Here is a 57,671-nt window from a genome sequence, read left to right on the forward strand (position 1 = left end):
ACCTTTTTTCTTTTGTTATCTTATATGTCAATGAACTCTTTTCTTTTCTCAATGTGCCTACCAGAAAGACTTACACTTTGATTTTTAACCCTGTCCGTTTCCGAATGGGAGTGCAAAGATAAATACTTTTATTTTTTATAAACAAGCTTTTTTTTAAATATTTATTCGACAGATAGGCAATATACTGTATATCTGTAAGTTAAAGGAGCGTTTTATTTTTTTAAACTATGAAATTTCAATTTTTGATTAGTAAATGTGAATATTATTCAATAAGTTTGCTTGTAACCATAAATTAAAAAATATGAAAAAATTAATTGCAGAATTTTTAGGCACCTTCTGGCTTGTGCTCGGAGGTTGTGGCAGTGCAGTATTAGCTGCAAAATTTGTGACTCCAGAAGGTGTGCAGCTCGGGATCGGCTTCTTAGGTGTATCCTTGGCCTTTGGGTTAACAGTAGTAACAGGTGCTTATGCCTTTGGACCTATTTCAGGTGGACACTTTAATCCTGCCGTCAGCATTGGAGCATGGGTAGCAAATCGCCTAAACATCAAAGATTTATTCTCTTATATAGCATTTCAAATTACAGGAGCAATAGTTGCCGCAATCGTTTTGTATATTATAGCTACAGGAAATGGAGGTAGTATAGGAGGATTTGCAACTAATGGATACGGTGCGGCATCTCCAGGTGGCTACTCCATGATGGCGGCCATTGTTTGTGAATTTGTGATGACCTTTATCTTCTTAATAGTTATATTGTTTTCCACAGATGAGAAAGCGAATGGAAGTTTTGCAGGATTGACAATAGGTCTCACACTTACTTTAATCCACCTAATTAGTATTCCTGTTACTAACACGTCTGTCAATCCTGCGAGAAGCATCAGTCAAGCGGTTTTTGTAGGGGGAGAAGCACTGAATCAACTTTGGCTATTTATTTTGGTACCTATCATTGGCGCAGCTTGTGCCGGATTTGTATATAAGTTGTTACGGGATAAATAATACTGTAAGAATTTTGATAATGATACTTAAGGCTCTATTGATAAAATAGAGCCTTTTAATTTTAATCAAGCTAATTTTATTACTTTTGCATAAAAGAAATTTCAAATTCTTTTATAAACCAATCTATGCGGAAAGTAAGCAGTTTTTCTAAACTATCAAAATATGAGAAAATATCTTGGCTTGCCAAGAATTTTTTATATGAGAGTCCAGTTGATGTCATAAATAACTTTGCTGGCTTTTGGTATGATAATGTAGAAATACAGAAACAATTTGATGGATTTAGCGAAAACACGATTTCCAATTTTCATTTACCGTTCGGTGTAGCACCAAACTTTCTCATAGATGGTAAGGACTATGTCATACCGATGGTTACTGAGGAGAGTTCTGTAGTGGCCGCTGTATCGAATGCTGCCAAATTTTGGATGGAACGGGGAGGGATAACAGCAAAAGTTATAGACACTCAGAAACTGGGTCAAGTACATTTTTTCTTTGGAGGCTCTTCTGCTAAGTTGAAGACCTTTTTTGAAGCTCAAAAGAAGGATTTAATCCTATCTGTTGCGGACCTCACTGCTAACATGGAAAAACGAGGAGGAGGCTTATTGAACTTAGATCTTTTGGATATGACATCTCTTGAGCCAAACTATTATCAGTTTAAAGTGGCTTTTGAAACTTGTGATAGTATGGGAGCGAATTTTATTAACTCTGTATTGGAACGACTAGGTAGTGAGTTTAGAAAAATGGTGGCTGCCAGTGATAAATTCACTCCTGACGAGACCATAGAAATCAATATGTGTATTCTCTCAAACTATACCCCAGACTGTCTAGTGGAGGCCAGTGTGAGTTGTAAAATCGAAGATTTAGGAATCGTTAATGGATTTGCACCACAGCATTTCGCTGATAAATTTACCAAGGCTGTGCGGATAGCAGAAATTGATGTTCATAGAGCTACGACACATAACAAGGGAATATTAAATGGAATAGATTCACTCGTTATAGCCACAGGTAATGATTTTCGTGCGGTAGAGAGTTGTATTCATACCTATGCTGCTAGAGATGGACAATATCGCAGTTTATCGAAAGCTTGGATAGATAAAGATATGTTTCATTTTAGTTTAAGATTCCCAATAGCCTTGGGGACAGTAGGAGGTTTAACATCGCTGCATCCATTAGCAAAAACATCCCTTCAAATTTTAGGGAATCCCAGTGCAAAAGAACTTATGAAAATAGCAGCGGCAGTTGGCTTGATGCAGAATTTCGCAGCAGTGCGAAGCCTGACCACTACGGGAATACAACTGGGACATATGAAAATGCATCTCACGAATATTATAGCTGAATTGAAAGCGAATTTGGATGAAGCAAAACAAATAGAAACCTACTTTGCTGATAAGGTAATTTCCGTGAGTGAAGTCAGAAACTATTTACAAAAATTAAGAGAATCTATTTCTCCTAAAACAGTTTAATGATTCAGGAATTGCTTTATCAAAAAAAAGCAAATGGTAAGCTCCTTATTACGGGAGAATATTTTGTTTTAGATGGAGCCACCTCATTAGCTATTCCCTCGAGATATGGTCAAACCTTAACAGTAAAGTCTTCGCCAGATTTTTCTTGGAAGTCTTACGATTCTTTAGGCAATTTATGGATAAAATTAACTGATGAAAGAGCTAATTCTGATAGCGGAAAGAAGTTAATGGAGATTTTACATTCCATTGATGGATTTGAGTTGAAAAATTCCTTCGAAATGGAGATGGATTTTCCACGTGATTGGGGATTGGGTTCTAGCTCGACTCTCATTGCATTGTTAGCTGATTTTTTCAAGGTGAATCCTTACGAACTTAATGAGAGGATGTTTAAAGGGTCGGGATATGATATCGCTTGTGCATTTTCTCAAACGCCAATTTTATATTCTAATCAAAGTAAATTTAATCCACAAATTCACTCTATCCAAATTTCTGATACAATTAAACAACACTGCTATTTTGTATATTTAAATAAAAAACAAGACTCAAGAGAGGGCATTCAATTGTATAGAAAATTAGGTAAAGAAAAGTCTACTTTTATCCATGAAATTTCTTCAATTACTAAAGAACTAATAGAGAAACAAAATTTGCAAGATTGGGTTTATTTGCTAGGGAAACATGAAGAAATAGTTTCAAGGACACTGTCTTTGCCAAGAGCTGCAGATATTGTTTTAAAAGGTCTCCCATTTTTTTCTAAATCGCTAGGAGCATGGGGGGGTGATTTTGCTATGATATTGACGGAGGATAGTATAGAAAATGTAAAAAAGGAGTTATTTAATAATAAAATAGATATGGTGTTTAACTATCAAGAATTATTTTTAAAATAGTGAATTGTATAAAAATATTAATTGCTGTTTTAATTATTATAGGTAGTTTTCAGATTTCTGCACAAGAGAATACAAAAAGCAATTTGAATAATAACCTTGGGATAAAGTTGTTTAATACAAATGAAATTGGTAAAGGATTTGGAGTTCAATATGAAAGAAGACTTCATGGAACATCAGTTGTTTCATTTGTATTTCCTATAGATTTGGCATTGAATTTTAACAATGAAGGAGTTTTTGGTAAAATTTCTGGTTGGGATATTAATCCGGGAATAAGAATTAATTTAGGAAAACCAGTAAGCAATTATTTTTATTTTAGTTCTAATTTATTAGTTGGTTCAAGCAATAATGTCATACAAGGATATGATTTTAATCAAATGAAAGAAGTTAAAATCAATTTAAATAGGTTTCAATTCATTCCTAATTTGAATATCGGAGTGAAGGGTCATTTCTCAAAAAGAGTCAATTTTAACCTTGAATTGGGACTTGGATATAGAATTATTGATAAAATCACATTGGATAATAAACCAAATGCGATATATAGTGAGTTAGACATTCCTGTAGATGCTAAATATTCACCTAGTTTGTTTTTTGGTCTTGGCTATAACTTCTAATTAAAAGTTAGTTTCTTACTATCTTTGTCCAAACTATTATATTTTGGAATTAATACATTTTTTATTAGAATTTTTAAAGGATCCATTGACCGTATTGCAGATGTTTATTGCACAGTATGGTACTTTAGTTTATGCCATATTGTTTTTAATCATTTTTGTGGAAACGGGAGTTGTAGTCATGCCTTTGCTACCGGGCGATTCATTATTGTTTTCTGTAGGGCTTATAGCTGCTACTACAGGAGAAATAAATATTTATTTCATAATCCCACTTCTCATTTTAGCTGCCTTAATTGGAGATAATGTCAATTATTTTATAGGTAAAAAATTTGGTGATTTTATTCAGGAGAAGGAAAAGATACTCTTTCTAAAGAAGGAGCATATCGAAGAAACAGAAAAATATTTTGAAAAATACGGCACGAAAACCGTCATTCTCGCGCGTTATATACCTATCGTGCGCACTATAGCTCCTTTTGTAGCAGGTGCTGGTGAGATGAAATATAGAACCTATTTAACCTATTGTTTTATTGGTGCTTGCCTTTGGGTATGTTCTATTACGCTCTTAGGTTATTTTCTTGGCAATATTCCTTTCATTAAATATAATTTCGAAAAAGTAGTATTAGGTATTGTTTTTGTCTCTGTTTTACCTATAGTGATTAAGGTATTTCAAGCAAAATTTAGTAAATCAAAGTAGTATTTTTTCATGCGCATTATAGGAATTACAGGTACAATAGGCGCAGGGAAAGGAACTGTGGTGGAGTACTTGGTCGCTAAATATAAATTTAAACATTACTCTGTGCGAAATTATTTAACCCGAATATTGGAAGCGCAAGGTTTAGAACCAAATAGAGATCACCTCACAGAACTAGCGAATGCATTGCGAGCTAAGAATAATTCTCCGAGCTTTATCATTGAAGAATTGTACAAGGAAGCTACTCTAGATGGAGGCAATGCTATTATTGAAAGCATACGAACGACGGGGGAGATTGAAAAATTAAAGTCGTTCGGTAATTTCATTTTATTAGCAGTAGATGCGGATCAGGATGTGCGTTATCAAAGAGCATTTGCCAGAAAAAGCCCAACCGATAAAATTAGTTTCGAAAAATTTCAGGCAGATGAAGCCCGTGAAATGACCTCGAATAATCCTAATAATCAAAATCTATCGAGTTGTATTCAAATGGCAGATTGTATTATATTGAATAATAAAGGATTGGTGGAATTACACGAAAATGTGGATAAGCTTATGTTACAGCTAACCAATTCATGCTGATACTAAATAGGTTATATTGTTTTCTAACATAAATAAAAAATAACTTGTTAATTTTATGTGAAAAACTTAAAGATTTAAGAAATCTGTATTAAATTTGCCCAACCAAGTTTAGAGGAATAAATTTATGAATATAAAAAGGCTAAATAATTCGGTAGAAATGCTCAAAGAATATCTAGGTGATTCTTTGGTGGCATGTGATATATGGATGACTAATACTGGTCAGTCTATAGCAGGGTATAACACACAGCCTAAAGCAACTGCTCTATTTGAACAGGTGACTTCTTTCTTAAAAAAGGCATTGATGGGTGCGGGTTTTCCTCCATTGGAGAAGTACTATATGCTAGACTGTGAAGGGGATAGTATGATATTAGTACTTCAGTTTGAAAAGTATCAATGGGGTATGCTTGTAGCTAAAAGTAAAATACAGCTTGGTTTACTACTCAATGTAATAATTCCAAATGTATCTGAGGAGTTCCTCGAGGCTATAAAAAGTTAGAGCTAGATTTATTTTTTATATTTTCACCTATCCCACTTTTTTGGTGGTGGGTGTATATGAAATGATAATCATGAGTTGGAAGATTTAATAGAAATAGCCTAGTCCCTTTGATAACCAGTTTTTTTAAGAATTTAGTATATCAATCAAGAAAAGATCCTTCTGCGTTTTTTAAAGACGCACAGTTAGGTATGATACTAGACAAACTCAAGAGTGAAATGCAGGAAGGACTCATATCCTGTTTGATTATCAAGAGAAGCAATAAAGAGTTATTAGCTAGCTATAATTCGCAGGAAAATATGATACCATTGTTTCATAATATTACAAGTTTCTTGGAACATGCACTTATTGCAGCTTCTTTTCCCAGACTATCTAATTCTTATAAAATATATCTTAAAAACAACATAGTTCTCATTAACTTTTTAATTAAGGATATTCAAATCAGTTTAGTAGCTAATGGAGATATCGCAAATCTGGGTCTTATAGAGCAAATCACCCTACCAGAAATTCGAGAAGTATTATTAGAATCGTAAAATATTGGGGCCTAATAAAATTCTTCGATTTTCTTAAGCAGCCATTCCTTTTCGACTACTGTGGAAGAGTTTACTTTTTGATATAGCTTTTTGAAAAATGGCTTATTGTTTTCTAACCTGTGCTTTTGAAGCATTTTTACATATTTAATAAAATGTACATTGTTTTCAACTCTTTGTTTTGTGAACTCTTTGTTACGATTTAAAAATTGATTTAAACTCAAACAGCAACTAATAAGCGGCATTTCGTCATTGAGCTCATAATAACATTTTATAAGGAGTATCCGACCTGTTGATGCATAAAAAGAGTCTTCATAAGTCACTTTCAGTAGTTGCCTCATAGCACTTTTATAGTCTCCTTTTTCAAAGAAAATTCTTGCATAATTAAAATTAAATGTATTCTCTTGGTCACTTGTTTTGACAAATTTTGAAAAGTTTGAAACAAAATTCTCCGCCCAGTCTATTTGATTAAGCTGGAGTGCGGTGTAAACAATATTCCTGAAGTTCACAGATTCTATGTCGCCTTCTAATTTAAAAAAAATAATTTCACATTTATAGATCTCAAATAGATGCTCTAAAAATTCAGTTTTTCCGCTATTTATAAAACCTATACAAAGGGTTTCACTAAATGATAAGAGAGCTTTATAATTAATTTCAAAAGGAATGTTTGAGTTTAATAATAATTGTTTCAAATCATAAAAAGCTTGAATATTATTGTCACGAGAAATGAGATATACTAGTAAATATGCTTTCATTACATCATCTTGATCATCAAACGTTTCCAGCATTTCATTTACGATACGTACTTCATGAGAATTATTTATCTCGTTCTTAAACTTTTGGGTGAAAGTAAGATAACGACACTGCATATCTAGTGTTTGAAAGGAGTTTAACTTCCTCTGAGCCTTAAATACTAGTTCATAATATTTCTTTTTTTGATTGAGATCTTGATTTTGTTCAAGATAAATATAGTTTAATTTTTTTAAGGTAAAACAATAATCATACTCTAGATATTCCTCATAAGATCTAAATTTAAAATCAGGCTCTGAATGAAAGAAAATGGAGTGATTTTTTGCTAATTTTAATTCTGAATAATAACGAGTTAGTACATTTAAATTGAGCAACGGTAAATTATCAATTTCCTTTATCACTAGATATTTTTCTATTAGTTTGACTAATTTAGTGAAAAACACACGAAGCTTGACATCGGAATACTTTTCTCTTTGTCCGAAAACCGTTCGATAAACTACATTTTTATCCAAACCTTTCTCAAATGGATATAATTCGGATAAACATAAATGTGTAGCTAAAACAATCTCACTTTGGTTAAATATAGTACAAGAAAGAAATGAGGTAATATTTTCTAAGTCTTTTTTACTTAGGCTTAGGTAAAGTTCTTCTATTTTGCTAGATTTTCCACTCATGATAATAAAATTAAAATTCTGATTACAAAAAAAATAAATTCTAAAGAATCATAATTATTAAGATCAAAACTAAATGAAATATTTCATTAACATAATAAATTGTCAAAGTGTTGTATATCAATGTGTAAAATTACATTGAATTGCAACTTAATCTTAACAAGTCGCTATTTTTGTATTAGATTTTGAGTGATAATATACCGATATTTGTATCAGAAAAAGAAAATAACACAAATTGACTCATTTCCTAAACCAGAAAAACTCAGGCGTATGAAACAAAAATTACTCTTATCCGCTTTCTTTTATTCCAGTGTTATTGCACTGCTAGGTCAGAATGGCACACGTCCAGACGCAGCTAAGGTTATTATAGGTTCAGAAGTTGTTCGAACTATTAATGTCTTAGTCAATGATAATGCAGTAACAAGTAAAATATATCAATTAGATACAGTTTATAAAACGTCTACTAAAAACTTTATCGTTAATAAAGTAGGACAAAATGCAACATACCAGGATAAAGACCATGGCTCTCAAAATGATACTTTTTATTATATTGCTAAGGATATTAATTCTGGGTTGTTCGATACAAACTCGGTAGTCATTACAAAGGATTTTCAAAGTCAGGATCTTTTTCCAGGAGACGCTAATAAAGATAATATATGCAATAATGTTGATGTGCTAAATATAGGAATAGCCTATGGCATCAATGAGATGCCACGTGAAGGTAAATATTTGACGGATTCTTGGATTAAAGTAGCAGCCTATGATTGGACACTAACCAATATGAAGAGTAATTATCGCTTCTCGGATGCAAATGGTGATGGCACTGTAGATAGTCTGGGAGATATTGGTACTATTTATAAAAACTATCACCAAAGAAATGGATTTTATAATGTACACTATAGTCCTTTAGGTGGCGAGAGTTTTCAAATTATTGCACCAGATACCGTGAAGTTTGATTCTAGCAAAGTTAGTTTCACTATCAAAATAAATCTTGGAAGTGTGACTAAAGCTATTGAAAGTGCATATGGAATTGCATTTACAGTGAAGTATGATCCAACACATTTAAGTGCTAATAATCTTAATTTTAGTGCCAGTAATTGGTTTAAAGATAATGCGAAAACATTGAACTTTAATAGAATCAATGCTGGTGAGGGGGAGATTGACATTACGATAGTGCGAAAATCAGGAGTGGGTAGTGTAGGAGCCGGAGAGCTTGGCGTTATCGATATTATTGATATGGATGTTCTTGGCGGTATTTTCGATAGAATCACTACTAGTTTTGAAATTACCAAACCAGTTTTAATCGATTCAGTCTATAACGTTCTGCCCGTTACTTTGCCTGCGCCGAAGCCTGTGCATGTGATCAAAAAATCGTCTAGTCAAATTAGCAATTCGCAAAAAGGATCAGGTCTCAGGTATTTCCTACAAGATCAAAGATTGACTATGAGAAATGAAAATATAAAACCAATAGAAGTAAGTATTTTCAATATTCTAGGAAAAGAAATATCAAAGAAAATAATAGCACCTAGTCAAACTATAGAGGCAGATACTGAACTATGGTCTTCGGGAATATACTTCCTGAGAACTGCGAATGAAGCTTATAAAATTTCTGTGAAATAGACGTAAACGTTGAGCTCCAAAACTAGAAATCTTTACTATACATAATCGAAAACCTACTGATTCATTGGTTAAAGTTCGCCCTCTTCGGAGGGCGTTCTATTAATCGGATAAATTAGTATTAAATTAAAAAATTGTCAGTATATTTGTGCTGTATGAAACGAGTTATATCAGCTTTTTTGCTCTTCATGATTCTCTTGCCAGGGATAGCAAAACTAGTCTATATAGCCTACTGGAATATAGAGCAGGATTGGATAGAAAAAACCTATTGTGAAAACATCGATAAGCCCGAAATGGAATGTCATGGGAAATGTCATTTAGCGAAGGCATTAGAAATAATAGAGAAAAACAGCCAAGATAATTCAGAGAAAAGTCTTCCCTTTTGGGATAAACTAGCGGAGATATTTATTTACACAGAGGACCTTATTTCGACATTTTCTTTTTTTAATCATTTGACCGAAAACTCTTTGCTAGCTAGTGATAATTTTTATTTTTACGATAATTATCATCATACTAGACTGAATCGTATTTTTCACCCTCCTTGTTAAGTTGAATTTTATAATGTCATCAATAGGTTAAAGCTTGTTATGCTGCAACCTATCATTGTTTCAACTTAAATCAAATAAATGTCATATAAAATTTTATGGCTTTTGTTTATCATTGGATTCCAAGAATTGAATGCCTGTGATATATGCGGCAATAATCCCAACTCGATGTATATCGGATTATTACCTAATTATTCCAGTCATTTCATAGGTATCAAGCATAGATATGTCAGATTTGATACAGAACATAATGATAAACAAGAGTTCGGCAAAGATGCACTCAATGAATGGAATCTTTGGGGTAGATATCAATTGTCTAGAAAGATACAAATTTATGCTACTGTTCCTTATCTGGTTACAGACCGTGTGGACAATCATAATGATTATACTATACACGGTTTGGGCGATATCTCCATTCTAGCAAACTATACTCTGATTGATAATTCTGATAGCATGAATACCAAGACTTATCATCTTTTGCAATCAGGATTAGGTGTAAAATTACCAACTGGTCAGAGCGATATCATAGCCAATAGCAATACGGTTATTCCTATGCTACAGCTCGGCACAGGTTCTGCAGATTTGCTCGCCAATATATTTTATATGATGCGTTCTAAAAAATTGGGTTGGAGTATTGATGGCAATTATAAATGGAATACTACAGGCACCAATGCATACCGAATGGGAAATAGTTTAAATATGAACCTACGAGGTTTTTATTGGTATCAAACACCAAAAATGGCTTGGGTGCCAAATCTCGGTCTCAGCTGGGAACATAACGAATCCAATATAGACCGAGGAGTGAAAAATGAACTCACAGGAGGTAATAGTATCCTCGGAGCAATTGGTGTCAACTGGTTTAAAGGTAAAATTTCTATCGGTGGCCAAGTATTCATTCCCATGTATCAAAATATAAACTCTGGTTTTACTCAAGGTAGCATTCGAGTATCGAGTCAAATAAACTATTTCTTTTAATTATTAAATTATAAACAAATGAAAAAATCAATTTTAATTCCAATAATATTTACAATCATATACACCATTAATTCTTGTACAAAAGATTCTCCTAGTAATGACGGTGGTACAATTAAGTTAGAGTTTGACCATCAAGTGAATGGTACAGCCATGCAGTATAACAAAGACTATGTGAACGCTGCTGGCGAAACTATGAAATTCACTTTATTCAAATACTATATAAGTAATGTTTCTCTGGTAAGAGCAGACGGGTCTGTTTATACTTTACCTAAAGATGAATGCTATTTTTTAATCGAAGAACCAACGACTGGTGCTAATCCATTAATTACCTTAAAGAATATACCTACTGGAGAGTACAAAGAAGTCCGATTCATAGTAGGCGTAGATAGTCTTAAAAATTGTGCGCCATTAAGCGAGCGGACGGGTGCTTTGGATCCTGCAAGTTCAGGAATGTACTGGGCATGGAATAGTGGATATATATTTCTAAAAGTAGAGGGCAAATCACCTGCGGTAGCAGGTAATCCAGGAGCCACAAGTGATAATTTTATTTATCATATAGGGTTATTTGGTGGCTACTCTTCTCCTACAGTTAATAATATCAAATCCATTTCATTGAGTAAGACTGGAGAAACGGCCAAAGTCTCTTCTAGCATTTCACCACAAGTACATATTGTCGTAGAAGTAATGGAAATATTTAAAAATCCTACTGCATTTAGCATAGCTGCAAAACCTACCATTCATGTCGATCCAGCGTCCAAAACACTCGCTGACAATTATATGGATATGTTCTCAATAGATCATATACATAACTAGTTTTAAATATGACTACTAGGAGATTTCGAGTTTCTTTCTTTCAATCCAAATCTCCTAGTTTTCCTTTCAGTTATTTAATATTAATGTTTTATAGAGTAATATTTTTTGTTGTCATATTTTTAATATTTGCCTGCAATCAAGGTAGTAATTGGTATTATGACCTACCCAAACATTTCCCTAGACCCAACTATGCCCTCAAGCTAGACCCAGATAAATTCGAACTTGGAAAGCAGTTGTTTTTCGACCCTATATTTTCAAAAGACAGTACGATTTCATGCGCTAGTTGCCATAGACAAGATTTCGCATTTTCAGATTCTAGACCATTCAGTCAAGGAGTTCGCGGACAGCTAGGCAAGCGCAATGCCCCTGCCTTGCAAAATTTGATGTGGTCTAAAAGTTTTTTCTGGGATGGAGGCGTAGGAAATATAGATCTCATTCCACTCAATCCTATCACGAATGTTAAAGAATTGGATGAATCTATGCCAAACATAGTTTATAAGATAAACCGTGCTAAAACGTATAGCGTACTTGCCAAAAAAATGTTTCAATCCGATACCCTGAACTCTTATCAACTATTAGAAGCACTTACCCATTTTCAGGCAGCCTTGATTTCTGATAGGAGTAAATTTGATTATTATATACAGGGAAAAGTAAAATTGAATGCAGATGAAATGCAAGGTTATCAAATCTTTCAAACAAAGTGTGGACAATGCCATGAAGGTCATTTACAATCTAATTATAGCTTCCGAAATAATGGTATATATAAACCCAGCGATACCGATCTAGGGCGCTATGAAATATCATTGATTGAGAGCGATAAAGGAAAATTTAAAGTGCCTAGTCTCCGTAATGTAGAGTTGACAGCGCCTTACATGCATAATAGTACGCTAGCAAGCTTGGAAGAAGTTCTAAATCATTATGAAAAGGGTATCAATTTCTCTCCTAGTTTGGACTCTAGCTTGAAAAATGGGATATCCTTTCAGGTAGGGGAAAAAGAAAAAATCATAGTCTTTCTTAAAACCCTCACAGATAGAGAGTTTTTGAAAAATGAAATGTATAAACGATGATACTAATACCAATAGCGGTTTATAAATGGTCCAACCCATTTTAAAACCTTGCTATGGTAAATGCCGTAGCTGTATTTGTTAAGTACAATGAGCCGCGACATTGGACTATTACTAATACGCTTACGGTATAAAATCTCTATTAGCAAGCAATAGATATGAAGTTCTTTACATTAAACTAAAAATATGCTGCCCTTAAACTTTTTTTTATAGTTTTACGTTTCTTCACTGCGTTTTAGTTCCTATTTGAGGATAGGAGAGAGAACTATAGTGTAAAGATTATGCAATCAATGAGTTATAATGTAAGTCAATATTGGGAAGAAGTAGCCCAAAGAATAAAATCGAGAGAAGCTGGAAATGTCATCGCAGGTGATGATGAGCCCTATTATGTATATAAGCGAAAGCTTTCACAGGACATCCTTCGAACCTTTGATATCAAAGACAAAACGATATTAGAACTTGGTTTTGGTGCCGGAGGAAACTTGATAGAATTTGCTAAAATGCATCCTGCAAAAATATATGGTGCAGATCGCTCCAAGACCATGTATGATTTATCTAGTGGTTTGATGGGAGATATCCCTAATTTGGAGCTTCATTTGATTCAAAATGAAACCCTGCCCTTTGCAGATAGATCTATAGATATGGTTTTTACCATAACGGTACTTCAGCATAATACAGATGAAAAATCTCTTCAAAAAATTATTCATGAACTATGTAGAGTAGCTAAAGAAAAAGTTGTTATTTCAGAGCGTATTGAAACACCAATGCGTGGCGATGAACTTTGTATGGGTCGTCCTATAGCTTATTATCAAAATATATTTGAGGCTAATGGCTTCTACCTCAGTAAAGTTGAGTTTTTAAAATTACAAGCGAGCTATTATGTTTGTGGAGCTATACGAAAACTATTGAATCCGCGAACGAGAAGGGAAGGAGAGCCATTGACTTCGTTCTCACTGATGCTGCAATCATTAACACTTCCTTTCACAAAGATTTTAGATAAAATCATACCTTCTCATAGAGACCTAGCCTATCTTGAGTTTGAATGGAAAAAGTAGTAAAAAGAGAGTAAATTCTATTTCTTTTACTTTTCCTTTTTTGTTCATATGAATGGGTTTTACATTTATTTTCATTTCTATTTTGACATTTCAATTATCTTAGCCACATATAAATTTTTTCAATCATGATAAACAAAGTAATATTATTAGGAAACGTGGGCAAAGACCCTGAAGTAAAGCAATTTGATAATGGATCTGTTGCTAATTTTAGCTTGGCTACAAGCGAATCGTACAAAGATAAAAGTGGGGAACGGGTAAAAAGAACGGAATGGCATAATATTACCGTGGGCACTCCCGCACTAGTCGATATTGTGAGCAAATATGTCAAAAAAGGAGATTTACTTTATCTGGAAGGTAAAATTAGAACGCGCGAATATGAAAAAGAAGGGCAAAAAAGATATATCACGGAAATACGCGTAGACACCATACAGCTGATGCCAAAGGGTCAAAATAGTGGTGCAAGCAGTCCTGCAGGAGACGCTATACCTGAGCAAAAAAATGCTGCTAGTTCACCAACACCAGATTTCGTCTCCGATGCAGTAAGTATGGATGATGATTTACCTTTCTAAAAATTAATTTTAATATAAATAACTAGCCTTAGAGGCGGAATACATGATTCCTATTCAAAAAATCAGAGCACATAAAGAAGATATCGCTGTTAAACTAAAGAAAAAGCATTTCTCTCAACTCCATTTACTAGACGAGGTCCTTCGGTTAGATGATAACCGTAAATCCGCACAGCGTGAACTGGATCAGCTCCTAGCCCAATCAAATCAGTTTTCTAAACATATTCCAATTCTAATGAAAGAAGGGAAAAAAGAAGAAGCTGAAAAATTAAAAATGGAATCAGCAAATCTCAAATCGGCTACACAGGCATATAGCGATGAAATGCGCAGACTAGAGCAAGATATTCAGGATGTGCTAGCGCAAATACCGAATATTCCGCATGAAAAGGTAGGCTATGGTAGCTCAGCAGATGACAATGTTACAGTTCGAACTGGAGGCCAAATTCCTACTCTGATAGATGGGGCGGTTCCTCATTGGGAACTGACAAAAAAGTATGATATCATCGATTTTGATTTAGGAGTAAAACTAACTGGCGCTGGTTTCCCAGTCTTTAAAGGAAAAGGGGCTAAGTTAGAGCGCGCATTGATTCAGTATTTTCTCGATAAGGCTACCGAAGCAGGATATCTAGAAATTATTCCTCCATTGATGGTCAATGAAGACTCTGCCTTTGCCACTGGGCAATTACCAGATAAAGAAGGGCAGATGTATCAGAATCATGATGGATTCTATATGATACCTACTTCGGAGGTTCCAGTAACCAATATTTATCGCGATGTGGTCATACCAGAAACGGATTTACCTATAAAATTAACGGCTTATTCGCAATGTTTTAGACGCGAAGCAGGTTCTTACGGTAAGGATGTGAGAGGACTCAATCGATTACATCAATTTGATAAGGTAGAAATAGTTCAACTAGTAAAACCCGAAACATCCTATGCAACTCTTGAGAATATGACTTCGCATGTGGAGAATATATTAATAGAATTAGGATTGCCATATCGAATTTTACTACTATGTGGTGGAGATATGAGTTTTGCATCTGCCTTCACATATGATTTAGAAGTGTATTCCGCAGCTCAAGAAAAATGGCTAGAGGTGAGTTCTGTTTCAAATTTTGAAGACTTCCAAGCCAATAGACTTAAAGCGCGATTTAAAAATACTGAAGGTAAAATAGAGCTTTGTCATACGCTGAATGGATCGGCATTGGCATTGCCTAGAATTGTCGCAGCTATTCTCGAAAATAATCAGACCGAAAAGGGAATTCAAATACCTAAAGTTTTAGTTCCTTATACTAAATTTGAATATATAGATTAATTCTAAATCACTAATTTTACATAAACTTTAAATTTAAAAATCATGAATCAATATTCTGAAATCGTATCACAAGCCTCACAATCTGAGCGAGCAGACTTCTATAAAAGAACCTATTTACACGTAGCATTAGCTGTATTAGCGTTTATGGTCGTAGAGAGTTTTTTACTTCGTTTTATTCCTGGAGAACTCATCGCTATGATGTTTGGCGGTAGTTATGTTTGGCTTTTTATTATTGGATTATTTTGGTTAGGATCTTTTATCGCTAATAAATTTGCCTTCTCATTGAGCAGAAGTGCTCAGTACTTTGGACTAGGATTATATATCCTGCTTGAGGCAATCATTTTTTTACCTATGATTTATTTTGCTTTAGGATTTGAAGGTGCTGAAAATGTAGTAATGCAAGCGACTGTATTGACTCTATCTATGTTTGGAGGTTTGACTGCATTGGTGTTTATGTCAGGCTACGATTTTTCTTTTTTACGCACGGGAATTGTTATCGGTGGTTTTGTAGCATTGGGTTTAATAGTTGTAGCTTCTTTTTATGGTGGATTAAATTTAGGAGCGTGGTTCTCGCTTGCCATGGTTGTTTTGGCATCTGCAAGTATTTTATATCAGACTAGTCAAATTAAAGACCATTATACCACGAATCAGTATGTAGGAGCCTCTTTACAGATATTTGCTTCAATCATGCTACTATTTTGGTATTTGTTGAGGTTACTTTCTTCTAGAGACTAATCTTAAATTGAATTATATCAATACAAGCTCCTATGATTTCATAGGAGCTTTTTTTTGTATGAACACTTATAAAATCTATAATTTTGGACTTTTAAACCTATTTTATGTATAAAATTACCTTACTGATTTCTTTTAATGTCGTCTTCTTTCTGGGACATGCTCAGTTAAAATATCCAGTGACTAAAAAGGTAAATCAAGTAGACACCTACTTCCAAAGGACGGTATCTGATCCTTATAGATGGTTAGAAGACGATAATAGCGAGGAGACGAAACAATGGGTTGCAGATCAAAATTTGGTAACTAATTATTATTTTAATAGTATACCTTTCAGAAAACAATTTTATAAGAGAATACAAGAGGTGTATGACTATCCGAAGTACGGCACTCCATTTCAAAAAAAGGAATGGATATATTGGTACTTCAATGATGGTCTTCAAAATCAGTTTAGCTTATATCGCAAAAACAAAATTACTGGTCAGGAAGAATTGGTCATAGACCCCAATAAACTTAGTGATGATGGGACAGTAGCTATCAAACTTTTTAAACTAAATAAGGAAGGAACTTTAGCAGCTGTATCCATTTCAGAATCTGGAAGTGATTGGCAAAAAATTAAAATATTAGATCTTCAAACCAAACATTTTTTAAATGATGAAATTCAATGGGTAAAGTTTAGTGGTGTAGCATGGGTAGGTGACGGATTCTATTATAGTCGTTTCCCAGAGCTAGATCCAAATGCTAGTAAACTCACAGCCGAGAATAAAAACAATCAAGTCTATTTTCATAAAGTAGGAAATCCTCAATCTAAAGATAAACTCATTTATCAGGATCCAACGAATCCGAATAAGAACTTTTACACCTATACTTCAGAAGACGAAAACTACTTATTCCTATCCATTAGCGAACGTGGTAGTAGTAAAAGAGGAAATGCACTTTATGTTAAAGAAGCCAATAACCCTTTTGATGATTTTAAACCAATTAAAGACAGTATATCGGATTATCAATATTGGGTAGTAGAAGCCTTAGAACATGAGCTCATACTAGGTACCAATGAAAATGCACCAAACAATAAGATTATATCTATACCTATTGCGAACTTTAACTTGAAAGAAGCAATAACCATCGTGCCTGAAAAGAAACATGTTCTATCGGATGTAGTTTCTTCAGGCAATCGGTTATTCGTGCAATACCTCGAAGATGTAACGAGTAAATGTTATATCTATAAACACAATGGAGAAGGTTTAGGAGAATTAGTTTATCCAGATTTAGGAAGTGCCTCTAATGTCAATAAAACTCAGAAAGATAGTATCGTATACTACAGTTTTAATTCTTTCGGCATAGCACCGACTATCTATCAATACAACCTCAATACAGGTGAGAGTTCAGTATTTAAAAAATCAGAATTTAAAGGGGAGTTGAATTTTGTAACAGAACGAATATTCTATCCTTCAAAAGATGGTACAAAAATTCCTCTGTTTATAGTTTATAAAAAAGGAATCAAACTTGATGGCAAGAATCCAACCTTACTCTATGGCTATGGTGGCTTCAATATTTCCTTGCAGCCAAATTTTAACCCAACCCTTATTCCATTTCTAGAAGCTGGTGGCGTCTATGCACAGGCTTGTCTGCGTGGCGGTGGAGAGTATGGTGAAAACTGGCATCAGGCAGGAACCAAACTAAAAAAACAAAATGTGTTTAATGATTTTATAGCTGCAGCGGAATATCTCATACAGAAAAAATATACCTCGAAAAATTACCTTGCTATACGAGGCGGTAGTAATGGTGGGTTATTAGTAGGTGCGGTGACTAATCAAAGACCAGATTTATTCCGTGTAGCCATACCTCAGGTTGGAGTTATGGATATGCTCCGTTTTCATAAATTCACTATCGGTAAAGCATGGATATCAGATTATGGATCTAGCGAATCCGATTCCATTATGTTTAAATATTTATATAGTTATTCGCCACTACATACGATCAAATCAGGGGTAGAATATCCCAGTATTTTAGTGACGACAGCCGACCATGATGACCGTGTCGTTCCAGCGCATTCCTTTAAATACGCTGCTACGCTCCAACAAAAGTATAAAGGAAAAAGACCTATGCTTATTCGCATTGATACTAAAAGTGGTCATGGAGCCAGTAATACGAAGAAGATGCTAGAACTCACTGCGGATATCTATTCATATATTTTTTATGAGATGGGATTGACTCCGAAAATAGGGCAGCAATCTCAGACAACTCCAATATCTACTCCCAAAAAAGAAAATAAGGTATCTTCGATTTCAATTGAGTAATAGGTTTTTCCATTCATTCAGAAAGTCTTTGATTCTATGAAAAGGATGAGAAATTGAAAATTTATTATTTCAGCAACTCCCTCGCACTAGTCAAGGACGCCTGTGTTATAGACTCGCCGCTTATCATACGAGCTATTTCTATTTCTCTATCTGCCTGATGCAAAAGTTTAAGGTGGGTCTGAGTAATGTTGTTTTCTGTTTTTTTATAAACATTGATATGATGCGATCCCCTACTGGCTATTTGTGGTAGATGGGTTATCGCTATGATTTGGTGATTTTTCGCTAGCTTGTCGAGCACACTCGCTACTTTATTAGCTACAGTTCCAGAAACTCCTGTATCGATTTCATCAAAAATAAGAGTCGCTAAATCTATTTTCTGAGCTATAAGAGATTTGATGGCGAGCATAAATCTTGACATTTCGCCACCAGAAATCGCGCGCTTAAGTTCTCGCAGCGGACTGCCTGCATTGGCAGTAAACAGAAATTCTACCGTATCATACCCATGAGCGGATAATTTATTCTCCTCCGAAATGAGTTCTATCTGAAATTGACTATTCTCCATTTGCAGTTCTTTAAGATTGTCGAGTAACTGCTGTTCTATATAGGATAAAACTCCCTTTCTGCGGTTAGATAATTGAGCAGCCAGTTCTAAACATTCCTTTTCTAGTTTGGCTAAACTCTTTTCGATTTCTGCTATTTTCTCAGTTAAATTTTCTCCATAATTCAGTGCTGTGGTCAAGTCTTGTTTTAATGCAAGCAATTCATTTAACGAAGTGACTTGGTGCTTTCTCAGCATTTTATGGATAAATTCTACCTTTTCACGTAGCATGACCAGTTCCTCTTCGTCAAAATCTGTATTATCGGCTAGCATTTCGTAGTCACGCACAATCGTGGACATAGACTCTAGGTTCGTATCCATTTGTTCATTGATTTCGGAAAGTTCTTTTGAGAATTTCTCAAACTTTCTCAGTCGTGATAATATTTCTTTAAGAGAATCTAATAAATTGACTTCATCATGCTTCATCGCCTGCACCGAGCCACTTAAAACTTGTTTTATCTCAAGCGCATTCTCTGCGAGTAAATGTTGATTTTCGATTTGTTCTTGATCCCAATCTTCGAAGTCAAATTGATTCAATTCCTGTAGCTGATAGGTTTGGAGGTCTTTTTCGGCCTGACTTTTAGACTGGGACTGAAGTAATAGCTGATACTCTTTTTGCATCGCCTTGAATCGGGTATATGCCTCTGACATTTTACCTTTAAGCTCTGCATTATCGGCAAAAGCATCGACTACCTCGAGTTGAAATTCTGCAGATTTTAACTCCAGACTATCGTGCTGGGAGTGAATCTCCACCAATTGATTGCCGAGTTCTTGAAGCTGGGTTAAATTACAATTAGTATCATTGATATAGGCCTTGGTTTTACCATCAGCACTTAACTCTCTGCGCACTGTCGTCAATTTCTGAAATGGTAGCTGTGCTGTCTGGAACCATTCTGACACATTAGTTTCACTAAGATCAAAAACTGCTTCAATTGTACATTTCTTATCAGCAGAGCGAACCATTTGCATCTGCGCGCGCTCCCCTTTTATGAGTCCGAGTGCTCCGAGTATGATAGACTTACCTGCACCGGTTTCCCCTGTTATGATATTGAGCCGCGGCGAGAAATCTATTTCTACCTCGTCAATTATGGCATAGTTGCGTATGAGTAGTCGTTTGAGCACCTTGAGATTAATTAATAATTTATAATTAAGAATTAATGATGGTAAGTAGGTTTAGGCGAATTTTTTAGAATCTTCGATAAATTGTGCGAGACCTATATTGGTCAATGGATGATTGAGCAAGCCTTTGATAGCACTGAGTGGACAGGTAGCGATGTCGGCGCCTGCTTCTGCGCATTTCACAATATGCAAAGGATTGCGGATAGAGGCTGCTAGCACTTCGGTGTCAAAATCATAATTTCTAAAAACCTCCATAATTTGATAAATAAGCTGAACGCCATCCCAGTTGCTATCATCGATACGACCTATAAATGGAGATATCATAGTAGCACCCGCTTTAGCGGCAAGTAATGCCTGACCTGCGCTGAATACCAAGGTACAATTCGTTTTAATCCCTTTGGATTTGAAATGTTTGAGAGCCTTGAGACCATCAGCCGTCATAGGTATTTTCACCACGATATTCTTAGCTATTTTAGCTAATTCTTCGCCTTCAGCTACCATACCTGCAAAGTCTGTCGATAAAACTTCGGCGCTTACCTCACCCGAAGTGATATCACAGATAGCCTTGTAATGTGCATGAATAGCCTCCTTACCCTGAATACCAAGCTTAGCCATGAGTGATGGATTGGTCGTCACTCCATCCAATATGCCCATATCGTGTGCTTCTTTGATTTCTGCTAATACGGCGGTATCTATATAAAATTTCATATGTTCGAATTTTAGAGGGTAAATGTAAGGAGAAAACACAATTCTATATGGTTAAGAAATCCACAATATTTGGACATTTCTAGTTAGACTTCATTCATTTATCAGTACTTTTGCCCCCATTTTTATCATCATGTTAGATAAGTTAGAGAGTCTTTATATAAAATTCAAGCAGCTCGAGGAGAAGCTGAGTGACCCTGAGTCCACCCAGGATATGGAAAAATTTAAAGTGCTGAACAAAGAATATCGCAATCTAGAGCCCATAGCCGAAAAGTACAAGGAATATAAAGATTTATTATCCAATATCGAATCGAATAGAGAGATACTCAAGACGGAGTCCGATGCCGAATTGAAAGAGATGGCAAAATTGGAATTAGACGAATTGACACCGCAGGTAGAACCTATGGAAGAAGCGATAAGATTCATGCTCATCCCGAAAGATCCGGCTGATGAAAAGAATGTGATGGTCGAAATCAGAGCAGGAACGGGTGGTGATGAGGCTTGTATATTTGCCGAAGACCTCATGCGTATGTATGTGCGCTACTGCGAGACGCGTGGCTGGAAAGTGGAAATCATGGACGAAAACTGGGGTGCTACTAGTGGGTATCGTGAAGTAGTATTGAGTGTGAAGGGCGAAAACGTATATGGCGATTTGAAATATGAATCAGGCGTGCATCGGGTGCAGCGTGTACCCGAAACCGAAGCACGGGGTCGTGTGCATACATCTGCAGCTACGGTAGCAGTGTTGCCTGAGGCAGAAGAGTTTGATGTCGAAATCAATCCTGCTGATATTGAGATGCAAACGTCTCGTTCTGGCGGTGCTGGAGGTCAGAATGTGAACAAGGTCGAAACCAAGGTTCAACTAACGCACAAGCCCTCAGGAATAGTCGTAGTATGTCAGATAGAGCGCTCCCAGCATGGCAACCGTGAGCGGGCTATGGAAATGCTTCGTTCAAAACTCTATGATATGGAGCTTGAGAAGCGAGTAGGCGATGTGGCTAGTCACCGAAAATCATTGGTATCCACAGGCGACCGTAGTGCTAAGATAAGAACCTATAATTATCCTCAAGGTCGAATCACAGACCATAGAATCAATAAGACTATCTATTCTCTGGATACATTTATGAATGGAGATATTCAGGAAATGATAGACTCCCTTCGCTTTGTAGAAAATGCAGAGAAGTTGAAGGAAAATGCGATTTAATTTATAGCGTTTAATTCTGTGTTTTAACGCTAAAGCGCAGACAAGAATTTTGTCTTGCCCTATTCGAAATGTGTATTCAGCTACCTAATTCTAAAATCTCGAAAATAAATCTAGGTTTCTATATGGTCATACCATTTCTGACATGAACATTGTTCAAATGACGAGGCTGTCTAAAAAGTCTCAACTTAGTGATTTGCCACAAAGACTCCAAGTCGCAAAGTATAAATTTTGTGCACTTTTTACATCTTGTGCCTTCGTGCCTTTGTGGCTAAAATTTAGATTTTTTCCAGCCTCATTATAAAAAATATGGCAAGGCTTTATGAAAATATTCGGCTTTGTGGTTATTTATACTTGTTTCATTAAAACCTAATTTAATGCTTATTACTCTTGGAATGGTCAGTTTTTCAGAAGACACTACGTAGCGAAAAGAGATTAGAGTTAGTAGGATGTAGATCCTTGTTTTTCCAAACTGTGGACAACCTGTTAACCCAAATTAATCATTAGAAGCCACAAAGTGGCGAACTATATGATTTAGTTGGGTTTATCCCGATTTAGAATTTGTTTCAATCCCTTACGTACGGGATTGAAATACTAATTCTAAATCGATTTTGCATTTTCTAATGCGGAATTTGGGTTAAAATTTAACAAATTCCATAACAGTAACAAAATCAATAAAAAACAATCAATTTATTCAAAATTTAAAATTCATAATTAAGAATTAGTATAAAAAACACTTGCAGCCAAAAAAAAATCAAACTATCTTTACGCCTTTAAAAAATTAAAGAATTATTAAGAAATAAAATAATGTATTTAAATCGTAAACATTTTTTAATGCAAACGCCAATTTTTTTAAACACAATTACTAAACCAAAATCAGTAACAATATGAGAAAAAATTCTACTCCCACAGTTTGTCAGAGAGCTATAACAGCTTGCCTGCAAACCACTGGAAAATCATTCAACACTTTGCTAAAAACCACTCTAATCCTCTTTGTGGGCTTGGTGAGTTTTAGTAAAGTATCTGCTCAGTATTCGGGCACCATTACCATACCGAGTGGTAGCTTTACAGGTACTGGTGCTTTAGGGGTTCTTATCGATTCCCTCAATGAATATGGTTTGAGTGGTAACCTCACGGTAAACGTAACCGCAGCACAGACCGTTCCTACGGGTGGTTATATTTTAGGTACTGGAGCTACGTTTTTAGGCAATCCAGGTATCAATGCCACTATGGCTGGACGGACGCTGACCTTCAATGGGAATGGAAACATACTCACTGCTCCAGTTGGTACCCTATCTAATACTACTACAGTTTCTTTTACTGCTAATATTGATCATATGTGGGTACTACGTGGTATAGATAATGTGACTATCAATAATTTCAGTTTTGTAGATCCAGTTTCTAATACGACGACAGCACAGCAGATGGAAGCAGCTATTCTACTATGTAATCTCAATGGTGCAGCACCATTTGATGGCTGTCAGAATATTAAAATTACGAATTGTAGTTTTAATATGTCAAATAATGGCGGTAGTGCGGCTATTCAAGCAGTTCCTCACACGAGAGGTACCAATACTTTTCTAAATTGGAGCGCGGATGATGATCGACATAGAGATATACAAGTTACAGGCAATACCATGATAGAAGGATTCTCGTTTTTATGGTTTCGAGGTCCTAGTAATAATGTAAAAGCAAGAAATTTTGTGATTAACAACAATACTATACGAAACATAGGCGGAAATGTGACAGCATTTCCAAATGAAGCTATTGGTATAGCGGGTAGAGGTTCAGTCGATAGTATTGTATGTCAGAATAATTTAATAACCACCGATTCTGCACATGCAAGCGGTACCTGTGTTGGAATTTTCTTTACGACATTAGGCGGAGCGAATGATATAATCTCCAATAATACTGTTCGCATGCGAAAGGGGCATGGAACCTCATCGAATACGTTCGTAGGTATTAGTCTTAACTGTAGCAATAGCAGTACTGAGACAAGAAATTCAAATGTCTTTGTAAAGAAAAATAGTATTCGTATTGATTCCATTGCTTCGAATACAGTTGTTTTACCTACTTCATTTAATAATTTTACCGGTATATTAGTTCAGCAAGCCTTTGGTTTTGATCAGACGGCAAATCAGCACCGAGAATTTAGATTTTTTATAGATAGCAATGATGTCGATAGCTGTATTGTACAAGGAAGTGCTCAATTCATCGGATTTAATTGGATAGGAAATACTTCTGCTGGCAATATTGCAAAAGGTTATTTTACCAATAATATAGTTAGAAATATTCGAAGAAATGGTAATCCAACTTTTAGTGCTACTACAGCTTTTAATGCCGCTACTATTCAAGATAGTTTCATACTCGAAAATAACATCGTTCGAAACTTAAGTCATGAACCTATAGCTACAAGCAATAATGGAGGTTCAATTACCCCATTAAGTATCCTTGCGGCTACTGCTTCACCTCGTATTAATGCCATCGTCAGAAATAATACTGTCGAGAATGTCTTTTTTGGAGGGCTAGCAGGATTGTCCTTTTCTCCGTCTATGCAGATAGAGAATAGATTCGGTGGACTAGGTAGTTTTAGAGTGCATAACAATCGATTGAGAAAGCACTATATCCGTACCACATCTACAACAAACCCTACAGGAGGTACTGTTTCTGGTATGAGCATAACCAATAATTCTCCAGATATCCATGTTTTCAATAATGTGATTGATAGCTTAGAGGTTTCGAATCCTGGTGTCATAGCTACTACAGGTGATGTTCGAGGTATCTCTGTCAACAATACAGGAACCCATAATATTTATAATAATTATATCACGGATTTGTTTGCTCCACATACCAGTTCTACTAATAACTTATTCGGGATTAATGTGGCTACTACGGCTTCACCGACAGTAGTAAACATTTATCACAATACCATTCGTCTTGGACGTGGCGGTGCTCTGACAGGTACAGCCAATACATCTGCTTTCGGAGGCGCTGGTATATTCTTTAATTCGGGTGCGAATGCTACCTCAGGAGCAATAAATCTTAAAAATAATATTATAGACATCAATGCTACACCTGGTACCTCTGCCAACTGGGCTTGTATCAAACGATCCTTCGGTACCAACGGTACAAGACCTCTTAACTTTTTAACTACCAGTAGTAATAATACGTATAGAATTAATTCTGGTATGCAAAACTATTACTACTGTGAAGGTACTGGCACTTCGGTCACCAATGGCTTTACAGAATGGACAGCCAATGCTACCTTTACCAATGATGCCTTATTTGATGGACCTTGTAGTGCCTATAAAGGTTTTATGCAAGGTGAAGCTGGAACACTTTCTAATACAGAAACTTGGGTAGCTGGTCCTCTTGCCAATACCTTCCAACCGAGTGGAGGAGGCTTGTCTAGACAGAGTGCAGATCCTATATCTTTTATCACTACTGACCTCAATGGTTCGAGTCGTGGAGCCCTACCAGATAGAGGAGCTTTGCAGTTTACAGGTGCAGCTACAGACGTTTTTGGGCCTAAGATAACTTTTAGTGACATCCCTAATTTATTCTGTACTACTGGGGCTAGCTTGACTGCTGATATTGTTGATATTCCTAGCACGGGTAGTATCAATACGACCAGTGGTACTCGCCCTCGATTATATTTCAAAAAATCGACCGAGACCAATACCTTTTCTGCTGCTAATAATAGCTCAGGAAATGGTTGGAAATGGGTAGAAGCGACCAATACCACTTCTCCTTTTATTTTCAACCTAGATTACAGCTTGTTAAATTCTGCAGTAGTCACTGGTAATATCATTCAATATTTCGTGATAGCACAGGACAATGTAGGAACACCGAATGTCAGTGTACAAGGTGCTACCTTGACGGGTGGCTGTCCTGCTTCGGTGAATATCGCCGGTACACCAGCTATTACAGGTGCTGCCAATACGAAGCAATACTCGGTGAATACGACTGCACCACCTTATTCTATAGAGCACACACCGGCTACTTCGTGTCAAGGAGATACACTTCTGCTAAGAGTAATTGTGGATAGCTCTGCGGCATCTATGCCTACTTATACAGGTTTAGGAGCTTATAATTTAACTAGTACAGATGCTTGGGGAACCATCGATACATTTATTATTGGTTCAAGTTCAAATATATCATTATGTGCTCCAGCCACGAATGGTTTAACTCCGAGTGCTACAGCTGTTAATGGTTTGCCTGCTTCATCAGGTACTAGATATTCTAATTATACTCAACCAGCTCTAGGTTCCTTTAGTGAAGTAATAGCTGGCTCTACTATTAATTTTAGAACTACGGTAGCTACTTCGGGTACTACTTTTACGAATTGGGGTTCTGGAATAGCGATATATATAGATTATAATAGAAATGGAGTTCTAGAATCACCTGCTGAGTTGGCAAATTACTCATCTACTCCACTAAACTCGACAGCTACGACCTGTAATACAGGGGGTAGAGTAGCTAGTTCGATAACGGTTCCAACTAATATTGTCAGTGGTCCAGCACTATTGAGAGTTATGGCATTTACAGCTACAGGTGCTGCAGCACCTATTATTACCTCTCCTACCCAGACTACTAATTGGGGAGAGGTCGAGGATTATAGAGTTATGCTCAAGGGTCAGCCTGATCCGAATTTCTCCACGCATAAATGGATGACAAATAAAACAGGTACTACCGTCTTAGGTACAACCAATCCTATCCGACTCCCTTCTTATGATACCACGACTTTGTTTATTGATACCTTAAATTTTGTAGGCTGTAGATTGCCTATTACCAAGTCGATAACGGTCAATCCTGCACCACGCAGATTGCAAACATTTAATGCCACCCAATGTGGTGCGGGTATTCCACCTACTAGCTTTAGGGTGAGAGACTCCAACGGCTATACCTTCCCTGTGATTCAATGGTTTGCAGCAGCAGCAGGTGGTTCTCCGCTTCAAACTGGCTTAGATACCATCTATCTCAATGCTGTAGGGGCAACCTCTACATTATGGGTATCAATACAAAATCCAAGCTCAGGATGCTGGAGTCCTCGAGCACCTATTACTCTGACGGTGACAGCTTCTGATTCCATAGTAGGTCGAGGCAATGGTACTCGAGATACCTTGCGAATTTGTCAAGGACCCGCTATCAACTTGACGGCTATAAATGTTCAATCAGGAGGTCCAACGAAATCGTTTGACACCTTTACTTGGTCAGGTTCCATTCCTGGGGTTTCCTTTCCATTGAAAAATACGACAGGAACGCAAACCATAACTCCTTCTCTTGGAGGGAACTATCCTGTTTTTATAGATGCTATTGATACGGGTACGAACTGTCGAGCCAGAGATACATTATTCTTGGCAGTGCAGACGAATCCTTTCGCAGGTGGACAGGCATTTATAGATGTGGCTCCAAATCCTGCATGTGCAGGTACGCCTATCACGCATAGTCTCAGAATGGCTAATGCACTAGCTACCATGCCTACCTATAGTCTCGGGACTGCTCCTCCAAGTAATCCTACCTTAGGATGGATTCAAATTGATACTTTCCAGTTAGATAATTTCTTAAGTTCAGCCAATTGTACTGGTATTACGGCCGCACAAGGACCTGCCGCTAATGGCTTACCTGCTTCTACTGGTGGCACTACAGGAGGATTTTATCAGAATTACACTAGTGCAACTGCTACAGCTACCTTACCTGCTCCTGCAGTGCTTAAAGCTGGGGCTAATGTGCCATATGAAGTGAAGCTTTCTACCAACACTACATCTTCTACTGGTTGGGGTTCTACAGTGGCTATCTTTATTGATTTTGATAGAAATGGTATTATTAATCCTACTACAGAAAGAGTAGTAAACTCACCAAATGTGGCGACCACTGTCAATACTACCTGTACTCGTGTGCACACCGTGTCAGGTACCATAGCGGTGCCTACCAATATATCAAGTGGTCCAGCGCTGTGTAGAGTAATGACTGGTCTCAATAGCCCTTCTGCTACGTCTATTTCCAGTCCTAATGCCAATCCAAATGGTATGGGGGAGACCGAAGACTATATTGTAACCCTTATAGGTGCAGCCGATACTAATCAGACCAAGTTATCATGGACATCGAGTAATACGGGAGCTACCATATTAGGGACCAATCATACCTTGGTACATGCCGTATCAGTCAATAACCAGATTTATAGAGTGCGTATGGTGAATGGTTCTTGTGTAGATACTGCCAGAGATACAGTGAGTACTGCTGTACCACCTTTGACCCTCAATACCATAGTGGGTGGAACTTCGGCTTGTACGGGTGAACAATTACGATTATCTGTAACCTCTACGGGCGGCTGTGTTCCACATACCTACGCGTGGTCCATGTTCTCAGGTACAGGTACAATTACCAACCTAGGTACTGGAAATCTCAGAGATTCTATTAATTTCTTAGCCACTGGAAGTACTGGCGCTCGCACGGTGCGCTGTATAGTCACGGATAATGCTGGGAATAGGGATACCTCCGATCATGTGATTTCATTTAATAATCCTACACCTAGCAGTGTAGTCCCTGATACTATCTGTGGATTAAATTCTGCTACCCTGTGTGCCACGAGTTCGGTTACGACTGATGTACTGCGATGGTTCAATTCTGCTACATCCCTGAGAACGCTAGCAGAAGGAAGTTGCTTCACCACACCAGCATTGAATCAAGAAACTGTTTTCTTCGTTCGACAATTTACTTCAGTCATAGATAGTTGTAATCCTTATACTTCTGCTGGTTTTGGGAATGCTACATTAAATCAAGGCGTGCGATTGACAACTACCAAGAAATTGATTATTACTCATGCTGATATTTATCCTTTTGGTCCTCCTAATTCTACAGGTACTATTACGGTTTCTTTAAGAAATCAATCAGGAACCGAACTTCCAGGGTCACCTGTTACTGTTCCATTTAGTTACAATACAGGAGGTACTGCGGCTACTACAGCTGCTACTGCCACACCAGTAACTATTACATTAGGTTTCTCTATTCCGATTCCTTTGAGTGATTTAGATATGGTAATGACAGCTGTAACTGGTGCACAATTAGCACATGGCACTGCTGGTACATTTCCATTTCCTACCACTTCTGGTTCTATGAGAGTTACTTCAGGTAGAGATGCATTTGGTCCAGTCACTTGGCAGCGTTTCAACTTCTTTAATATAAAAACTGAAGAAGGATGCTGGGGCGCTCCTAGACCTGATACAGTGAAGTATGTAGCTCCGCCAGCGATTACCTTATCTCGCAAGTTAGATTCTGTTTGTTCATTAGGCTCTACTATTCCTGTGACCTTGACTGCACCTACTCCACTTTCTACCTATAATAGCTATGTATGGACACCAAATACCTCCATATCAGGAGATAGCGCTATAGGTTATATTTTCTCTGAATCTACGCCCGCTACGCACACTTATGTATTGAAGGGAACCCAGACTTCTGGTTTGCAGTGCGCTACGACCGATACCTTTAGATTACAAGTAAAAAAGATACCTCCTGTCATTCAAAGAATACCTACAACGGCTAGTGTAGATATTTGTAATGGCACGATTCAGCAGTTAGAAGCTCAGGGATATCGATTAGTAAATCATGTCGCTGGTACAGCTACATCTACTGGTTCTGCAAATGGCGCAACTGCGTTTAACAATAACTGGGGAGGTCAGAAAACCCAGATTATCATTCAGGCTTCTGAATTAGCCGCATTGCCGGCTTCAGCTAAAACATTGAAGGCTATAACCTTGACTGCAGGAACTGTTCCTGGTGGTGCATCTTATCCAGGATTTCAGATTTTTGTAGGTCATACCACATTATCTACCTTTACTGGAGCAAATGACATAAATCCATATACTGGCGCAGGTTCTGCCATGACTCCATTGACTGCGGGTATTATGAAACGAGTCTATGAAGCACCTGCAGCTGGAGCTACCTATTTCCCTGTAACGAATAGGCGTGATACCTTTTTATTCGGTACTGGTCCTGCTAATCCATTAAATGGTCCTTTATCCGACGAGTTTGAATGGAATAAAACGGATAATATCGTTATTCTTATATCCTGGGCAAATGGAACCACTACATCTCCAACTACACCTCTACAGTTTTCGACTGTTTCCGGTTTTACACCTGTTATGCATCGCTGGCCTACAGTAGCAGGTGCTACGATGAATGATATGGCTACACGGACAGATGGAACATGGGGAACAGGAGGCACTAATAGGCCAAATATGACCTTACGTTTTGAAGACGGAGCTCCTATCACTTGGTCACCGACTACAGGTTTATTCTCGAATCCAGGCGCTACCTCTGCTTACACAGGTACGCAAAGAGACTCGGTATGGTCTCGGCATAATGACACGATTAAATATTATGTGACCGCTACCTTACCGAATTCTTGCACAAGGCGGGATAGTATAACCTTGAATATTAAGGATACAATTACCATTAATCAACAGCCACCTAGTTTCCATGCCTTCTGTGCGGGGGATACAATGAAGCTATGTATTAATGCTAGTTCTACCAGTCCTATTACTTATCAGTGGAAGAAAAATGGTTTGAATATCAGTACAGCCTTAAATCCTTCCGCAGGTACGAGTTGTCTAGCTATTTCTAATTCTACGCAAGCGGATTCGGGTACTTATGAGGTAGATTTATCTACAGGTGCTCCGTGTGCGGATAAGACCTCGGTAGCTACTACAGTTAAGATTAGACTTCCTATCGTGATCACTACTCAGCCAAAAGATACTACCGTCTGCGTAGGCTCACCTATGGCTGTGATCGCTGATGCCAATAATGATACCGCTCGCATGTGGACACAAATAGGAGGTTCGAATACCGGTAATTTAGATGTGTTTAGTAAAGGATCTAGTGCATATACAGATAGTGGTCGCTATTTTATCACCTACTATCCAAATACACCATGTCCTGCTAGAAATAGTGATACGGTTCGTGTTAGAGTATTACCTCCTGCTATGATTTTAACAGATCCAGCTACGACCACGAGCTTGTGTATTGGCGATTCTACTACCTTAAAGGCGACCTATCAGGGAGCTCTTGGCTTCCAATGGTTGAAAAATGGTTCGCCTATAGCTGGTGCTACCAGAGATTCCTTGGTGGTCAAAGCGAATACACAGGCTGATTCAGGTACATACCAGTTGGTCGTGATGGCTGCAGTGGGCTGTACTCCAGATACCTCAGCTATTACAGCGGGTATTGTGAAGGTCAATCTTCCTGTTTCTATTGTGACACAGCCATTGACTAAGACCTTTGTTTGTCAGAATTCTCCATTCAATGCGAGTGTAACGGCAAATAATACCACGGGCTATCAATGGGAAAAAGATATGACTACAATTTTTGCTGCTACGAATCCATCGTTTACAATTCCGAGTACACAGCCTTCGGATGCAGGAGTATTCAGAGTATTAGTAAAAGGTATAGCTCCATGTCCTGATGTTTATTCTACGAATGATACGTTGGTAGTTACTACGTTGGCAGCAATAACTACCCAGCCAACAGCCTTCCAGGTTTGTGAAGATCAATCGATTTCTATTACGGGTGCAGGATCTAATACTGCTAGCTACCAGTGGTTATTTAATGGTTCTCCTATTAGTGCACCTAATGGTACAGCTCAGACTTACACTAAAGGAGGTAGCCCAGCTACCATGGCAGATAGCGGTATGTATCGTTTAGTAGCACTTTCCGCTAATGCAGGAGCGACTACTTGTAAAGCAGATACTTCTATTGCTGTACTCGGTGCCGTTGTGAGAAAAATTGCCATTACCACCCAGCCTTTAGCTAAGACCTTTGTATGTCAAAATTCAGTATTTAACGCTTCTATTGTGGCACAGAATGTAACAGGCTATCAGTGGAAGAAAAATGGAACCAATGTATCAATAGGAACAGGTGGTACTGCTGCTAATTATAGCATAGCTAGCACGCAGCCTGCGGATGCTGGTATCTACACAGTAGAAATGGTGGGAATTTCACCTTGCCCTAATGTGACAAGCGCGAATGATACGCTTCAAGTGACAACTTTGGCAGCGATAACGACCCAGCCTACAGCCTTCCAGGTATGTGAAGATCAGTCAATATCTATCACAGGTGCAGGTTCGAATACAGCTAGTTATCAATGGTTATTCAATGGTTCTCCAATTGGAGCGCCTAATGGTACAGCTCAAACCTATACCAAAGGTGGTAGCCCAGCTACTATGGCTGATAGCGGTATGTATCGTTTAGTAGCTCTATCAGCAAATGCAGGTGCGACTACTTGTAAAGCAGATACCTCGAATGCAGTTCTAGGTGCAGTAGTAAGAAAAATTGCCATTACCACTCAGCCATTGGCTAAAACCTTTGTTTGTCAAAATTCTCCATTTAATGCCTCTATAACAGCTCAGAATGTTACAAGTTATCAGTGGAAGAAAAATGGAACCAATGTGTCGATAGGAACTGGTGGCAATACAGCTAACTATAGTATTGCAAGTACTCAGCCTGCTGATGCTGGTATCTATACAGTAGAAATGGTAGGTACTTCTCCTTGTCCTAATGTGACAAGTACCAATGATACGCTCCAAGTGACAACTTTGGCTGCTATCACCACACCTCCTGCCTCTGGTATTGTGCGTTGTGAAACTCAAACTTTCACCCTGACTACATCAGCTACGAATGCTGCGAGCTATCAGTGGCTGAGAAATGGCTCTCCAGTAGGAACTAACTCTACGGCATACAGCATAGGATCGGCTACTATGACGGATAGTGCTTTCTATCGTGTGGTAGCATTGTCTAGCAATGCTGGCGCTACAACCTGTAAAGCGGATACTTCTGCACCAGTGTTGGTTGAGGTCAATAGAGCAATCGTAATCAATACACACCCTGCTTCCTTCTCTTATGGATGTATCGGTGCTGCCTTTAATCTCAATGTTGTAGCACAGAATGCTACAGGTTATGCATGGAGAAAAGCAGGTTCACCAATCGGTCAAACGACCAGTACCATGACGATTAATCCATTTGGATTTGCAGATACGGGTAATTATGATGTGGTTATTACGGGTCGTCCTTCTTGTCCTAATGTAACTTCGAACAATGCAAAAGTAGATCCTACGACAGCTGCATTTGTTACCACTGAACCAGTGAATACAGACGTATGTCTCAATGGAACACTGAATTTAAGTGTAGTGGCTCAGGCTGCTCAGTCTTATCAGTGGAGAAAGAATGGCGTCAATATTTCAGGAGCTACTTCAAGTACCTATAGCATACCAAATGTAGGCTATGGAGATGCAGCCACTTATGATGTGATAGCAGTAGCTTACTTTGGTTGTACCAATGATACTTCGGTGGGTGCTACAGTAACGATCAGTACACCATTGGCTATAACAACACCATTAGCCACCAATGATGTGAAGTGCGAGGGTCAGAATATCTCCTATACCACTGGGGTTTCTGGAACAGGTCCTTACACATATAATTGGAGATTGAATGGCTCTACAGTGGGCACTAATGCAGCCACGTATGCTAAGACTGGTGTGATGACCGCTGACTCTGGTAGATATATTGTATCTATCCTCGGTAGCCCAGCTTGTCCTTATGTATATGATACTATTGATCTAGATATCAACAGAACTCCTGTAGTAACAGTGGCTCCAAATGGTGCAAACCCTATTTGTCTTAATACGAATTCTACATTGAATGTAACTACGATAGATCATTCGACTGTAGAGTGGCATAAAGTAGGTGCTGGTAATACAGGTCAGACAGGTTCTACATTTAATATTACGAATGCCACCACTGCTGATGCCGGTAGTTATTTCGTCATAGCGAGAGCACAGCCGGCTTGTTCGGATGTGACTTCTACTCAGTTTACTCTAGCTGTCAACACTCCTGCTTCTGTTGCTCTACAACCTAACGGCGCTACTATTTTAGAAGATCCAGCGGGTAGTCATACCATGAGAGTTATTGCTGCAGGTACTGGTCCATTCAGTTATCAATGGTTTAGACAGGGTAATCCTATCGTGGGAGCTATATTTGATAGTTTTGCTATCACCAATTTTGTTCCTGCTTTAGATTCTGGTACTTATTATTGTAGAATTACCGCGCCTGCACCATGTAGCAATTCTGTAAATTCCAATACTGCTAGAATTCAAGGAATTAAGTGTCCAGCTGTTGTGACACAACCTACTAAGAATGTAAATATCTGTGCAGGTAATGCCTTCAGCTTAGATGTAACTGCGAAAGGAGTGAAAACCTATCAGTGGTTTAAAGGATCGACGGCTATACCGGGCGCTACTTTTGCTAACTTCTCTATACCAAATGCTGATCCTTCACATTCTGGAGTCTATAGATGTAGATTGTTTGCCTTTAACGACGCAGTCTGTGATATCACATATTCAGATTCAGCAGTAGTAGTAGTAAAAGATAAGCCTATCATTACTAAACAGCCTATGGGTGTAAGTTCTTGTGCTATTTCTACACATACCATGACTGTAGAAGCTACATTTGGTGAAACATATCAATGGTATAGAAATGGCATAGCAATTTCACCTAATGGAGATGGTCCTAGTTATACCTATAATAATGTAAACCTTATCGGTGATGAGTTTTATGTGGTCGTAGGTAATAATCTTTGTGCAGATGCTGTTTCTAATAAGATAGTGCTGAAAAATGTAAATCCGGCGAGTCAGGTTTATCTCACAGGTTCTACCGTCTTTAATCTAGTAGAGCGTTGTGAAGATGCTAACGGTTGGACTTACTACTCTACCTCTGCTCAAAGTGAACAACTTTTGATGGCTATTAAGAAAAATGGCAATAACTTCATAGCTAAACCTGATATCGAGTTGATGGGTAATATTCGTGAAATTTCACCTATCAATAATGAGAATAGAGGTGTTATTCTAGGTTCAGCATTGTTCAATCTTGATATTCAAGGCAATGTGGAAAATCCTTATGAGGTGAAGTTCTTCTATTCCAAGACAGATGCCGATTTATTGATGAGTAGATTTAATCAAATTAGACTAGCCAATGCTGGTAATTTCACTACCGATAGAATAGATCTTACATTTATCTTAAGTACACAGAGATCTTTCACTAGTCAGTTGTGGAACAATATGACTGTTCCTATTAACTTCGAGCACACCATTTCTCATAGAGATAAGGAATTCGGTATTGAGAATAATGTTCACTTTGTGATATTAAAGAATCTTGTAAGTCCGAAATTAGGAGGTACAGCATTTATGGATTACAAATTAAAGTCTAGCTCTAGAATTTCATCGACGAATGCAGACGGATTTGGATTCACTATGTATCCTGTACCTACTACAAATGGTAAAGTTACCGTAGACGTAAGTAGCAAAAAAATGAAACCTATCACCTTCACCGTAACTGATGTGACGGGAAGAGTGGTTGCTGTATTCAATGAAAAGCATACAAGTCTTGAAAGTTCGCATGCGTTTGACTTTAGTCAATTAGCAAACGGTAACTATCAGTTAATGATTTCGAATGATGAAGAATCTGCCATTGGTAAATTTACCATATCCAAGTAACACCTAAATTAGTGTAAATAATGAAAGGTTTCAGAAAGCCGCTCCCAAAAGGAGCGGCTTTCGCTTTTTGAATAGTTTTGTATCCATAATAATGATAAAAACTAAATACTAGCTAAACGAAAATGGCTAAGTTTGCGTCTAATACCAATGTTAGCTTTTATAAATATCGCAAAATTTAGATAATCAAATAATTGATACAATTAATTAAGACTCATATTTATTCACAAATAGTATAAAATTACATGTAATGACTACAATTGCGAATTCTAAGGATATCATTTCAATGAGAGATGTTTCTATTTATCAGAATGATTTTCAGGTACTTCGAGAAATTAATCTAAATCTCAAAGAGGGGGAATTTGCATATTTGATTGGTAAGACAGGTAGCGGTAAAAGTACACTATTAAAATCGTTGTATGGAGCCTTACCTATTATGAGCGGTGCTGCAGAAGTGGCTGGCTTTGATCTCAAAAAGATAAAGTCAAGCAATCTCTATGCTTTAAGACGTTCACTAGGTATTGTCTTTCAGGATTTCCAGTTACTGACAGACCGGTCAGTGATTAAAAACCTAGAGTTTGTGCTTCGTGCAACAGGAATCACTGAAAAAGCTGATATAAATATGCGTATCAGTAATGTATTAACTCTTGTAAATATGAACGATAAAGGCTATAAAATGCCTCATCAATTATCAGGAGGCGAACAACAAAGAATAGTAATAGCAAGAGCGCTTCTAAACAGACCAAAGTTAATATTAGCAGATGAGCCTACAGGTAATCTTGATCCTGATACTTCGGATGAAATTATGCGACTATTGATTCATATAAATAAAAATCATAATACAGCAATACTAATGGCGACACATAATTATCAATTGATAGAGAAGTATCCATTTAGACTCGTAAAAGTCAGTGGTGGCAAGGTTATAGATGAAGATACATTTTTTACCTAATTCTAGCATTCTAACCCGAACAGAACTTGGCAAAGAAAATATTCAAGCATGTTTTTAGATTCATTCTAGCAATTATTTTATTGCTGGGTTTGATTATATTCCTTGTACAAATCCCTTGGATACAAAACAGATTGGTAGATTACCTTTCTGGTCAATTGTCTAAGTCTTTAAATACTGAGGTCAGTGTCTCTAATGTTTCTATCGATTTTCTATCAAGATTTCATATCAATAATATTTTGATTCGGGATTATAAGAAAGATACTTTGATTTTTGTAGGCACGCTATCCAATAAGCATTTACTAGATTTCTCATTTGATAAACCGTTTAAGTTTATAGGCCAAAAATTGACTATTTCTGATGTTGAATTTTATCTAGATAATACGGTTCAAGATAGCGTGTTTAATTTGACCAAAACTTTTCGAGGCAAAAAAACACCGACAAGGGATTCCCTCGCGACTCAAACCAAGGCTAAGAAACCAGAAATAAGTTTTTTACGATTAGGCGAGTTAAACTTAAATAATGTAACATTTAGATTACGCGATAAATATAATTACCAAACGATTTCATTTCATATTCAACAACTTGAGTTAGATGCTAGAAAGTGGAGGTTTTCGGATTCTATATGGAAGCTGGGAAATTTGGATATTCATAAACCAAAGGTATCTATTGTACATCATCCGGCTCCTTATACACCTAAATCATATAAACAAGAATATTTAAATTTGCCATTTAGGATTCACTTAGATAAACTAAGCCTAGAGCACGCCCAGTTGAAAATCTTCAATGAATCTGCAATTAAATTGAAAAATAATCAACTAACATTTTCAGATCTCGATGTACGAAATATATTTTTAGCAGCAGAGAATGTAGAATTAAGACAGCGCTCCATTCAAGGTAATGTAATGCATTTAAGAGCTATTGAGAAAAGTGGATTAGGCATTACAGACCTACAAACTAATTTCTTTATGAACTCATATAAAATGGAGGCCAAGAGATTGAAATTTAGTACCAATAACTCTAATATAAAAGGGTATCTGAGATTTAATTATAATCATATGCGTGAATATCTTCGCTTTGCTGCTTGGGTCAAAGTTACAGCAGATGTTTATGAGAGTAATATTAGTTTAAAAGATCTAGCATTTTTTGCCCCTACTCTTAAGTCATGGCAGCATCTAGATGTTAAGTTTACTACCATAGCTAGTGGGAATGTGAATAATTTGACATTAGGAAATCTATTTGGTAGTATGAATGAGAAGAAAATCAAGTTTAATGGACAAATGCAGGTCATGGATTTGTTTACTGATAAAGGATTAAATGTGGTCGCTCAATTAAACAAGTTTAGTTTTGATAAAAAAGATATAGAGTTTGTATTTCAGAAGAATAATCTTCCTATAGAACTGGATAGATTAGGAATTATGACCTATGATGGAAAATTTAAAGGAAATCCGATTCATTTCACCTTAAATGGTGAGTTAAACTCAAATAAGGGAAAGACTATTTTAAAGGAAACGAGTTTTGATTTTTCGCAACCAAAATCTCCTAGATATAAAGGGGATGTTCAATTAATAGGTTTGAAGTTAAATGAAATTTTGTCAGGTGGTAGTCCTATCGATCATGTAACTGCAAGTTTTTTTGCAGATGGGGAAGGTTTTGATGTTAAATCGCTCAATTCGTATATAAAAGGTCATGTTTCTACTGCTACGATCAATGATAGGGTCTACTCAAATTTTAAATTAGATGGTAAGATTCGCGATAAGATTTTTTCAGGTGAAATTATATCACTTGACCCAAGCCTTAGCTTTAGTGCGAATGGTCAGGTTTCCATGCAAGAAGAGATTCCTGAGCTAGAACTGCAAGTTGATTTAAAAAATGTAGACCTGCAAAAACTTGGATATACAAAAAAGAAACTACATTTATATGCAAACCTTTATGGAATAGGAAGAGGTAAAAATCTAGACGAAATGCTTGGCACTATGAATATCAAAGACATGTTCGTAGTAGATAGAACTAAGGATAATATAATGTATGGATTTTCAAATTTGACGGTAGAAAAGGACGTATTCGAAGAGACTGGGAATAAATATTTACAGATAAATTCTGAGGAGTTCAAAGCCAATCTTGTAGGAGAATTCAAAGTATCCGAATTAACAGGTTTATTAAAGGATTATTTCATTAGCTACTTAACTATAGATAAGCAAAATGTGAATAAGAAGAGTTTTGAATCCACCTATTTTGATTTAAGTTTAGACATCAAGAATATCAAAAACTATTCTTTGGTCATACATCCTGAGTTGAAAAATATCAGTGCGGGTAAGCTAAATGCGCGATTTAATGGATTGGAAAATAAAATGACCATTTCGGGTGAGTTCAATAACACCGAGTATCGTGGTTTTAGATTTCCATTAATAAAAATTTCTAATTTATCTAGTAATACAAGTTTCAAGTCTTCTCTCTTCATTGATAGTGTCTATTTTGAAAATAAATTGGCTATAACTCCACTGAAAGCAAATCTCAACCAAGTTAAAGATGGGTTAGACCTCGCGATAGAATTATTAAATAGAACAGACAGCAAGTTTGTTGATTTTAATTGTAATATAAGGAAAGTAAATAACGACTACTTATTCCATCTTAAACCTTTTAATTCTTATTTTGGAAGAAAAGTCTGGTCGGTGCATCCGGATAATCTGGTTCGATTTAATCTAGAAAAAAATATACTTCAAATTGAGAGTTTGGAGATATTGAAAGATATACAATCGATTAAGTTTGACAATCAAGATGAAGATTTCAATTCATTAAAATTGAAGTTTGAAGAGGTCAAATTGGAAGAACTGATTAGCGGTTTCATGCCTATATTGAAAACATTTAAGGGTAACTTGAATGGCACATTGGAAGTTTCCGATCTATTATCGAATCCCAAGCCGGTAGCTAATATTAGTGTTGGGAATATGATGTGGGACGATGAGAAAATAGGTGGCTTTACCCTTACTAGTGTATTAAAAGACGAAGTTGTTCATTCTGACTTTTCACTTTATGGAGACTCTTATCGCCTATATTCCGAAATTTTTTATAATACTAAGGCAGGCATGGACTCTTTGTATTCTGTGCACCATTTAGAGCGCTTTAAACCTAATATTTTAAATAAAATTTTAGGAGAATTAGTCTATAATATGGATGGCAGCTTACGCGGTGATTTTGAAATTTATGGACCGCTAAACGCCTTAAATGCCAAAGGTAAATTATTTGTAGATAGTCTGAAGACAGGTATTCATACCATCTATACCACATACCAAACCCGCAATCAGACTATTGATATCAATAGGGATAGATTTGTAATAAAGCAATTTAAATTTTATGATGAGGAAGGTAATGAGGCAATTGCGTCTGGATTTATTAACTATAATAATCTAAAGAAATATGATCTGTTTTTAGATGCGTCTTCTTCAAAATTGTTATGTATGAACTCTTCTAGTAGCAATAATAACACCGTATATGGGAAAGTATATGCAGATGCCGATATAAAGTTTAGAGGAACTATTGGAGAACGAATCTCAATTCTTTCTAAAGGTAGAAATTTAGAAAACTCCGTGTTGCATATCAATTTGGAGACCGTTCAAAAAACTACTAAGTATGGATTTTACGAGTTTATAACAAAAGATACACAAGGCTATAAATCTGAAAAACTGGTCAATGTGAGGAATAAAAAATTAGGAGGAGTCAATTTGGATTTCGAATTTGATATTACCAGAGATGGAAAATTATTTATTATAATGGATCCAAGTGTGGATGATCGCATTGAATGCAATGGTCAAGGACGTATAGCCTTTAAAATGACTCCTGAAACGGATATGGATATCAAAGGATCTTATGAGATTTTCTCTGGAACTTATCTATTTACCTACCAAAACCTTCTGCAGCGTACTTTTTATCTCAATAAAGGTGGAACTATGACTTTTGTGGGTGACCCCAGATCTTCTTTAATCGATGCCTCCGCTACCTTTACTACACGAGCTAGTGCACAAGAACTAATTTCCGCATATTTCGGTAATACGGACAATTCAAGAATTATCAGTGCTGCAAAAAGTAATGTCAAGGCCAATATCATACTAATGTTAAAAAACAGAATGGTTCAACCTGATATTTCCTATGAATTGAAAGTAGACCAAAATAATCCCGATGTACAAATTGCGTTTGAAACTATTGAATCTACCACTAGAAATAATGAAGCAGAGATGAATAAACAAGTCATCGGATTATTGATGTTTAAACGGTTTTTCCCGCCGACTTTCACAGGATTCTCCCAAAATCAAAATCCTAATAATGCGGTACGATCAGACATTCAAAATACATTTTCAGACGTGCTTACTGGAAGATTGTCTGGATATATTACTGACTGGATGCAGAATACTTTTAAAGGTATGAATTTCGGACTTTCGTATAAAAACTATAATCAGCTCACTCAGGATGAAAGCTTATCCAATACAAGAAATGAGTTGAAAGTAGCAATTTCACAAAAATTATTAAATGATCGTTTAGTATTTAATTTAGGTGGAAACTATGATTTTGGTGCTGGTCAGTTTAGCAATACTAATACTGCTTTTTTTGGAGGAGATATGGATATAGAATACCTTTTGACTCCCTTGGGAAATGTTCGAGCCAAATTTTATTCTACCTTATCTAATGACCCTTTGAACTCCATCTATATCAATAAAACGGGAGCTGGTATACTTATTCAAAAAGATTTTGATGAATTCAATCAGATATTTAAAAAAAATAGATTGAAGTAATTGGTATAATCTGACCGCCTTAACGCTAAAAAATGAAACTTTTCGAGAATTTAAAGGTAGTAGAATTCGCAAGTGTACTAGCAGGACCTCTGGTAGGGAGTTTTTTCGCAGAGTTAGGTGCTGAAGTTATCAAAATTGAAAATAGTAAAACAGAAGGAGATGTTACACGAAAATGGAAGCTTCCTTCTGAGGACAGTTTGAGTTCATTTTCGGCATACTATGCATCTGCGAACTACGGTAAGTCATCAATTTTTCTAGATTTAACCCATGAATCAGATTATCAAATAGTCTGTGATATGGTAAAGTCTGCAGATATAGTCTTAGTAAATTTCAAACCCGGTGATGCCGTCAAGTTAAAACTAGACTTTTCGACTCTATTAGCCTTAAATCCAACTATTATTTATGCTGAATTGACAGGATTTGGTTCAGAGGACGCAAGATCTGCTTTTGATGTAGTCTTACAAGCAGAAACAGGCTATATGTCTATGAATGGAGAGAAGGATTCGAAGCCATTGAAAATGCCTTTAGCCTTTATTGATATTTTGGCTGCACATCAGTTAAAAGAAGGTATTCTTTGTGCTCTCATTCAAAGACAACAGACAATGGTCGGTCGTAAAGTTTCAGTTTCCCTCTATGATGCTGCTATTTCTAGTTTGGCTAATCAGGCCTCGAATTATTTAATGACTCATTCTATACCGAAGAGAATGGGATCTGAACACCCTAATATAGCCCCCTACGGAGATTTATTGCAAACTGCGGATGGTGCTTGGTTCGTATTAGCCATTGGTACAGACCGTCAGTTTATGGATTTTTGTACCGTTTTGAATCTTTCAAATCTACACAACTCCGATAAATTTAAAACAAATTCAGCTAGAGTTATCCATAGACAAGAACTTATAATTTTGATTAGTGCTAGCCTTATTCATAAAAATGCAGAAGAATTAGAAGGAATGCTGAAATCTAAAAATATTCCCTATGGCAGAGTATTGAATATGGATGAGGTATTTGATAATAAGCAAGCACAGAGGCTAATAATTGAAGATGAGATTGATGGGATGAAAGCTAGAAGAGTAAAGACTGTTGTTTTTAATTTAGACTGAAATACGTTGGGTTTAGACTATACAAGTACGCTTAATTTTTAGCAGCCTGCTAGCCTTTTTTCAGTTACTTTTGTTAATTATTTATTATGTTGCGTTCTATGATAAAAATTGATTCTCATACCCATATTATTCCAGAGACCCTTCCACAATGGACTCAAAAATTTGGTTATGGCAATTTTATACACCTTGATCACTACAAGGCTGGATATGCGCGAATGATGCAGGGAGATAAATTTTTCCGAGAAATAAAATCGAACTGCTGGGCCGCTGAAGAACGAATACGCGACTATGAAAAATATCAAACACAGCTTCAGGTAGTTTGTACGATACCTGTTCTATTCGGCTATCATGCTCAGCCTAGACATGGACTGGAAATTTCAGAGTATCTCAATGATCATATCGCTGACTTAGTGACCAAGTATCCAAAAAATTACATTGGATTAGCTACTTTGCCTATGCAAGATGCAGATTTAGCCATTCTGGAGCTTGAGCGATGCAAACAGTTAGGTTTTAAGGGTATTCAGATAGGCTCGAATATCAATGATAAGAATTTAAGTGAAGAAGAGTTTTTCCCTATCTTTCAAGCCTGTGAGCGATTGGATATGGCCATTATGGTGCATCCCTGGAATATGATGGGTAAAGGACAGATGGATAAATATTGGCTGCCATGGTTAGTCGCTATGCCAGCTGAAACTACTCGAGCTGCATGTTCCATGATATTTTCTGGTTTATTGGAGAAACTACCAAAACTAAGAGTTATGTTCTCTCATGCTGGAGGTGCATTTATTTTTACCCTAGGTAGAATCGAACATGGTTTTTATTGTCGCCCAGATTTAGTAGCTATTGATAATAATGTTCCTCCAAGTAATTATTTGGGGAAATTTTGGGTAGATAGTATCACGCATGATGCAGATGCTTTGAGGTATATTATATCTAAAGTAGGTACGGATAAGATTTGTTTAGGAAGTGATTATCCTTTTCCGCTAGGCGATTTAGAGATAGGTAAGTTTATAACAGAAATGGGATTGAGCGATATGGATGTAGAAAACATTTTTCAAAATTCAATTGTTGATTGGCTAAAGTTAGATTTGAGTTTATATAAATAATCATGTTAGTTACTCAAAATTTAAAATTTGAATATACCCCTCAGGTAAAATTCAATTTCCCAGATATCACTTGCTCCCAAGGAGATTCCATAGTTATCAGTGGAAATTCGGGAACTGGAAAAACCACCCTATTGCATATTCTAGGTGGATTGTCAAAACCAAACAGTGGTAGTGTGAAATTAAATGACACAGAGATTAGTGCATTAATAGGCTCTAGTTTAGATAAATTTCGTGGAAAGAATATCAGTATCATTTTCCAAAAAATGCATTTCATATCTTCTATCAATGCTTTGGAAAATATTCTTCTGGCTCAATGGTTGACTACAGGTATAAAAGATAAAAATATTGTTCTGGAGCTATTAGAAAGACTGAATATAGTAGACCAGAGAAACAAGGATATAAGTCAACTAAGTCAGGGTCAGAAACAACGTTTAGCGATTGCCAGAGCTTTAATAAATAAACCGAGTTTAATTTTAGCAGATGAGCCCACCTCTAGTTTAGACAATAAAAATGCAGAGATTGTAGAACGACTTTTAAAAGAATCAGCTACCTCTTTGAATGCGGCCTTAGTGATTGTCACACACGACATGCGTATGAAGGAACATTCTCAAAACTTAATTGAATTGATATGATAGTTTGGTTGGCATTTAAGAATATTTTTTCCAGACCATTGACGGCATCGTTGAATATTATCATATTCGCCACTGGAATAGGCATTATCTCTATGCTGAGTCTTGTACAGCGGCAGTTTGAAGATAAATTTGAAAAAAGTATTGAAGGGATAGATATGGTTATGGGTGCTTCAGGTAGTCCTTTGCAGCTAATTTTATCAGCAGTATATCATATTGATGCGCCTACTGGTAATATTCCTCTAGATGAGGCTGAGAAATGGATGCAACACCCATACATAGCTTCAGCAGTGCCTATGGCTTACGGAGATTCATATATGGGCTTCCCTATGTTGGGCTCTGATTCCAGTTATATCTCACATTTTGGAGCTAAGCTATCCGCTGGAAAGCTAAATAATCAAAACTATGAAGTAGTTGTAGGCTCTGATGTAGCTAAGAAACTGAGAATTAATCTAGGAGATAAGTTTCACAGCACCCATGGACAGGAAGAGGGGGGAGAAGAGCATGAAGATGTCAAGTGGGTTGTAACAGGAGTATTAGCGCCCACTGGAAAAGCTATTGATCGAATAATTATTTCAAATATTGAAAGTGTATGGGATATCCATGGCGAGAATGGATGCACCCATGAACACGAGGATGGAGAAGAATGTCATCATCATGCTCATGAATCATCAAAAGAAATTACAGCAGTCTTGTTAAAATACAGAAACCCTATGGCCGCTATGCAATTGCCTCGATTGATTCGAGAACAGTCAAAAAATCTGCAGTTAGCTCAGCCAGCTATAGAAGTGAATCGGCTATTTTCCCTATTAGGCATAGGTATAGAAGCTATACGATACCTAGCTTTTTTCATAATGGGTTTATCCGCTATTAGTATTTTTATTTCTATTTACAATACCTTGAAGGAAAGAATGTTCGAATTAGCTATGATGCGTACATTAGGAGCCTCACGATGGAAGGTATTTACCCTCCTCCTTTCCGAAGGCGTTATTTATAGTGTTATCGGTTATTTCTCAGGTTTAGTATTAGGAATTTTAGGTTTTAAATTCATTGCAAGCTTAGCCGAGAATGAATATCAAATGTCATTTAATCAACTTACACTTGATTTTCAACAACAGGCTATTCTATTAATGGTTTCGATTTTTATAGGAATACTAGCCGCAATACTTCCTGCAATCAAATCCTATTTTATACAAATTTCTTCAACCTTGTCTCATGAGTAATAAAGTAAAATGGTTTTTAGTTTTTATTGTTCTGACCTTAGTTTTTAATAGTCACAGACCAATTGAGACAACACCAGATGAATCCATTATGACATCTAACATCATTCATTTATCTAATAGTGAGATAAAATATGATTTAGAGGAGCTCTATGCGGGGGAAGAAATCCCTCAAGATAAGGATGTGGAGACAGTAGTGACATGGAATACTTTAAAAAATGTAAGGTATGAAGAACGACCAGATCCAGTGTATAAATTGGTACACAAACCAATTTATGGTAAAACAGTTCGTGAGTTAGAAGATAAAACCATACAAATTAAAGGGTTTATTATTCCCATTACTTCTAATACCTATGCGCTAAGTAAAAACCCATTTGCTGCCTGTTTTTTCTGCGGACAAGCAGGTCCAGAGACTGTCATGGGTATTCAATTTAGAAAATTAAAAGATAAACTAAAAACGGATATGTTTGTCACGCTCAAAGGGAAATTTATACTCAATCACGATAATCCCGATGATTGGATGTACCATATCATCGATGCAGAGATAATAGAAATTAAGTAGTAGTGAGCATTACGGTTTAGTCAGAGTTCTATTCTAAGAAGTCATAAACCATATTAAAATTTAGAATTATAAATAAGATGTAATGATTGTAAATGACTGGGGCTTGATAGACTACCATATTGCAGAATCGCAGCAGATAGACTTGTTTGAAAAAAAACTGGAAGCCAAAGCGCAAAAAAAATCTTCAGAAAACTATTTAAACATCCTTGAGCACAATCCTGTTTATACCTTAGGTAAGAATGCTGATGAGAAAAATATACTACCAATAGCTAGAACCAGTGGGGCTAGTTTTCATCATATCAGTAGGGGTGGAGATGTGACTTTTCACGGACCAGGTCAATTGGTAGTATATCCTATAATAGATTTACAAGACTTTAAAATGGGTGTTCGTGCCTATGTGACTGCACTAGAGAATATAGGAATAGAACTCTGTGCTTCTTATGGAATAGAAGCCAAAGCGTCTGAAGAGGAAGGGGTTTGGATAGATTTAGGAACGACTAAAGCTAGAAAAATTATGGCTATTGGTATCAAAGTCAGCCGCTATATTACCATGCATGGTATAGCCTTTAATGTCAATACAGATTTGAATTATTTCAGTTTTATCATTCCCTGTGGTATACCTGATAAAGGGGTAACAAGTCTTCAAAGAGAGCTAGGAAAGGAAGTGGACATGCAGGAGTTTAAGGATAGGTATGTAGAGGTTTTTAAGAAGTATTTCAATAGAGTAAGGTGAAGCAATTAGTCATTATTTTATTATCCATAGGATACAGTATTCTTTATTGTCAAGTTGACAATGATCATTACAGATCCATACAAAGTACTCACATTATTGGTCTGAATGAAATTACGAAAGATTCGATTTACGCTGTGGATATTAGCTTTGTCAATAATATCTCTGATTTTATTTATGATTCTTCTAATCAAGTTTTGTTATCTTATTTCGCTTTGTATTCATATGATGCAGGCAAAACAAAGTATGATTATATTACAGCGTATTCTGTTCGAGAAAGTAAGGTTCTATGGTCAAAATTAATAGATAGAACTAAAGAAAAGTATGATTTTATAAATGGAAAATTGTATGTCAATTCTCCTAATTATAGTGGCTTATTAGATGTTTTGAAAGATACTTTTATATGGAAGACAAAATCAAATATCATCATTCACCCCGAGTTATTATCAAAGAATATTGTTTTAGCGCCACGATTTAAAAATAATGACGGAGTTAAAGTTTGTGCTAGTTTAAATGCGATTACAGGCGAAGTATTATCGGATAATAATAACCTAGAGTTAAAAATGGGTATTGTTTCCAATCCAATTGTAAAGAATGATAATTTAATTTTCTTAAATGAACATTTAATTCAAATCAATTTAAAAACTGGGAAGTATTGGCAGAGTGAGCATCAAATGAATCAAATTTTAGAAAAAAGTGATAAAATTATTGGGGATATAGGATTAAACCTACTTAGCGCTGGTATTGGCATCGGTTTTGCGAGTGCCATTGGGTCAAGTATTGTTTCATTTCCAATACTTAGCATAGGTCTTCCAGGTTTGAAGACTAATGCCCCAATCTATGTCAATGACTCTGGTTTTATTTTTGTTGTTGGAATAGATGGGATGAGAAAGTATGATACAAAAGGAAAAATGTTGGCTTCAATTGGGCATGTCAGTAGTAATAACATTGAAAAAATTCTAATTGCTAATAATCAAATGTATTTTTCTGATCCTGGTAGTTATTTTTTGAATAATGAGAAGATATTTCTTTTTGGCTCAGCGTTTTACCTTAGCAAATTGAATAGTAATTTAGAAACTATAAATCGCATACACCTTTTAGATGAATACGATCAGTTATACAATAATTTAGGTCGTTTTCATGTAAAAACTGATTTTTCAGGCGATACTTTTTTTGTTTTGTTTAGAAATGGAATTTTATTTCTGGATACGAATTTGAGAATTATTGGAAATTTTTTTATGAGTAAAAAGGAAGATCCAGAATATAGAGATTTACTCCTAGGCAATTTTTATGAATATAAGGATTCAGTTTGGATTAGGCATTATCGTCATAATGGTTATATTTATTTAGAAAGACTTGATAAGAGTATTGATGTTGTAAATTCCCAACTTCAATTTATTAGAAGTATTCCTAAAAGAAATAGTTATAACATTTATTATCAAGATGATTTAATCACAGCAATAGTCAATACAGATGGTAAAAGTTATCTTTTAGATAGAAAAGATAGAACTATTATAGACATGCTACGAATTGAAAAGATTCAAAAGCATGATAATCAATATTACATTGCCAATTTGAATGGTTACTTTATTATCAAATCCGACCAACTCGTCAAATAAAACCTATCATGATTACGCCTAACATTATTTGCAATTTTATCAGCAGACTCGCTCTATTCCATTTTTCAAAATAGATATAATACATCTGCCAAAGCTGCATGATGAGATATCCAATGAAAATGAAATGATAATTATGAAGATATAAATAGGCGAGATAGCTGGTGAATATACCCAGACAAAATAGGATTGTTTTAAAAACGAAAGGTTCACATATTATCGCTATGGTTTTATATCCACATGCCTTATCTGCTTTTTCATCTTCTTTGTCCTTAACAAGCTCTCGTAGCAAGGTAGAGCTAAATATTAATATTGAAACAATATTTAAATCCATAGTCTTATCAAAATGAAAAACATGAAGTGAAGCCATGCAGAGAAAGGCTATGACAAGATTCCCAATCAATGGCATTTTTTTGAAATATAAATTGTAAAACTTCAAACAACTCCATGCTAGAATAGTTAAAAGAACCGCTTTGATACTTATAAATAGACTGATACTTATACTCAGAACTAATAGATTTTGTTCAAGTAAAAGCGCTCTAGATTTTTTATTCAACCATTGAATAAATTCATTATTCGGCTTATTTTTAAAGTTGGAATCTAGCTCTAAGTCTTTGATGTCATTGTCTATATTCCCCCACATAATCCATAAACTAGTCAATATAACTAATAGGATGTTCTCGAAATTAAAGCAATCGCATTGACCTAGAATGAGCATCTGAGCCAGTGCTACTAGTATTACGTTAGGTAATCGAATAGCTTTAAAAAAATCTAACACTAGACTTTTTTGTGATAATGAATTATGCTTTGTGTTACCTCTTTATAGATGTCTTTTAGCTGGGGATAGTCGTCTAAAAGAGCTAAATGTGCTTGAATGGTTTCTTGATCATTGCGCACTGCGGGTCCTGTTTGCATATCCTTCGGATTTCCAAGGCTCAGCTTATCGACCGTGTTTTTTATCAATGGTTGTAAAATATTGAAGTCCATGTTTTCATTTTTCAAATAATCAAAGGCAAGGGAATATATATAGTTTGTGAAATTATTGACAAAAACTCCTGCTACATTTAATTTCTGACGGTTCTCTTCATTCATTAAAATGACTTGTTCGGAAATAGTACGAGAAAAATCTACTAGCATTTCTTGTGCTTGGTCATTATTCGCTTCAATGATGAGGGGTATTTTCTTAAAGTTTATAGGTATATTTTTTGTGAAAGATTGGATAGGGTAGAATACGCCATAATTGGAGCTGGATCCTTTTAATAAATCCATACTTCTATTCCCTGAAGTATGCACTATGAGCTTATTACCTAGATTGATCTTACTAGCAATTTCTGCTATCGCTATATCTTTTACACAGATAATATAGATATCAGCATCATTTGTTATGGCATTTAAATTTCCTGTGATATTAGTTTGAGATACGTTCTGAATATTTCCAAGTGTTCTGTTACATATCTGCACTAATTTATTCCCAGAAGAGGTGACACTTCTTATTAAATGATAGGCCACATTACCAGCTCCAATGATAACTACTCTGTACGATTTCATCTATCTAATTTTAAACGTTACAATAAATTGACTTAAAAATACGTTTTTTTATAGAATGAAACAGGAAAATATTTTATGTCTCTTTATCGATGCATTTAAGCAAATTGTGTTGAAAAAACCTCGCAATTATGTGGAAAAACCTATATTTTTGCATGGTATGTTAGTTAGAGGTATATTACTTGTATTTATAGTGGGTTTAGGTCTTGCTAGTACTAGTTTCCATAGCCTGACTAAAGCTGCACCCAAGGGTCTATTGCTAAGAAAGCAACGTATAACTGCGATGCTAGAGGAAAACAGTCGAAAAAATGCCAATAACCAAGTCGTTGACTTAGTTTATAAAGAGTTCAAAATCGATAGTATTTTTAGAACCCTCTCCAGTAATAATCGCTTCAATGGGTGTGTTTTAGTAGCTCAGCATGGTCAGATAATTTATAAAAATTCTTTTGGTATAGCTAATCCTATTCTGAATGAACCTTTGAATACAAATTCAGTTTTTCAGTTAGCATCGGTATCGAAGACGATAACAGGTGTGGCTGTTTTGCAGCTCATAGAGGATGAAAAGCTGGGGTTGGATGACTTTGTCAGTTTATATTTCCCTTCCTTCCCTTATACTAACGTTACGGTGAGAAATCTATTAAGTCATACCAGTGGAATTCCAGATTATATTAAACTAAATCCTTCATTATATTCTACCAATACTGGGTATATCAACAATGAAGATGCATTGAATGCCCTTGTAGTGGCTAATTTGCCTCCTTCCTTTTCTCCAGGAAGTCGTTTTCGGTATAATAATTCTAATTATGCGCTTTTAGCCTTGCTGGTAGAGAAAATAACGGGGGTTTCATTTCCTCAATATGTCAAAACAAATATTTTTGACCCATTAGGCATGACGAATTCTTTTGTTGCCCATCCAGAAAAGATTTGGGAAATGAGTAATAGAACATTCGGATTTTCTGGAAGAAGTATGGCGTCTAATGATATGTTCGATGGTGTTTTTGGAGATAAAGGCGCCTATAGTACCGTAGAAGATATGTATAAATTCGACAGAGCACTCTATCCAAATATACTGTTAAAGGAGGAGACTTTAAAAATGGCATTTACAAATAATGTTTTTGATGGTCGTTCTAATAAGAAGTATGGCTTAGGATTTCGATTGAGAGAAGATCAAAATAATCAAAAGATAATATACCACAACGGCTGGTGGCATGGCTATCGTACTGCATTTCATAGACGTGAGACAGACAATAGTTGTGTAATCATCCTGTCAAATAGATTGGATCGCTGCGTTTATGCTCAGGCTAAGCAGCTTTTCAATATTCTTGATAACTATTATGCAGGAGAAATGTCAGAGGGAGAGCATGACGAGCCTAATGATGAGTAGTTTTACGAGCTACAACTCAGCATAGAACATCCTACCTTATCCCTAGCCCAGTCAGGTCTTTTAGCATACCACTTTTCGTTTGCAGGCTGTTCACTATAGGGATTTTTCATTAATGTAAATAGTTCATCGATTACACTATAATCTTCTTTCTCTGCTGATTCTATAGCTAGCTGTGCCATATAGTTTCTCAATACATATTTTGGATTGATTTTACACATAAACTCTTTGCGTTCTTCGTCGCGGCGCTTATCTAATTTTATTTCATGGATGTACTTTTGAATCCATTGTTGCCATTCTGTCTTTACTTGTTGTTCCATAGTCTCAAGCGAATAAAAAGATGGCGATAAGAGGTGAATAACTTCATCTACCTCCATGTCTTTAGCTACATATCCCAATTGTCGATAAAGAATCGTATAATCTGTTTCTGCCAACTTGAGAACCTTTTCCAACTCTGTAATTAGTTTTTTTTTTGAACTATCCACCGTTTCAAATCCTAATTTATTTGCTAACATCAATGGATACCGATCTTCCCATTGGTTATGATAGTTATCTAGAATCTCCTCCAATGCAGGAATATCTTCTATCAAAGGATAGAGCGAATTCGCTAATTGAACCAAATTCCAAAGAGCGATATTAGACTGATTTCCGAATCGATAGCGCCGGCCTTCTTTATCAGTGGTATTGGGCGTCCAGTCAGGGTTATAATCCTCTAACCACCCATAGGGTCCATAATCAATCGTGAGACCCAGTATGGACATATTATCTGTATTCATGACACCATGCACAAATCCTACTCGTTGCCATTCTAGAATGAGGTTCAAAGTTCTTTGACAGACCTCCCGAAAAAAGTCTAAATATTTTTTAGGTTCTGCGGTGGTAAGGTGAGGATAGAAATATTGGATGGTATAATCAGTTAATCGTTTCAGATTCTGAAAATCTTTTCTGCTGGCAAAGATTTCAAAATTACCGAATCGCAGAAAGCTAGGCGCTACACGACAGACTATAGCTCCTTTTTCTTGCTTCGGATTTCCATTGTACATAATATCTCGCCATACTAAGTCTCCCGAGCTTATAAGTGACAAAGCTCTAGTCGTGGGAATGCCTAAATGATGCATAGCCTCGCTGCATAAATATTCACGAATAGACGAACGCAAGACAGCAAAACCATCCGCATTCCTAGAGTAAGGGGTAGATCCTGCTCCTTTTAGCTGAAGGCTATATCTTTTTTGGTTATGAATATGTTCGAATAAATTGATGGCTCGTCCATCACCTAGCTGCCCAGCCCAATGACCAAATTGATGACCACCATAACACATAGCAAATGGTTTGGTTTCAGGATAGATTTCTGAACCGGAGAGAATCATTAAGCTCTGGTGACTTTGCATATCTTCCATACTTAGTCCGCATGCTCTAGCTAAATCATCCGAGTAATGAATCATTTTCGGCTGACTAGGTTTGATAGGATTTACAAATGAAAAGGCGGCACCTACTACCATCCTTGATTTAGCTGAGGTCTCGCTATCTGCAGGTAGAGATTTTATAAAGCTATGGTCTATATTTAGTTTCATTCGTACAGGGATTAAACCTTTCTATCTAACTTCTAATATCTAAATTCTAACTTCTAAACTCTGCCTAATACTTCAAATCCTTTTCAAAAACTTTAAATGACCATAATACATCCCCTTTCATATTGAAAGCTTTGATATCGCAGCAGCGATTAGACTCTTCTCCAGAAAACGAAATCTCACCAAAATTATGCGTGTTGAATTTCGTGCCTTCTATACGATTGTTATTATGACTGAAATAATTAATAGGAAAGGAGGTCAAGGGTGAAAGTGTAAAGTCATAAAGTGGATATGCATTTTCACGTTGTACACAAGTGGCTTCGGTATAATGCACGTCACCAGAAGTGAAAACAACCCCTTCTATTTTATGTTCATCTAAAAATGTCATCAGTTGGGTGAATTCCTTTGGATATTTTCTGAAATTTTCATAGCCACCATCACATAAAACTTGAATACCTGAAACAATGAATTTAAATTTGGCATCTGATTTTTTCAATTCGGCTAAAAGCCATTCCATTTGTTTTTCGCCTAATAGTTGGGAGTCTAGGATCTTAAAGTAGCGCACATCGAGCATAAAGAACTCCGCCTCGTTGTGCTTAAAGTTAAAATAGATTCCTTCTTTATCATCAGCTTGAGGTTGATGGGGCCACATCTCCTTGAATACTTGTCTCGCGGTATCTTTATTGAAAAATTCAGCACCTGCGTTATTAGGTCCATAGTCATGATCATCCCAGATAGCATATTGCGGACGCGACTTCATAAAGCTATCTAACTTGGCATTGCTTCGCTGCCTTTGATATGCCTTAATCATAGCTTCTTTCGAATTCCACTGCCATGGCTTGAGCATATATACATGGTCGCCCATCCAGATCATGAGGTCTGCTGGTCGAGACTCCATAGTATTGAATATTTGAAAGCTATAAAGATAAAAAGGAAATGCTTTAAGGGCGCAAGAACCTAGTTGAAAAGTCCAGTCAGGCATATATTATTTATAATGGCTACAAATTTAGGTTTTTCAAAAAGATTTTTTCCTTACATTTTTTAATAAAATTCAGTAATGCTATGGTAAATTCAATTAACGAAAATTAACTATATATAATTGCTTAAAATTTACATAAATTAACTAAAATTTACCGTTTACAAACCCAATCCTACCGTTTACAAATTCTTGCTTGCATTTCTTCACCTTCTAATTTAGTTTTGTAGGAGAAATTTTAGGGGTAAAATTCCAAAATACTAATTTATGTTGTAGTTAAAAAGCGACTGAAAGGAGTCGCTTTTTATACATCTAAAATTTCACCATGATACGACCATTGAATCGTCGACCTGTGAGGTAATTAGGCACAGCAAATTGATTTCCAGTATAATCCTGTATCCAATTCATAGAGACTTGGTTAAAGAAATCCACCGCATTAAATACGTCCAGGGTAGCCCATATGTTTTTAATCATTGATTTTGGCTTTTTCTTTTTTTCAGAGTCATAGATTCTAAAGGCGAATCCAATATCTAATCGCTTATATGCCAATAAATTGAATTGATTTCTATAAACCTCACTATTCGGTACACCAAAAGGTAGTCCTGACGCTAAGGTTAAGGATAGGTTGACCTTGAAACTCGGCAACTGTGGTATATAATCTTGAAAGAAAATATTCACCATTAGGAATTGATTGTTTGGTCGCTGAATATATCCTTGGGTTTCTAAAAAAGAGTCTCGCACTCCTCCCTGGGCATAACGTTTGTCATAAACTTCTTTTCCTGTGGTATCTCTGTATTTCATAAATACATTTGCCCCATTAAATTCTCTTGTATCCAGAATACCAATGTTAATCCAACTTTCAGCATCTTTTACAAATTCACCCTGTAATCTCAAATCAATACCACGTGCATAAGCTATGACGTTATTTTTCGCAGCATAACGCACCAAGACATTGTTGTACTGATAAGTATTGACGTCCCACATATGTTTATAATACGCTTCGGTAGTAAATTTAAATGGTCGCTTAAGTATTCTCATGATAACATCTACACCAGCTATGTAGTGTAGCGATTTCTGAGATTTGACATTGGTGATTAATTGTCCTCTTTCATTGATCATTTCTCTAATAAACGGGGTCTGGTTATAGGAGCCCACGGCAGCGTAAAATGATGTTTTAGGATTGGTTTTATAGATCATTTGAAGTCGTGGACTCACGAAGAATTCTTTATTGATACTCCAATAATTTCCTCTGATACCTCCTAGAATACTGAAGCTTTTTTTATCAGATATTTGGATGGTCCACTGGTCTTGAAGATAGAATTCCAGTCGTTGGCCGGTGAACTGATAATCTGCTCGAATAGGATTGAGAAGTAAGACCTGATTGGAATTACTTGGAATATTATACCCCGCACTATCCAGTCTATCCCATGAACTCAAACGCATTTGAAATTCTTCATTTTTAACCTTAACTCCTAGTTTTAGAGTATGTTTTCCTAGTAGAGCTGCCAAACTCAAATGACCATGCATTAAATTTGCCTGATAACTCTCTCTGCCCCAGTTTTGAAAGGTACCACTGCCGAATACATTTTTGAATCCTTGATAATTGCTAGAATTGACGTCTGTCTCTATTTCACCAATAGCATATTGTCCTGTGATATCGAAATATTGCTTTTCATCGATATGATAATAGGCTCCAGCTAGTTTAATTTTTAAATTCGGATTTGGTTTGAAGGTAATAGAATTCGCCTGCATCCAATTTTGATAACGATCTATTTCCTGACCAGAGTAGGCTACACGATAGGTAAGCGCAAAATTAGCTAAGCCGAAATTAGTCTCACGGTCACTCGGTATGATACTGAATTTATTAAATGAAATAACCGAAAGTGACTCGAAGTCTAGCTTGCTAGAGGGTTGAAAATGTAAATTGCTCTGTATGTCTAGAAACTCGGGAGTATATTGTCCTTTGGTTTCCTGACTGCCTAGCAAATAGGCATTGTTTCGATATCGTATTCCTGTCAGTATATTTAATTTTTTATCAAAAAGAGAGCCTTCTATATGCCCATTGACACCGAGTAGTCCAGCTTCTAGTGATCCTGCCCAATTTTTTGGTTTCTTGTATTGAATATCGAGAACAGAACTCAATTTATCTCCGTATTCAGGAGAAAACCCACCAGAAGAGAATTTCATATTCTGAACGAGTTGACTATTAGCGAAGCTAAGACCTTCCTGCTGCGCATTGCGTATAAGGAGCGGTCTGTATACTTCAAAGTCATTGACATAGAGGAGATTTTCGTCAAAACTACCACCTCGTACAGAAAATTGACTTCCCAGTTCATTATTGCCTCCTACGCCCATTCCTTGAAATTTCAACACATTCTCAATATTTCCTGAAGGATTGGTCTGCTCGGTGTTGACTTCTATTTCTGTGACTAGTTCATCTTTACTTCTCTCCTTATTGCGTTTAGAGGTAATTTTTGTCTCTCTGAGCTTAATAGAATAGCTCGACATCTCAAAGTTTATCGTTCTCGTTTCATTCGGTTTGAGAGAAACTTTTTTCTCTATCAGCTTATAACCCTCATAGCTCACATATATCGTTTCATTTTGATAGTTAGCTATACTGATTTCAAATTTTCCACTAGAGTCTGTGGTAGTTTTAGTGACATCATCATTACCTAGGGAAATAATAGCACCTACAAGGGGTTTCTTGGTTTTAGCATCTATCACCTTGCCTTTAATGACCCCAATCTGACAGACCAATTCAGAGGAGCTGGTAAATAAAAATATATATAGTAAAAACCGAACCACGCTAGCTAACGAAAAAATAGGGTATTAATTTTATCATCAAGCCATAAAAATAGGGTATACGAGAGAAATGAAGGGGAGAGAAGTTATCTATTTTACCATGAGCCTATGGTGCTGAATCATCTGCGTGTATGAATCGATGTCGCAGCAAGCCCTAAATGCACATAAAAAAGGGAATACATTGAATAATAAGGTCTTTGGTCTATGCGATATTACAAACTTCTCTACAATATCTCCCACCCAATAGCTTTATTCACAGTTGATTTGATGGCATTAATGGCTTCATTGATAGCGTTTTCTACAGCGAGAATTCCTAGCCCTTCTATAGTTAGCAGTACTACTCGCATAGTGCTTTTTTGTATATCGAGATATAGAAGAGCTTGCTCTTCAGTTATTTTACCTTCTGCTTTAAGTTTGGCTATGAGTTTAATATTCTCAGCAAAAGATTTCATTTCCTTTTCAGCAAAGGGTTTTACTTCTTTCCATTGAGTTGTTAGAACTCCTTTGGCTGCTTCCAACATATCTTTTGTTAATTGACTATAATTTATTTCCATATGAAAGTAATATTTAAAATTATTATTTCTCTTTTACAGACATAAACGAAGTGATGTCTGTGCCTTTTCATTTTGTTATTTGCTACAGGCACAGAAACCGTTGCACTAATTTCTGCGCCAGTCGTGGGTGTCTCAATCTTTTGTAAAAGCGGGGCACTGGTTACTAGGCAATGAGTCAAATATAAAATCAGGTACTTTCTATTATTACAGAGATGAACAGCAAAACTTAGACAATATATCTATAGGATTGACTACATGGGATATGGGAAGTTTTGCGCTTAATGTCACAGCCGTATTTGAGCGTACAGACAAACTCTATATGGAATGGCAAAGCAAGGCCTATAGT

At 36.3% G+C, this 57,671-nt stretch carries 40 protein-coding genes (1 of these 40 running past the window's edge); 31 read left to right on the forward strand and 9 right to left on the reverse strand.

Annotated features, from left to right (window positions below; all coding sequences use genetic code 11):
* Window positions 1-301: 301 nt before the first annotated feature.
* From aqpZ to JNL75_10675, 8 genes are all read left to right on the forward strand, one after another.
* Window positions 302-994, forward strand: a complete 693-nt coding sequence (gene aqpZ, locus JNL75_10640; protein ID MBL7790274.1) for an aquaporin Z — start codon at window positions 302-304, stop codon at window positions 992-994.
* Between the two features lie 125 nt (window positions 995-1,119).
* Complete coding sequence (locus JNL75_10645; protein MBL7790275.1) at window positions 1,120-2,454, forward strand: hydroxymethylglutaryl-CoA reductase, degradative; 1,335 nt, start codon at window positions 1,120-1,122, stop codon at window positions 2,452-2,454.
* Entirely contained in the window at window positions 2,454-3,338 is an 885-nt protein-coding gene (locus JNL75_10650; GenBank protein MBL7790276.1) for a hypothetical protein, read from the forward strand. Before JNL75_10645 ends, JNL75_10650 begins: the two co-directional genes overlap by 1 nt.
* A complete protein-coding gene (locus JNL75_10655; GenBank protein ID MBL7790277.1) occupies window positions 3,338-3,949 on the forward strand; it encodes a hypothetical protein in 612 nt (203 codons plus the stop codon). Before JNL75_10650 ends, JNL75_10655 begins: the two co-directional genes overlap by 1 nt.
* Window positions 3,950-3,992: 43 nt before the next feature.
* On the forward strand, window positions 3,993-4,640 hold the full coding sequence (locus JNL75_10660; GenBank protein ID MBL7790278.1) for a VTT domain-containing protein: 648 nt from the start codon (window positions 3,993-3,995) through the stop codon (window positions 4,638-4,640).
* A gap of 9 nt (window positions 4,641-4,649) precedes the next feature.
* A complete protein-coding gene (locus JNL75_10665; protein MBL7790279.1) occupies window positions 4,650-5,216 on the forward strand; it encodes an AAA family ATPase in 567 nt (188 codons plus the stop codon).
* Window positions 5,217-5,340: 124 nt separating this feature from the next.
* Window positions 5,341-5,712, forward strand: coding sequence for a hypothetical protein (locus JNL75_10670; GenBank protein ID MBL7790280.1), 372 nt, complete (start codon window positions 5,341-5,343; stop codon window positions 5,710-5,712).
* A 107-nt stretch (window positions 5,713-5,819) separates the two neighbouring features.
* Window positions 5,820-6,242: a hypothetical protein gene (locus JNL75_10675; GenBank protein MBL7790281.1), complete on the forward strand. Its 423-nt coding sequence runs from the start codon at window positions 5,820-5,822 to the stop codon at window positions 6,240-6,242.
* Window positions 6,243-6,253: 11 nt separating this feature from the next.
* Here JNL75_10675 and JNL75_10680 read toward each other — a convergent pair whose 3' ends face one another.
* A complete protein-coding gene (locus tag JNL75_10680; GenBank protein ID MBL7790282.1) occupies window positions 6,254-7,663 on the reverse strand; it encodes a hypothetical protein in 1,410 nt (469 codons plus the stop codon).
* Between the two features lie 267 nt (window positions 7,664-7,930).
* On the opposite strand from JNL75_10680, the gene JNL75_10685 reads away from it, so the two are divergent.
* From JNL75_10685 to JNL75_10730, 10 genes are all read left to right on the forward strand, one after another.
* Window positions 7,931-9,280: a T9SS type A sorting domain-containing protein gene (locus JNL75_10685; protein ID MBL7790283.1), complete on the forward strand. Its 1,350-nt coding sequence runs from the start codon at window positions 7,931-7,933 to the stop codon at window positions 9,278-9,280.
* Window positions 9,281-9,432: 152 nt separating this feature from the next.
* A complete protein-coding gene (locus JNL75_10690; GenBank protein ID MBL7790284.1) occupies window positions 9,433-9,825 on the forward strand; it encodes a hypothetical protein in 393 nt (130 codons plus the stop codon).
* Window positions 9,826-9,903: 78 nt separating this feature from the next.
* Window positions 9,904-10,797, forward strand: a complete 894-nt coding sequence (locus tag JNL75_10695) for a hypothetical protein (GenBank protein ID MBL7790285.1) — start codon at window positions 9,904-9,906, stop codon at window positions 10,795-10,797.
* A gap of 18 nt (window positions 10,798-10,815) precedes the next feature.
* Window positions 10,816-11,610, forward strand: a complete 795-nt coding sequence (locus JNL75_10700) for a hypothetical protein (GenBank protein MBL7790286.1) — start codon at window positions 10,816-10,818, stop codon at window positions 11,608-11,610.
* Between the two features lie 8 nt (window positions 11,611-11,618).
* Window positions 11,619-12,677 (forward strand): cytochrome-c peroxidase, encoded by a 1,059-nt coding sequence (locus JNL75_10705; GenBank protein MBL7790287.1) that lies wholly within the window; start codon window positions 11,619-11,621, stop codon window positions 12,675-12,677.
* Between the two features lie 287 nt (window positions 12,678-12,964).
* On the forward strand, window positions 12,965-13,729 hold the full coding sequence (locus JNL75_10710) for a class I SAM-dependent methyltransferase (protein MBL7790288.1): 765 nt from the start codon (window positions 12,965-12,967) through the stop codon (window positions 13,727-13,729).
* 125 nt (window positions 13,730-13,854) lie between these two features.
* Window positions 13,855-14,298, forward strand: a complete 444-nt coding sequence (gene ssb / locus JNL75_10715; GenBank protein ID MBL7790289.1) for a single-stranded DNA-binding protein — start codon at window positions 13,855-13,857, stop codon at window positions 14,296-14,298.
* A 43-nt stretch (window positions 14,299-14,341) separates the two neighbouring features.
* Window positions 14,342-15,610 carry a serine--tRNA ligase gene (serS, locus tag JNL75_10720; protein MBL7790290.1) on the forward strand — a complete coding sequence of 423 codons (1,269 nt, stop codon included), beginning with the start codon at window positions 14,342-14,344 and terminating at the stop codon, window positions 15,608-15,610.
* Between the two features lie 42 nt (window positions 15,611-15,652).
* Window positions 15,653-16,345, forward strand: coding sequence for a US12 family protein (locus JNL75_10725; protein MBL7790291.1), 693 nt, complete (start codon window positions 15,653-15,655; stop codon window positions 16,343-16,345).
* Window positions 16,346-16,449: 104 nt separating this feature from the next.
* Window positions 16,450-18,639 carry a S9 family peptidase gene (locus JNL75_10730; protein ID MBL7790292.1) on the forward strand — a complete coding sequence of 730 codons (2,190 nt, stop codon included), beginning with the start codon at window positions 16,450-16,452 and terminating at the stop codon, window positions 18,637-18,639.
* Window positions 18,640-18,703: 64 nt separating this feature from the next.
* On the opposite strand, the gene recN is transcribed toward JNL75_10730, so the two are convergent.
* Both recN and fsa read right to left on the reverse strand, forming a co-directional pair.
* Complete coding sequence (gene recN / locus JNL75_10735) at window positions 18,704-20,359, reverse strand: DNA repair protein RecN (protein ID MBL7790293.1); 1,656 nt, start codon at window positions 20,357-20,359, stop codon at window positions 18,704-18,706.
* A gap of 51 nt (window positions 20,360-20,410) precedes the next feature.
* Window positions 20,411-21,064 carry a fructose-6-phosphate aldolase gene (fsa, locus tag JNL75_10740; protein ID MBL7790294.1) on the reverse strand — a complete coding sequence of 218 codons (654 nt, stop codon included), beginning with the start codon at window positions 21,062-21,064 and terminating at the stop codon, window positions 20,411-20,413.
* Between the two features lie 130 nt (window positions 21,065-21,194).
* Between fsa and prfA the strand changes: the two genes are divergently transcribed.
* The 11 genes from prfA (at window position 21,195) to JNL75_10795 (ending at window position 48,502) form a co-directional block, all read left to right on the forward strand.
* A complete protein-coding gene (gene prfA, locus JNL75_10745) occupies window positions 21,195-22,265 on the forward strand; it encodes a peptide chain release factor 1 (GenBank protein ID MBL7790295.1) in 1,071 nt (356 codons plus the stop codon).
* 884 nt (window positions 22,266-23,149) lie between these two features.
* On the forward strand, window positions 23,150-35,803 hold the full coding sequence (locus tag JNL75_10750; protein ID MBL7790296.1) for a T9SS type A sorting domain-containing protein: 12,654 nt from the start codon (window positions 23,150-23,152) through the stop codon (window positions 35,801-35,803).
* Between the two features lie 247 nt (window positions 35,804-36,050).
* The gene (locus JNL75_10755) at window positions 36,051-36,752 is read left to right on the forward strand and encodes an ATP-binding cassette domain-containing protein (GenBank protein MBL7790297.1); all 702 of its coding nucleotides are present in this window, start codon (window positions 36,051-36,053) and stop codon (window positions 36,750-36,752) included.
* A 26-nt stretch (window positions 36,753-36,778) separates the two neighbouring features.
* A complete protein-coding gene (locus JNL75_10760) occupies window positions 36,779-41,536 on the forward strand; it encodes a translocation/assembly module TamB domain-containing protein (GenBank protein ID MBL7790298.1) in 4,758 nt (1,585 codons plus the stop codon).
* 32 nt (window positions 41,537-41,568) lie between these two features.
* Window positions 41,569-42,636 (forward strand): CoA transferase, encoded by a 1,068-nt coding sequence (locus tag JNL75_10765; protein MBL7790299.1) that lies wholly within the window; start codon window positions 41,569-41,571, stop codon window positions 42,634-42,636.
* An 86-nt stretch (window positions 42,637-42,722) separates the two neighbouring features.
* Window positions 42,723-43,742, forward strand: coding sequence for an amidohydrolase (locus JNL75_10770; protein MBL7790300.1), 1,020 nt, complete (start codon window positions 42,723-42,725; stop codon window positions 43,740-43,742).
* A gap of 2 nt (window positions 43,743-43,744) precedes the next feature.
* Window positions 43,745-44,374 (forward strand): ATP-binding cassette domain-containing protein, encoded by a 630-nt coding sequence (locus JNL75_10775; protein ID MBL7790301.1) that lies wholly within the window; start codon window positions 43,745-43,747, stop codon window positions 44,372-44,374.
* Window positions 44,371-45,594, forward strand: coding sequence for an FtsX-like permease family protein (locus JNL75_10780; GenBank protein ID MBL7790302.1), 1,224 nt, complete (start codon window positions 44,371-44,373; stop codon window positions 45,592-45,594). The genes JNL75_10775 and JNL75_10780 overlap by 4 nt, the downstream gene beginning before the upstream one ends.
* Window positions 45,587-46,153, forward strand: coding sequence for a hypothetical protein (locus tag JNL75_10785; GenBank protein MBL7790303.1), 567 nt, complete (start codon window positions 45,587-45,589; stop codon window positions 46,151-46,153). Before JNL75_10780 ends, JNL75_10785 begins: the two co-directional genes overlap by 8 nt.
* An 82-nt stretch (window positions 46,154-46,235) precedes the next feature.
* The gene (lipB, locus tag JNL75_10790) at window positions 46,236-46,886 is read left to right on the forward strand and encodes a lipoyl(octanoyl) transferase LipB (GenBank protein MBL7790304.1); all 651 of its coding nucleotides are present in this window, start codon (window positions 46,236-46,238) and stop codon (window positions 46,884-46,886) included.
* The gene (locus JNL75_10795; GenBank protein ID MBL7790305.1) at window positions 46,883-48,502 is read left to right on the forward strand and encodes a hypothetical protein; all 1,620 of its coding nucleotides are present in this window, start codon (window positions 46,883-46,885) and stop codon (window positions 48,500-48,502) included. The genes lipB and JNL75_10795 overlap by 4 nt, the downstream gene beginning before the upstream one ends.
* On the opposite strand, the gene JNL75_10800 is transcribed toward JNL75_10795, so the two are convergent.
* Window positions 48,495-49,277 (reverse strand): UbiA family prenyltransferase, encoded by a 783-nt coding sequence (locus tag JNL75_10800; protein MBL7790306.1) that lies wholly within the window; start codon window positions 49,275-49,277, stop codon window positions 48,495-48,497. The genes JNL75_10795 and JNL75_10800 overlap by 8 nt on opposite strands.
* Complete coding sequence (locus tag JNL75_10805) at window positions 49,277-50,047, reverse strand: DUF2520 domain-containing protein (protein MBL7790307.1); 771 nt, start codon at window positions 50,045-50,047, stop codon at window positions 49,277-49,279. Before JNL75_10805 ends, JNL75_10800 begins: the two co-directional genes overlap by 1 nt.
* A 55-nt stretch (window positions 50,048-50,102) precedes the next feature.
* Between JNL75_10805 and JNL75_10810 the strand changes: the two genes are divergently transcribed.
* Window positions 50,103-51,428, forward strand: a complete 1,326-nt coding sequence (locus tag JNL75_10810; protein ID MBL7790308.1) for a beta-lactamase family protein — start codon at window positions 50,103-50,105, stop codon at window positions 51,426-51,428.
* A gap of 2 nt (window positions 51,429-51,430) precedes the next feature.
* On the opposite strand, the gene JNL75_10815 is transcribed toward JNL75_10810, so the two are convergent.
* From JNL75_10815 to JNL75_10830, 4 genes are all read right to left on the reverse strand, one after another.
* Window positions 51,431-52,996 (reverse strand): YdiU family protein, encoded by a 1,566-nt coding sequence (locus tag JNL75_10815; protein ID MBL7790309.1) that lies wholly within the window; start codon window positions 52,994-52,996, stop codon window positions 51,431-51,433.
* 64 nt (window positions 52,997-53,060) lie between these two features.
* Window positions 53,061-53,975, reverse strand: a complete 915-nt coding sequence (locus JNL75_10820) for an alkaline phosphatase family protein (GenBank protein ID MBL7790310.1) — start codon at window positions 53,973-53,975, stop codon at window positions 53,061-53,063.
* Between the two features lie 306 nt (window positions 53,976-54,281).
* Window positions 54,282-56,726, reverse strand: coding sequence for a TonB-dependent receptor (locus tag JNL75_10825; protein MBL7790311.1), 2,445 nt, complete (start codon window positions 56,724-56,726; stop codon window positions 54,282-54,284).
* Between the two features lie 269 nt (window positions 56,727-56,995).
* The gene (locus tag JNL75_10830) at window positions 56,996-57,325 is read right to left on the reverse strand and encodes a hypothetical protein (protein ID MBL7790312.1); all 330 of its coding nucleotides are present in this window, start codon (window positions 57,323-57,325) and stop codon (window positions 56,996-56,998) included.
* A gap of 127 nt (window positions 57,326-57,452) precedes the next feature.
* Here JNL75_10830 and JNL75_10835 point away from each other — a divergent pair, with 127 nt between their 5' ends.
* Window positions 57,453-57,671: the 5' portion of a hypothetical protein gene (locus JNL75_10835; GenBank protein ID MBL7790313.1), read on the forward strand. It continues 726 nt past the right edge of the window; the window shows 219 of its 945 coding nt (coding positions 1-219); the start codon lies at window positions 57,453-57,455; its stop codon lies beyond the right edge, outside the window.

Source organism: Chitinophagales bacterium (genome assembly GCA_016787225.1).
GTDB lineage: Bacteria > Bacteroidota > Bacteroidia > Chitinophagales > JADJOU01 > CHPMRC01.

Excerpts from the sequence above, each read along its gene's own strand:
- JNL75_10650 (MBL7790276.1), top strand. The coding sequence starts at position 2,454 with ATGATTCAGGAATTGCTTTATCAAAAAAAAGCAAATGGTAAGCTCCTT.
- JNL75_10725 (MBL7790291.1), top strand. The coding sequence starts at position 15,653 with ATGAATCAATATTCTGAAATCGTATCACAAGCCTCACAATCTGAGCGA.
- JNL75_10705 (MBL7790287.1), top strand. The coding sequence starts at position 11,619 with ATGACTACTAGGAGATTTCGAGTTTCTTTCTTTCAATCCAAATCTCCT.
- serS (MBL7790290.1), top strand. The coding sequence starts at position 14,342 with ATGATTCCTATTCAAAAAATCAGAGCACATAAAGAAGATATCGCTGTT.
- prfA (MBL7790295.1), top strand. The coding sequence starts at position 21,195 with ATGTTAGATAAGTTAGAGAGTCTTTATATAAAATTCAAGCAGCTCGAG.
- aqpZ (MBL7790274.1), top strand. The coding sequence starts at position 302 with ATGAAAAAATTAATTGCAGAATTTTTAGGCACCTTCTGGCTTGTGCTC.
- JNL75_10710 (MBL7790288.1), top strand. The coding sequence starts at position 12,965 with ATGAGTTATAATGTAAGTCAATATTGGGAAGAAGTAGCCCAAAGAATA.
- JNL75_10775 (MBL7790301.1), top strand. The coding sequence starts at position 43,745 with ATGTTAGTTACTCAAAATTTAAAATTTGAATATACCCCTCAGGTAAAA.
- JNL75_10755 (MBL7790297.1), top strand. The coding sequence starts at position 36,051 with ATGACTACAATTGCGAATTCTAAGGATATCATTTCAATGAGAGATGTT.
- ssb (MBL7790289.1), top strand. The coding sequence starts at position 13,855 with ATGATAAACAAAGTAATATTATTAGGAAACGTGGGCAAAGACCCTGAA.
- JNL75_10780 (MBL7790302.1), top strand. The coding sequence starts at position 44,371 with ATGATAGTTTGGTTGGCATTTAAGAATATTTTTTCCAGACCATTGACG.
- JNL75_10695 (MBL7790285.1), top strand. The coding sequence starts at position 9,904 with ATGTCATATAAAATTTTATGGCTTTTGTTTATCATTGGATTCCAAGAA.
- JNL75_10820 (MBL7790310.1), bottom strand. The coding sequence starts at position 53,975 with ATGCCTGACTGGACTTTTCAACTAGGTTCTTGCGCCCTTAAAGCATTT.
- JNL75_10805 (MBL7790307.1), bottom strand. The coding sequence starts at position 50,047 with ATGAAATCGTACAGAGTAGTTATCATTGGAGCTGGTAATGTGGCCTAT.
- JNL75_10645 (MBL7790275.1), top strand. The coding sequence starts at position 1,120 with ATGCGGAAAGTAAGCAGTTTTTCTAAACTATCAAAATATGAGAAAATA.
- JNL75_10810 (MBL7790308.1), top strand. The coding sequence starts at position 50,103 with ATGAAACAGGAAAATATTTTATGTCTCTTTATCGATGCATTTAAGCAA.
- JNL75_10770 (MBL7790300.1), top strand. The coding sequence starts at position 42,723 with ATGTTGCGTTCTATGATAAAAATTGATTCTCATACCCATATTATTCCA.
- lipB (MBL7790304.1), top strand. The coding sequence starts at position 46,236 with ATGATTGTAAATGACTGGGGCTTGATAGACTACCATATTGCAGAATCG.
- JNL75_10830 (MBL7790312.1), bottom strand. The coding sequence starts at position 57,325 with ATGGAAATAAATTATAGTCAATTAACAAAAGATATGTTGGAAGCAGCC.
- JNL75_10750 (MBL7790296.1), top strand. The coding sequence starts at position 23,150 with ATGAGAAAAAATTCTACTCCCACAGTTTGTCAGAGAGCTATAACAGCT.
- JNL75_10785 (MBL7790303.1), top strand. The coding sequence starts at position 45,587 with ATGAGTAATAAAGTAAAATGGTTTTTAGTTTTTATTGTTCTGACCTTA.
- JNL75_10665 (MBL7790279.1), top strand. The coding sequence starts at position 4,650 with ATGCGCATTATAGGAATTACAGGTACAATAGGCGCAGGGAAAGGAACT.
- JNL75_10680 (MBL7790282.1), bottom strand. The coding sequence starts at position 7,663 with ATGAGTGGAAAATCTAGCAAAATAGAAGAACTTTACCTAAGCCTAAGT.
- JNL75_10700 (MBL7790286.1), top strand. The coding sequence starts at position 10,816 with ATGAAAAAATCAATTTTAATTCCAATAATATTTACAATCATATACACC.
- JNL75_10685 (MBL7790283.1), top strand. The coding sequence starts at position 7,931 with ATGAAACAAAAATTACTCTTATCCGCTTTCTTTTATTCCAGTGTTATT.
- JNL75_10730 (MBL7790292.1), top strand. The coding sequence starts at position 16,450 with ATGTATAAAATTACCTTACTGATTTCTTTTAATGTCGTCTTCTTTCTG.
- JNL75_10765 (MBL7790299.1), top strand. The coding sequence starts at position 41,569 with ATGAAACTTTTCGAGAATTTAAAGGTAGTAGAATTCGCAAGTGTACTA.
- fsa (MBL7790294.1), bottom strand. The coding sequence starts at position 21,064 with ATGAAATTTTATATAGATACCGCCGTATTAGCAGAAATCAAAGAAGCA.
- JNL75_10690 (MBL7790284.1), top strand. The coding sequence starts at position 9,433 with ATGAAACGAGTTATATCAGCTTTTTTGCTCTTCATGATTCTCTTGCCA.
- JNL75_10670 (MBL7790280.1), top strand. The coding sequence starts at position 5,341 with ATGAATATAAAAAGGCTAAATAATTCGGTAGAAATGCTCAAAGAATAT.
- JNL75_10815 (MBL7790309.1), bottom strand. The coding sequence starts at position 52,996 with ATGAAACTAAATATAGACCATAGCTTTATAAAATCTCTACCTGCAGAT.